The following is a 57671-nucleotide window of genomic DNA, read 5'->3' as shown; positions in this document are numbered from 1 at the left end:
GGTGGACTCGGCGAACGCCTCGACCGAGTAGACGTCGGGGTCGGCCGGGGCGATGTTGAAGTCGCCGGCGACGACCGAGACGTCGGGCCCGGCGGCCTCCACCCGGTCGCGCAGGGCGGCGAGCCACTCGAGCTTGTACGCGTAGTGCGGGTCGGCGACGTCGCGCCCGTTGGGCACGTACACCGACGTGACCCGCAGGCCCCCGCACGTCGCGGTGACCGCGCGCGCCTCCTGGTGGGGGTAGCCGGGCCCGCCGGGCAGCCCCTCCTCCACGTCGTCGAGGCCGACGCGGGAGAGCACGGCGACGCCGTTCCACCGTCCCTCGCCGTGGTGGGCGACCTCGTACCCGCGCTCGGCCAGGGGCGCGCCGAACGACTCGGCGAAGGCCTCGTCACCGAGCTTGGTCTCCTGCAGGCAGACCACGTCGGGCGCGCGCTCGTCCAGCCAGCCGAGCAGCCGCGGCTCGCGCGCCTTCGCCGAGTTCACGTTCCACGTCGCCAGTCGCACGGCCGCCACGCTAGCCGGGAGCACCGACGTCCACCCCGCCCGGAGGGGCGCCCCGGCGTCACCCCGTTGCCGGTTCGTTTCCCGGCCACGTGCGTTCCGTGACGTGAGGGCCGCGTATTAGCGTTCCGGACATGTCAGCGTCGAGCAGCGTGACCGACGAGGACCGGCTGCGGCGCATCGAGCAGATCACCGACACCGAGCTGGCCCACCTCGACACGGGCCAGCTGCTCTCCGAGCTCCTCGACCGCGTGGTGGCCCTCCTCGAGGCGGACACCGCGGCGGTCCTCCTGCTCGACCCTTCCGGCACCCACCTCGTGGCCACCGCTGCGCGCGGCATCGAGGAGGAGGTGCGCCAGGGGGTCCGCATCCCCGTCGGCAAGGGGTTCGCGGGGCGCGTCGCGGCCGAGCGCCGCCCGGTCGTCATCGACGAGGTCGACCACTCGAACGTCCTCAACCCGATCCTCTACGAGAAGGACATCCGCTCGCTGCTGGGCGTGCCGCTGATCGCCGAGGGTCGGACCCTGGGCGTCCTGCACGTCGGCACGCTGCGCCCGCGGCTGTTCACGCGCGACGACGCGGAGCTCCTGCAGACGGCGGCGGACCGCCTCGCGCTGGTCACGCGCACCCACCTCACCGACCTCGACCGCGCGGCCGCGTCGGCCCTCCAGCGCAGCCTGATGCCCGGCGCGCTCCCCCGCGTGAACGGCATCGATTTCGCGGCGCGCTACGTCCCCGGCGAGGCCGGCGGGCTGGGCGGGGACTGGTACGACGTCTTCTCGCTGCCCTCGGGGCGGCTCGGCATCGTCATCGGCGACGTGGTGGGCCGGGGCCTGCAGGCGGCGGTGGTGATGGGGCGTCTGCGCAGCGCGCTGCGGGCGTTCGCCCTGGAGGAGGACGACCCGGCGGAGGTCCTCGAGCGGCTCGACGGCAACGTCCAGCACTTCGAGGACAACGTCATGGCCACCGTCCTCTACGCGGTGCTCGAGCCGTCGCTCGATCGGGTGTCGTTGTCGACCGCCGGTCACCTGCCGCCGGTCCTCGCGCGCGGCGGCGAGGTCGCGACGCTGGTCAACGTGCCGGTGGACCTCCCGGTCGGGGTGTCGGTCGGTCCGCCGCGCCGCACCACCACCATCGAGCTGCCGCCCGACTCGGCGTTGTTCCTCTACACCGACGGCCTCGTCGAGCGCCGCGGGAAGCCGCTCGACGCCGGTCTCGACGCCCTGTGCGAGGTGGTCCGCGCCGACCGGGACCCCGACGTCGTGTGCACCGCCGTGCTGCACCGCATGATCGGCAGCGACTCGGTGGGCGACGACGTCGCGATGCTCGTCGCGCGCCGTGGCGGGACGCCCTCGGTGGTGCCGCTGAACATCACGGTCCCGGCGGTGCCGCGGGTGCTCGCCGACCTGCGCGCCTCGGTGCGCCGCTGGCTCGCCGCGGCCGGCGCGTCGGGCGAGGACGTCGCCGACCTGCTCGTGGCCACCGGCGAGGCCTGCTCCAACGTCGTCGAGCACGCCTACGGGCCGGGCGGCGGCACGTTGACGCTGCAGATGGAGCGGCAGGGTGCCACGGTGGTCGCGAGCGTGCGCGACAACGGCCGGTGGCGCTCGGCGCGCGGCCACGACCGGGGGCGCGGGACGACGCTCATCCGCCAGTGCACCGACGAGATGGACGTGATCGCCGGGGCCGGCGGCACCACCGTCACCTTCCGACGCCACATCGCGGGAGACGCACCATGACCACCGCCACCGTCGTCGTCCGCCCCGAGGGGCCCGACGTGCGCATCGCCATCGGCGGCGAGGTCGACCTCGAGAACGCGACCACCGTCGAGGAGCAGCTCGCCGCGGCGATCCCCAACGAGACGAACGCGGTGACGCTCGAGCTCGCCGAGCTGGAGTACCTCGACAGCGCGGGCCTGCGCGTGCTGTTCGCGCTGGCCGCGCGCCTCGAGGTGCTCCAGATCGCCCTGCGCGTGGACGTGCCGCCCGGCTCGCACACCCGCCGCGTGCTCCAGCTCTCGGGCTTCGAGGGGCTGGCCTCGCTCGAGAGCTGAGCGTGCTCAGCCCTGCTCGGCCTTCCGCCGCACCGTGTCGAGCGTCTGCTCCATGCCGCGCCGGTTCGCCGTGGGCGCGTCCCACGCCCGCGCACGGCCGACGACGTTGGCGACCGGGCTGCGCTGGTCCTGCCAGAACTGCTCGACGCGCGTACCGCCGTCCTGCGGCGCCAGGCGGAACCCCCACCGCGCCACCGGCTGCCCCAGCAGCGTCACGTCCCAGCTGATCGTCCGCTGCGGCTCGTACTCGACGACCTCCCCGACGGTCGACCAGCGCATCAGCCCCTTGCGGTTGTGACCCTTGAACCGCGCGCCGGGCGCCGGGCCGGAGGCGCCGCCGAGCCAGTCGACGCGGTGGCACTCCGGGGAGATGGCCCCGATCCGTGCCGGGTCGCCCACGAGGTCCCACACCCGCTCGGGCGGGGCGTCGACGGTGCGCGTGACGACGATGTCGTCGGCCATGAGGTTCCTCCGGACGGACGAGCGGCGGGACGGTGGCACCGTAGTGGGGCGATCTCGTGCCCGCTGGACAACGCCCTCAGGGACCGGCCGTGCCGAACTCCCGCACCGACAGGACCGGCCGGCCCCGGACCAGGAGGAGCGGTCCGGTCACCGAGACGGCACCGCGCGGGCGGAGCTCGACCAACCGGCGGTGGGCCTCGCGCTCCCGGGTGGTCAGCGGGCGCCGCCGTCGCCGGCGGAGGTCCCACGACAGCTGGGTGCCCGGGCGGACGGGACGCAGGGGCACCGTCCCGCCCGCCTCGAGGGACAGGTCGCCGTCGACGAGGGTGCCCGTGACGGTCACCTCGACGCCGCGGAAGAAGTAGCTCGCGTTGGCCCACCGCGCGAACTGCTCCGGCCAGCCGACGAGGTCGGGCAGCCCCCGGTGCGTCAGGGTGACCTGCGCGGTCTGGTCGACCTGGTTCGGCACCGGCTCGACGTGGGCGACGTCGTCCAGATGCTCGAGGGCCGAGTAGGCCCCGCCCCAGCACGGCCCGAGGCCGTAGGGGCACTGGGCGGTGAGGCCCACGGTGACCGCGGTTCCGGCGCGCACCTCGCGACGCCGAGCCGGACGTCCCGGCTCGTCCACGACGGCGCTCTCCGTCGCGGCCGCCGGTGCCGCCCCGACGACGGGGACGATGCGGGCCGGGGACGGCACGCCCTCGTCGCTGATCGCGAACACCATGTAGTACCCGGGCGGGCACTCGGCACTGCTCGCGGGCGCGGTGACCGCGAGTGTCCCGCCGTCGCCGACGTGCTCGAGGCGGAGGAACCGCTGGTCGGCGTTGACCGTGTGGGTCGCCGACGACAGGCGGACCAACGTCACCGCGGCGATCGGTGGGCCGTCGGTCTGCACCTCGAAGTCCCCGCCGAGGACGACCTCGTCGGGCGCCGCCGTGATGACCGGCCGGGGACCGCGGAAGAGGTAGGGCGGGTGGAAGACCTGGGCGTCGCGGTGGGTGTCCTCCGGGCGGTTGTCCGCGCCGCCCTCGACGAACTCGCCGCCGCCGGCGCTGAGCACGGTCGCGTCGGGCAGGAGCACGGCCGAGGCGTGGTAGCAACGGTCGACCTCCTCGGCGGCCAGGGTCGTCCAGCTGTCGGTCCGCGGGTCCCACAGCTCGGCGGCGTGCACCGGCGCGCCGGGCGTGAGGTCGTTGAAGTCGGGCCCGCTCGTGCCGCCGGTGACCAGAACGGTCCCGTCGGGCAGCAGGGTGGCGTTGTGCTGGCGGCGGCGGAACGCCATCGAGGCGGCGGGCTCCCAGGCCGGGGCCGCAGAGGTGAGATCGATCTTCTCGCACGCCGCGGTGGGGCGACGGGAGTCCGCGTCGTTGCCCCCGCCGAGGTAGATCACCTTGCCGGGCTCGTACATCACCGACGGGCCGTACTGCCGCTCGCCCTGCGCGCGGACGCCCGCGTCGGTCCAGTCACCGGGTCCCGCGGTGTCGAGGATCGTGGTCGGCGCGTTGGACCCGGCCATCAGGACACGCTGGTCGGGAAGCACGTGCACCCGGGGGTAGAGCGGCAGGCCCCGGAAGTCGCGCGTGGGCCGCCACGAGGTGCCGTCCCAGATCTCGGGGACCTCCTCGATCGGCTGGTGCGGACCGTCCTGGTGGCTCCCCGAGATGACCAGCACGCGGCCGTCCGCGAGCGTCACCGCCGACGGGTACCACCGACCACTGCGCAGGTCGGGCAGCGGCGTCCAGTCGCCCTGCCACGGGTCGTACAGGCAGGCCTGGTCGAGCCCGTCGCCGTCGGTGATGTGCCCGCCCGCGACCAGGAGACGCCCGTCGGCGAGGAACGCGTGGCCGGAGCAGAACAGGTTGACCGGCCTGCCGTCCGCCCGCTCGGGCTCCGAGGTCGACGTCGTGGCACCGGTCGCCGGGTCCCACAGGAACGGCGCACAGCCCTGCTGGTGCATGCTCCCGGCCGGGTCCTTGCGACGTCCCCACGCGAGGACCTGGCCGGTCGGTAGGACCGCGGCGTGGATCGCCACGTCGGGCAGGGCGAACACCGGGTCCCACCGGCCCTGCTGTGCCGGGTCGTCGGGCACGACAGACCTCCCCCCTCGGACGGGCACACCGCCACGGCCGTGACCGTGGCGGCGTGCCGACGACCGTGCGCTAGACCAGCTCGCCGATCGCCGACGCCACCCGGAAGTCGGCGAGGTACTCGACGATCGAGTGTGCCGCGCTCAGCGGGTTGTCGGTGCGGATGTCCTCGACGCCGCGGCCCCAGGTCGGGCCCAGCGGGCAGCCGATCGCGACCGCGTCCGCCACGCACCAGGCGTTGACCCACCGCTCCACGTCCGGCTGCCGTGGCCCTCCGGCCAGGAGCCGCTTGTTCACGGAGTCCAGGCCGAGCGGGCTGCCGGCGGTGACGAGCAGCCGGAGCTCGACACCCGGCGGCCTGCGGGTCAGGAGGTCGAGGGCGACCACCGTCCCGAGGCTGTGGGACACCAGCGTCACCGGACCGGACGTCGGGAAGGTCTCGAGCACGGTGTCGATGACCTCGCTGCGGACCTGTTCGTCGTCCAGGTACAGCGCGACGTCGCGGAACCGCAGGGCGATGAAGAGGTCGTCGAGCCGGCTCTTGCCCGCGAGGTGCGAGAGCGCGGACTGGACGCCGCCGAGCAGGTCCCCGAACCCCTCGCTCGCGTCCGGCCGGAACCCCGCGTGCGACGCCGCGTCCTCGATGAGCGCGGCGTAGGTGGCCCGCGCCGACGCGCCCGGGGGCGCGGCCTGCTCCGCCGCGGTGACCGCTCCGTCCTCGTTGGCCCCGGCCAGCTCGACGGCCGACGGGCCGGCGAGGTGCGCGAGCCGGTCGCTGTAGTAGGGGAACCACGCGCGGGCCGGGTCCACGGGCGGGCGACCGACCGCACCCAGCCCGCGCGTGAGACCTCCCGCCCAGTCGACCCGCAGTGCGGCCGGGTCCCGGCCCTGCTGGCCCCGGCCGTGCAGGAACACGAGGTGCGGCGGCGTGTCCGGGGTCCCGCGCACGCCCCGGCGGCCGGTGGCCTCGCGGGCCGTCGGCGCGACCTCCGTCGGCGGTGCGCCGACCATGGCCTCGGCGCCCAGCTCGTCGAGCAGCGCGGTCTGCGCGGGCGTCCTCGCCAGGGCCCGCAGCCGGGTGAGGACCACCGAGATGCGGGCGCCCTCGTTGGCCACCCAGTCCACGGCCGCGTCGCCGATCGCGCGGGTCCACACGGTGCCGTCGGTCGTGAGCCACTGGCCGGCGTCGTTGGTCCGCGGCACGCCGGAGTGGTGGAGCGCGACGACCTCCCACTGGTCGTTGAACACCGGCGACCCGGAGTTGCCCGGCTCGGTGTCGGCCTCGTAGTGCAGGAAGTCGGGGAGCTGGTCGAGGAGCCGGTTGTGCCGGACCGCGATCTCCTTGCGACGCCCCGAGGGGTGGCCGATGACGTTCGCGGCCTCGCCGATGACGATCTTCCCCTGCTGCCGGAGCAGCCGGTTCCACCCGTACTTGTCCCCGGCCACGACGCCCCGCGCGGGCGCGACGGCCACGAGGGTCGCGTCGATCCCGACGTCGGTGAGGAAGAGCGTGCCCGGGTCGAGGTCGAACGCGGCGGGGGTCTCCGGCCGTCCGTCGGTGCCCAGCTCGACGTCGAACTCCACGAACGCGCCCGCCGCGGTCGCGACGTCGGGCAGGACGTGGTTGTTGGTCAGGAGCAGGCGCCGGCCGACGAGGAAGCCGGTCCCGGCCCCGCCGTCGGCCAGCGAGATGCGGCCGACCGTCTCGGCGATCGCCGTCCCGCGCCCGAGGAAGAGGCTCGGCTGCAGGTCGTTCTCGGCGATGATCCGCTCGAGCGCGCCCTCCGTGCGCGCGGCCTGGCGGACCGCCCGGCTCCCGACGACGTCGCCGATGAGCCGCTCGGCCCGGGCCTCGATCTGGTCGGGCTCGTCGACGACCGGCGTGCCGGTCTCGTGCTGTCGGCGTTCCGTCTCCGCCCGGTCCGGCGCGCGGTGCCGGTACCGGCCGGCGGCGAGGTCCTGTTGCTCGCGGAGGGTGGTCATACCGGGAATCCCGCGAACTGGATGAACTTCGCGATGGAGGTGACGGCGGAACCGTCCGGGAGCTTGACGCCCGCCGCCGGCGTCCACGCCGTCTGGTTCATGTACGAGCGTGGGTCGAGGCGGATCTGACCGATGATCGTCTCGGCGACGATGCGACTGCCGACCGGGCCGAGGGCGTGGCCGTTCGATCGGACTTCGGACTCGGCGAGGACGTAGAACCACAAGGGTGTGGCCGAGAGGAAACCCCCCGCCTCGAGTGCGTGGAACACCGTCTGGTCGAGGGCGTCGGCGAAATCCTGCTCCTGCAGGACCGGCAACCCCAACCTCGCGGCGACGGCCTGCCCCGTGGGGATGCTCAGCGCGTAGCCGCGACGCAGGTTTCGCCGCGCGAGGTGCTTCAGGAGGTCGGCGACGGGCGGGGAGGGCGCGGGGTCGGTGTCCGGCACCTGGTTGACCATGTCCTTCAACGGGTCGGCGAGATGAGTGTCGATCGGGCGCGCGAACCTCGTCGGGAAGGCGGGGTCGAGTCGCACGAGGCGGTCGTACTCGGCAGGCCAGTTGTCGGGGAGTTTCGTGGGGTCGCCCGCCATCCCTCCTCGCCCGGTGAAGCGGAAGAGCGTGTCGAGGTCCGCCACTGGTTGGAAGAAGCCACCGAGGCCGAAGTTCCGGTTCCAGTCATAGGCACCACGGACCATGCTGTGGCCGAAGCGGAAAGCCGCCACGGAGAACTCGAGGGGCATGAAGGGGCGTTTCAGGAGCCCCTCCTCGCTGGCGAGGACCTCATCGACCGTGCCTGGTGTGAGCACGGTGTTGAGGTAGTCGTGGACACAGATCCACTGATAGGTCCACTGCACGAGCTGCCGTGCACGGTTGAAGACTTCGCTGACGCCTGTGCGCTCCGCTTCGTGATCGCGAACCCAGTCCACGGCGTTGTTGTGGAATCGGAGAAAAGCCAGGTGCAGCTGGGCCACGACGAGGTTCTCGTCGTTGCGACCGTCCCCGATGAGCGGCGTCCCGAGATCCAGCCCGTTCGGGACCTCCACCTCGACGCGGGGCAGGTCGCGCTGGAGATCCGCTACCGGCGGGATGAGGACGCCGACGGCGCCCCCGGCCGGTGAGAGGCTGCCGATCTTGAGCTTTGTCCTGTCGGACTCCTGGTAGGGCACCACGATCTCCTTCGGCGAGCTCGGCGCCGGCGCAAAGGGACCGTTGCCGTAGACCGAATCGAGGTTGAGTGCCGGATTGCGGCCGTTCTTGAGCTGCTCGGTCACCTCGTCAGGCCCGACCACGACGACGGAATCTCCCTGGATGCTGATCGGTGAGTCGTTGTCCGTGGCAGCGGTCAGGTCGTGGTCGACGAACTGACCCCAATAGGTGTGGATCGGAGGAATCGGCGCGTTGCGCCCCGAGTCGCCTTGGTCGATCATGGCCGTTCCCAGCGCATCGAGCGCGAGGGTGACCTGAGCCGTGTCTGTGGGCAGCAGATTGGCCCCCTCTCGCGGCAGCTCCGGGAAGAGGTAGTCGAAGTCGGTGGCGCCAACCGATTCGAGAGCCGCCTCACCGGTGGCTTCGCGCAGACCGTTGTCCTGCACGTCCTCACTGAGCGGCCGCGCGCCTTCCTGCAGGGCTGCCTGAAGGTCTTTGGCCTGGTCGACGACGGCATGGCTGCCGTGGAGCCTCCTGGTGATGATGCGGACTCCGGCGTTGTCGCTCATGCGCTTCCTCCTGGACCGTGACGGTCACGTCGGTCGTGCGGCGTCGGGGGCCTCGGAGAGCAGCGCGGGTCGCCCTGACTCGACCTGGACAGCACCCCGTGTCGCCACGGCGTCCCCCTGACCTGTCCGCCGTCGACGATTCCGCTCCGTGCACGGCATCGGCAGCGGGGAGATCTCCCGCATCGGCGCGGCCCCGACCGCGTGACGTGGCGATGCGCCCACGGCGTGGAGGCGCGGCCCGGCGTAGCGATCCGCCGGTCTCGACCTGGCGTGACCGATCGATCGCGCACGGTCCTGTCCGGCACGGTGCGTCACACCGGCGGCCTAGCCGACGGCCCTCGGGCACCGGGGAAACCCCCCGCATCGACCCGAAAGGCGGCACTGCCCCTCACGGAGAGGCGGCATCCTGTGCCCCACCGATCACGCCCGCCCCGGTGACACCACCACGGGGGTCCCGATGACCACAGCCGGCGACGACCCGCCGCGAGCGCTCTTCGTCGGTCGCGCGGCCGAGATCGACACCCTGGGTGAGCTCGTGGCGGGACGCCGGGCCGAGCGGGTCGCGGTCGTGCGCGGGGAGCCCGGGATCGGGAAGACCGCGCTGCTCGACCGCGTCGGGGCGTCGTCGGGGGCACGCACCGTGCGCGTCGTCGGCACCGAGGCCGAAGCGCACCTGCCCTTCGCGGTCCTCGCCGACCTCGTCGCGCCCCTGCGCCCGTGGCTCGCGGCCCTGCCCGAGGTCCAGCGCGAGGCCCTCGAGGTGAGCGTCGCGCTGCGCGCCGGTCCCGCGCCCGGACCCCTGGCGCTCCGCGCCGCGACGCTCGGGCTGCTGGACGCGGCCGGCGACGACGAGCCGCTGCTCGTCGTCGTCGACGACCTGCAGTGGGTGGACCCCGCCTCGGCGGAGGTGATCCTCTTCGTCGCCCGGCGCCTGCGGTCGCCCCGGGTCACGCTCCTGCTCGCCACGCGCGACGAGCGCCGCACGGTGCCCGGAGCCGTCGAGATCGACCTCGACCGGCTGACCCCGGCCGAGAGCCGCTCGCTGCTGCGCCCGATCTCGGAGCGCCTCTCCCCCGTCGTCGTCGACCGGCTGGTCGCGGACCTCGCGGGCCACCCGCTCGCGCTCGTGGAGGCCGCGCACCGTGCCGGCGACGGACAACACCCGCGCGTGACCCACGTCGGCCCGGCGCTCGAGGAGCTCTGGAGCCGGGCGCTCGCCTCGTTGCCCGCGGGGTCGCGCACGGCGATGGCGGTCGTCGCGGCCGGGGGCACGACCGAGCGGTCCGAGGTCGACCTCGTCCTCGGCGACCTCGGCCTCGACCAGCACGACCTCGCGCCGGCCGAGCACGCCGGACTACTCCGCCGCGGTGACGACGGCCGGCCGGTCCTGCGCCACCCCCTGCTGCGCCCCGTCGCGCTCGCCCACGAGCCGGAGGTCACACGACGGGTCCGCCGCGCCCTCGCCGGCCGCACCGCCGGCATCCGGCGCGCGTGGCACCTCGCGGCGCGGGTCGAGGGCACCGACGAGGTCGTCGGCACCCAGCTCGCCGCCGCCGCGCGGTCGGCGGGCGAGCGGGGCGGGCACCGCAGCGCCGGCGAGGCCTGGGCCCGCGCCGCCCAGCTCAGCGCCGAGCGCCGCCACCGCGCCGACCGCTTCCTCGCCGCCGCGGAGGAGTTCCTGCTCGCCGGGGCGCTCGACCTCGCCGCCGGGCACGCCGAGGCGGCGCTCGCCCTCGCCGACGACACTGCGTCCACGAGCCGGGCCGAGATCGTCCGCGGCCGCGCCACCGCTTGGCTCGGCGACCCCCGGCGCGCCCTCGCCGACCTCGTCCGCGCCGCCGAGCGCCTCGCCCCCGTCGACGCCGGCGCCGCGGCCGCTCTCTACGCCGAGGCGACGACGCCGGCCGCGATGGCCGGGCGGGTGCGCGACATGCTCGTCCTCGCGCGGCGGGGGACCCCGCGCCGCGCGCCCGAGGTGCAGGCGCTCGTCCTGCTCGGCGACGTGCCGGCCGCGCTCGGGATCCTCGACACCCTCGAGCAGGGCGACGGGACCGCCTGGGACCTGCAGGACCGCGCCCAGCTGGCCCAGGTCGCCGTCGCCACCGAGCGTTATGCCGACGCCGAGCGCCGCGTCGACGACCTCCTCGCCCTGGCCCGGCGGCACGGCGCCTCGGCGATGCTGGCGTTCGCGCACGCGGTGCGCGCCGAGCTCGACGTGTGGCGCGGGCGCTGGCCGGCGGCGCGCGCGGACGCCGTCGAGGCCGTGGCGTGGGCCGAGGAGCAGGGCGAGGCCGGCACCGCCGCGATCGCGACCCTGGTCCTCGCCCGCCTGGACGCCCTGACCGGCGACGTCGCGCGCAGCCGCGAGCGCGCCCGGCGGGTGCTCGCCGAGGTCGGCGCCCACGGGATCGACTGCCTGCAGGTCTACGTGCCGGCGGTGGGGGGCCTCGCCGCGTTCGCGGTCGGCGAGACCGAGGACGCCGTCGCCCACCTCGAGCGCGCCCACCGGCGGGCGTGCGCCGACGGCCTCGGCGCGAGCAACGTCGTACCGTACGGCCCGGACCTCGTCGAGGCGCTGGTCCGGCACGGCGACACCGACCGGGCGCGCGAGGTCCTCGCGTGGTGGGCGGAGCGGGAACGCTCCGGGCTCGCGTTCCCGGCGGCGACCGCCGCGCGCTGCGCCGGCTTCCTCGCCGAGGACCCCGACGACGCCACGGCCTGCTTCGCGCGGGCCCGGGCGGCGCACGCCCGCAGCGACCAGCCGTTCGAGAAGGCCCGCACGCTGCTCGCGGAGGCCGAGTGCCTCCGCCGCCTGCGCCGCCCGTCGGTCGCTCGCTCGGCCGCGCGCGAGGCGCACGCGACCTTCGTGGCACTCGGCGCGCGGCCGTGGGCGGACCGCGCCGAGGCCGAGCTGGCGGCGGCCGGGGTGTCGCTCCGCCGCCCGGCCGCGGCAGAGACCGCCTGGGCGGCCCTGACGCCCCAGGAGTTCCAGGTGGCGCGCATCGTCGCCGAGGGCCGGTCCAACGACGAGGCCGCGGCCGCGCTGTTCGTCTCCCGCAAGACCGTCGAGAACCACCTCACCCGTGTCTACCGCAAGCTCGGCCTGCGCTCGCGGAGCGAGCTCGTCCGGTGGTTCCCCGATGGTGGGGTTGGTCGCGGGCCCCGCGTCGGCGCGGGTCGCTCCGTTATCGTGACCGATGCAGAAACCGGTGGTACCCGGGCGGCGGCGTCCGCTCGGCGCAACGAGGCGTGCCGGTCGATCCCGCCCGATCCGGGAGGTCCGCCGTGACGCTCGAGCTCGACGACCTGCGCGTGCGCAGCCTGGGTGAGTGCCGGTACGACTCGCCGTTCGCGGAGATGCTGGCCACCAAGCGCACGTCGCCGCACTACGTGCACGAGGACGACCGGGTGCTCGTCGACGACACCGTCTCGATCCTGCTCTCCCGCGGGGTGTCGATCGACGAGCTGCCGAGCCTGGAGACGGCCGGCCCCCGCCGCAAGATCTACTTCGACCCGGCCGCCACCAACGTCGGCATCGTGACCTGCGGCGGCCTGTGCCCGGGCCTCAACGACGTCATCCGCGGCATCGTCCAGGAGCTCACCGAGCACTACCACGTCGCGCACATCTACGGGTTCCGCAACGGCTACGCCGGCCTGACCCGCCGGCACCGCGAGCGGGTGGTCGAGCTCGACCTGCACGCCGTGCGCGACATCAACAACGACGGCGGCACGATCCTCGGCAGCTCGCGCGGCGACCAGGACCCCGAGGACATGGTCGACACCCTCGTCGAGCTGGGCATCCACGTCCTGTTCGTCATCGGCGGCGACGGCAGCATGCGCGGCGCCATGAAGCTGACGAAGGAGATCGACGCCCGCGGCCTCGACATCGCCGTCGTCGGCGTCCCCAAGACGATCGACAACGACCTGCCCTTCACCGACCAGAGCTTCGGGTTCCAGACGGCGTTCGCCCAGGCCACCGAGTTCATCGCCTCGGTGTTCGTCGAGTCGCAGGCGGCCGAGAACGGCGTGGGCATCGTCAAGCTGATGGGCCGGCACTCCGGCTTCATCGCCTGCTACGCCGCGCTGTCCAACAACGACGCCGACTTCGTGCTCATCCCCGAGGTGCCGTTCGTCCTCGACGGTCCGAACGGTGTCCTGCGCCGCGTCGAGGACCACGTGCGCCGCCACGGCCAGGTCGTCGTCGTGGTCGCCGAGGGCGCGGGCCAGGACCTGCTCGAGCAGGAGGGCCGGACCACCGACGCGTCGGGCAACACCAAGCTCGGCGACATCGGGCTGTTCCTCAAGCAGAAGATCACCGACCACCTCACCGCGGTCGACCTGCCGCCGACGGTGCGCTACCTCGACCCGAGCTACGCGATCCGCAGCGTCGCCGCCAACGCCTACGACAGCGTCTACTGCGTGCGCCTGGCCCACGCCGCCGTGCACGCCGGGATGGCCGGGCGCACCGAGACCGTGGTCGTGCGCTGGCGGCGCCGGTTCGTGCACGTGCCGATGGAGCTGATCACCTCCCACCGCAACCAGGTCGACCCCGACGGCGACCTGTGGATGTCGGTCCTCGAGGCCACCGGGCAGCCGGCGACGTTCGGGGCCTGATCGCGCCGATCACGGGGCGTCGCCTCGTTGCTCCGTGTGGGTTATGTCTGCCTTGCTCCGGAACCGGACGTCGTCGCACACTGTGGTGATGAGCGTCACGGTCCGGCTCGCCGGTCCGTTGCGCGTGGAGCGGGGCTCCCCGCCCGAGTCGCTGCGCATCGGCAGCCCGAAGGAGCGGCGCCTGCTCGCGCTGCTCGCGGTGCAACGGCCGGCCGTCCTCACCGGCGACCAGCTCGCGGAGCAGCTGTGGGACGACACGGGGCCCCGACGGCCGACCGCCGGGGTGGCGACCCTGGTCAGCCGCCTGCGCAGCCGCCTGGCCCCCGACGTCCTGCTCGGCGACCGGGGCGGCTACCGCCTCGGCGCGCCGCCGGCGGTCGTCGTCGACCTCGACGAGGCGCGCCGCCTGCTCGACGAGGCCGACCGGCGGCTCGCGAGCGGCGCGGCCGGGCTCGCCGCGGGCGCCGCGGCCCGCGCGCGGGAGCTGCTGGGCGCCGGTGAGCCGCTGCCGGAGGAGGCCGACGAGCCGTGGGTCGCGACGGCCCGCGACGAGTGGCGCGAGCTGGTGCGGCGCGCCCGGCACGCCGACGCCCACGCCGCGCTCGCCCTGCGCGACACCGACCGCGCCCGGCGCGCCGCCGGTGAGGCCGTCGCCGCCGACCGGTTCGACGAGCCGGCCCACCGCCTGCTGATGCGCGCGCACCGCGACGCCGGTGAGCCGTCCCGGGCCGTCGAGCACTACCACCGGCTGCGCGCCGAGCTCGCCGAGGAGCTCGGCACCGAGCCCGCGGCGGCGACGCGGGCCGAGTACCTGGCGCTGCTCCAGGAACGGCCAGCACCCGCGGTCCCCGACCCGCGGGTCACGGCGGAGGCCACCTCCACCGCGTCGGGCTGCGTCGGGCGCGCCGCGGAGATCGCCCGGCTCACCGCGCGGTGGGACGCCGCGACGCGCGGCCGACCGGGGCTCGTGCTGCTCGCGGGCGAGGCGGGGATCGGCAAGACGCGCCTGGCCGACGAGCTGACGGCGCTGGCCACCGCCACCGGGGGCCGGGTCGCCGCGGCGCGCTGCCACGGCGCCGAGCACTCCCTGTTCCTCCAGCCCCTGGTCGACGCGCTCGCGCCCCTGGTCGCGGGCCTGCCCCTCCCCCCGGACCTCGCGACCCTCTTCCCCGACCCCGGCACGCCGGTGCTCGACGGACCCCCGGACCCGCGCCGGGTCTTCGCCGCGCTCGCGGGCCTGCTCGCCGAGGCGACGGCCACCGCGCCCCTGCTGCTCGTGCTCGACGACCTGCACAACGCCGGGCTCGCCACCGTCGAGCTGCTCCACTTCCTCGCGCTGCGGGCGGCCGGCGCGCGGGTCCTCGTCCTCGCGACCGTGCGCGCCGAGGAGGGCGCGGCTGCGCTCGCGCACCTCGACGACGTCGCCGACCGCCTCGACCTCGGGCCCCTCGACGGCGGCGCGGTCGCGGCGCTGGCCGACCGGGTGGGGCGCGCCGACCTCGGACCGGCGATCCACCGTCGCACCCGCGGGCACCCGCTGTTCGTCGTGGAGACCCTGCGCGGCCTCGTGGCCGGGGAGGGCGGGGTGCCCGAGACGCTGCAGGCCGCGGTGCTCGCGCGCGTCCGGCGCCTGGGGCCCGAGGTCGAGGAGCTGCTGCGCGCGGGCGCGGTGCTCGGCGCGACCGTCGACCCGGAGGTCGCCGCCGGCCTGCTGGAGCTCGGCGTCCCCGAGATCGTCCGGCGCTGCGAGCGGGCCGCGGCCGCCCGCCTGCTCGTCGCGACCCCGACCGCGTACGAGTTCGCCAACGACCTCCTCCACGAGGTGCTGCACGCGACCACGCCGGCGCCGGTGCGCCGCGTCCACCACCGACGCGCGGCCGACCTCCTCGCCGCCACGCCGGAGGCGGCCGGCGCGCACGCCGCAGCCGCCGGCGACTGGCCGCGCGCGGCCCGCGCCCTGCTCCTGGCCGGCGAGACCGCCGCACGCCGGGGCGCGATGGGCGACGCGGAGTCGCTGCACGTGCGGGCGCTCGCCGCGGCCGAGCAGGTCGCCGACCCCGAGATCACCGGGCGCGTGCTGCTCGCCCGGGCCCGCGCCCGCGAGGGCCTCGAGCGCCACGAGGAGGCGTGGAGCGACCTGCGCGCCGCCGCCGACGCCGCCCGCGAGGCCGGCGACCGGCGCCTGGAGATGGCGGTCCTGCGCCAGCTCGGCGGCGACGTCCCGGTCGCGCTCGGGGTGCCGACCGCCGAGTGCGTCGCGCACCTGCGCACCGGCCTGCGCCGTGCCGTCACCCTCGGGGACCGCGGCGCCGAGGCCGATCTGCGCGGCCGCCTCGCCATCCTCGCCACCAACGACCTGCGCTTCGGCGAGGCCCTCGAGCAGGGTCGCCGGGCCCTCGCGGCCGGACGCGCCGCGGGCGGCGAGCGGGCTCTGCTCGCCGGCCTCGACGGGCTCAAGACCGCCTACGCGTACGCGGGCTTGGTCGACGACCTCGCCGACGTGCTCGACGAGCTCGAGCCGCTCGCCCGCCGTCTCGACGCCGGGGTCCTGCAGTGGGCCGTGTTCGAGGGGTCGTTCCCGGCGCTCGCCGCGGGCCGCTTCGCCGAGGCGCGGGCGCGCATCGCGGAGGCGTTCGCGGTGGCCCGGCACTCGGGCTACGGGGGGCACGACGCGTGGTTCCTCGCGCACCTGGGCTGGGTGGCGCGCCTGGAGGGTGACCTGGACGAGGCGCTGGAGGTCGGGCAGCGGGCCGTGGTGCGCAGCGGCGCGGGCGGGCACCGGTGGTGGACGTCGACCGCCTGCGCGCTGCTGGCCACGACGCTGCGGGCGCGCGGGGACGACGCGCAGGCCCACGCCGTCGCCGCCCGGGGGCTGGAGCTCGCCGGGCGGGACGGGGCGGCCGCCTGCCGGTTGCGCTGCCTCGCGGTGCTCGCCGAGCTCGGGGACGGCGACGACCGCCCGCCCGCCGACAGCGCGCTCCTCGAGGCCGACCGCCTGCTCGCGGGGGTGACCGCGCCCCCGGCCACCGCGTGGGTGCTCGGCGCCGACGCCTACGTCGCGGTCGCCCGCGCCTGGCTCGCCCGCGACCGGTCCGCCCGCGCGGCCGCGACGCTCGCCCCGCTGCGCGCCGCGGTGCGCGCCCACGGCTGGCCCCACCTCGCCCGCGTCCTGGACGACGCGTGACCGCCCCCGCGCAACGCCGGGCGCAACGACCGCGCAACGACCGGCGCGACCGTGTCCGGACCCGGGGAGGGGCCCCGGACATCGACACACCGGAGGGCCGCGCGATGGCCGTGGACATGGACAAGGTGATGGCGCTCGTCGGGCAGGCGGTCGCCGACGTCGGGGCGACGCTCGCCGCGGGCAACGTGGTGCTCGGGCACCGGCTGGGCCTCTACCGGGCCCTCGCCGAGGGCCCGGCGACGCCCGACGAGCTCGCCGCGCGCACCGACACGACGCCGCGCTACGTGGCCGAGTGGCTCGCCGGCCAGGCCGCGGGCGGCTACGTGCAGCACGACGACGGGACGTACTCGCTCTCCGAGGAGCAGGCGTTCGCGCTGACGAACCCCGACGGGCCGCTCTACGTGCCGGGCGCGTTCGTGCTGGCCACGGGCATCATCCGCAGCGAGCCCCGGATCGCCGAGGCCTTCCGCACCGGCGCGGGCGTGGGGTGGCACGAGCACCACGAGGACGTGTTCACCGGCTGCGAGGCGTTCTTCCGCGCGGGCTACATCGCGCACCTGGTCGGCGAGTGGCTCCCGGCGCTCGACGGCGTCGTCGACAAGCTCCAGCGCGGCGCCCGCGTCGCCGACGTCGGCTGCGGCCACGGCGCCACGACGGTGCTCATGGCCGAGGCGTTCCCCGCGACGACGGTGACCGGCTCGGACTACCACGACGCCTCGATCGAGATGGCCCGCAAGCGCGCGGCCGACGCGGGCGTCGCCGAGCGCACCGCCTTCGAGGTGGCGAGCGCCCAGCGCTTCTCCGGCGCCGGCTACGACCTCGTCACCACCTTCGACTGCCTCCACGACATGGGCGACCCGCTCGGCGCGGCTCGCCGCATCCGCGCCGCGCTCGACGCCGACGGCACCTGGCTGCTCGTCGAGCCCGCGGCCGGCGACACCGTCGCCGACAACCTCAACCCGGTCGGGCGCCTCTACTACGGCGCCTCGACGCTGTGCTGCACGCCCGCGGCGCGCTCGCAGGAGGGCGGCTACAGCCTCGGCGCCCAGGCCGGTCCGGCCGCGCTGCGCCAGGTCGCGACGGACGCCGGGTTCACGCGGTTCCGGCGCGTCACCGGCACGCCGCTCAACGACGTCTACGAGATCCGGCCCTGACCGTGCGGGCGAGGGAGCCGGACACCGTCGGCGCGATCGCGCGCGACGGCGTCCGCGTCGGCTACGAGGTGTTCGAGGGGCCCACCGACGCGCCGACGATCGTCCTGCTCACGTCGTGGGCGATCGTGCACATGCGTCAGTGGAAGCACCAGGTGCCGTTCCTCGCCCGCGAGTTCCGGGTGGTCACCGTCGAGGGCCGCGGCAACGGGGCCGCGGACCGGCCGCTCGACCCGGCGGCGTACACGGACGTCGAGGCGGTGCAGGACGCCCTCGACGTCCTCGACGCCGTCGGGGTGGCGCGCGCGGTCGTCGTGGGCCTGTCCCTCGGCGGCCGGCGCGCCCTGCAGCTCGCGGCGTGGCACCCCGAGCGGGTCCTCGGCGTCGTCGCGATCGCCCCCACGCTGCCCTCGCTCGCGGTCATGTGGGACTTCGACGTCCACCGCGACCGGTACGAGGGCTGGGAGAAGTTCAACCGCGAGCACTGGGAGACCGACTACCGGGACTTCGTCGAGTTCTTCGCCGCGCAGGTCCTGACCGACCCGCACGCCACGAAGGCCACCGAGGACTTCGTGTCCTGGGCGCTGGACACCGACGGCCCGACCCTCGCGGCGACCGTGGCCGTGCTCGCCGGGACGACCACCGACGACGCCGAGGCGGTCGGGCGGGCGGTGCGGTGCCCGGTGCTCGTCGTCCACGGGGACGCGGACGCGGTGGTGCCCTGGGAGTTCGGCGCGGCCCTCGCGCAGTGGACCCGGGGCACCCTGCTCACGCTGCCCGGCGCCGGGCACGCGCCCCCGCTGCGCGACCCGGTGCGGGTCAACCTCGCGGTCCGCGACTTCGCCCGCGCGCTCGCGCCCCCGCCGCCCCGGCAGACGACCTGGACGCCCGCGCGGGCGCGGCGGCCGCGGGTGCTGGTCGTCAGCTCGCCGATCGGGCTGGGCCACGCGCGGCGCGACGTCGCGATCGCCCGGGAGCTGGCGGCCGACCGTCCCGAGCTGGAGATCGACTGGCTGGCCCAGCACCCGGTGACCGCGCTGCTCGACCAGTACGGCCTGCGCCGCCACCCCGCGAGCGCGCTGCTGGCCTCGGAGTGCGCGCACATCGAGGACGTGGCGGGCGAGCACGACCTGCACGCGTTCCGGGCGATCCGCGCGATGGACGAGATCCTCGTCGCCAACTTCCACGTCTTCGCCGACGTCGTCGAGCAGGGCCACTACGACCTCGTCGTCGCCGACGAGAGCTGGGAGATCGACCACTTCCTGCACGAGAACCCCGAGCTCAAGCGCGCGCCGTTCGCCTGGCTCACCGACGTCGTGGGCTGGCTGCCGATGCCCGACGGCGGGGCGGTCGAGGCGGCGCTGACCGCCGACCAGAACGCCGAGATGGCCGAGCACGTGGCCCGCTACCCGCGGCTTCGCGACCGGTCGGTGTTCGTCGGCGAGCCCGGCGACCTCGTCACCGACCCGCTCGGGCCCGGCCTGCCCAGCGTGCGCGAGTGGACGTGCGCGCACTTCGCGTTCAGCGGCTGGGTGTCCACCACCGGCCCGGTCGGCGACCGCGAGGAGCTGCGCGCCGAGCTCGGCTGGACGCCCGACGAGCGCGTCTGCGTCGTCGCCGTCGGCGGCTCGGGTGTCGGGCGGGCGCTGCTCGAGCGCGTCGCGGCCGCCTACCCGCTGCTGCGCGAGCAGGTCCCGGGGCTGCGCCTGGTCGCGGTGGCCGGACCGCGGATCGACCCGGCGTCGCTGCGGGTGCCGGCGGGCGTCGAGGTGCGCGGGCACGTGCCCGACCTCGAGCGCGAGCTCACGGCAGGCGACGTCGCCGTCGTCCAGGGCGGGCTCACGACGACGATGGAGCTCGCGATCGCCGGCCGCCCGTTCGTCTACGTCCCGCTCGAGCACCACTTCGAGCAGCAGATCCACGTGCCGCACCGGCTCGCGCGGCTCGGCGCCGGGGTCCGCCTCGACTACGCCGACGCCACCCCCGAGACCGTGGCCGCGACCGTCGCCGCGCTGCTCACCCGGCCGGTCCGCCCGGTCCGCCCGATCACGGTGGGCCCGGACGGCGCGCGGCGGGCGGCGGACCTGCTCGGGGAGCTGCTGCCTAGTTGACCTTGACGAGGTCCACGACGAACACGAGGTGCGCGTTCGCCGGGATCACCGGCGGCACGCCGCGGGCGCCGTAGCCCTGGTGCGGCGGGACGACGAGGATGCGCCGGCCGCCCTCGCGCATGCCGGAGATGCCGAGCTTGAAGCCGTCGATGACGCCGGAGAGCGGGAACTCGACGGGCGCGCCGCCGCGGGTCCACGACGAGTCGAACTCACCGCCGTCGGAGACCCGGATGCCCTGGTACTGGACCTGCACGGTGTCGCGCGGCCCGGCCTCGGCGCCGCCGCCGACCACGAGGTCGGTGATGTCGAGGTCGTTCGGCAGGGTGTCGGGGGTGACCGACGCGCCGGGCGCGCGGGTCAGGTCGTCGGTGTTGTCCACGGTGACCGCCATGGGCCCGACCCTACGGGCGGGCGGCCGCGTCCCCGGCAGCGGTCGCGAGCTCCTCGTCCTCGCGCGGGTCGTGGTCGCGGCCGAGCGCGAGGCCGATGACCGACAGCACGCAGGCAAGCGCGACGTAGCCGGCCGCGGCGGCCCAGCCGAAGCCGGCCTGCAGCGAGGTGAGCAGCAGGGGGGCCAGCGCGCCGCCGAGGACCCCGGCCAGCGTGTAGCCCAGCGAGGAGCCGGTGGAGCGCAGGCGCGGGCTGAACTGCTCGGTGATGAACGCGGCCTGCGGCCCGTACGCCGCGGCGTGCAGGGCGAGGCCGACGACGACCCCGAGCACGAGCAGCACGAACGACCCGGCGCCGACCAGCGGGAACAGCACGAACACCCAGACGCCGATGCCGGTCACCGCGGCCGCCGACACCGCGCGCCGGTTCCAGCGGTCCGACAGCGCGCCGAAGGCCGGCACCAGCCCCAGCTGCAGCGCCGACCCGACGAGGACCGCCGAGAGCACCGCGGCGCGCTCGAAGCCGGCGGTGCGGGTGGCGTAGGTCAGGACGTAGACGGTGAGCAGCGAGTACGCGACGTCGGGCCCGAGGCGGGAGAGGATCGCCGCGACCAGGCCGCGGGGCTGGGTGCGCACGACCTCGCCGATCGGGCTGGCCGACGTCTCGCCCGCGTCCTGCAGGGCCCGGAACACCGGGGTGTCCTCGAGCGTCAGCCGGATCCACAGCCCGAAGGCGACGAGCAGCGCCGAGAGCAGGAACGCGACGCGCCAGCCCCAGGACAGCAGCTGCTCGCTGGTCAGCGTCGCGGCGAGGACGGCGAACACGCCGTTGGCCATGAGGTTGCCGGCCGGCGGGCCGATCTGGGCCGCCGACGACCAGAAGCCGCGGCGGCGGGGATCGCCGAACTCGCCGGAGAGCAGCACCGCGCTCCCCCACTCGCCGCCGACCCCGACGCCCTGGGCGAAGCGCAGGATCACCAGCACGATCGGCGCGGTGACCCCGATCGTCGCGTAGGTCGGCAGCAGGCCGATGAGGACGGTCGCGATGCCGATGAGCAGCAGCGTCGCCACCAGCACGCGCTTGCGCCCGAGCGTGTCGCCGAGCCGCCCGAAGACGAACCCGCCGACCGGGCGCGACACGTAGCCCACCGCGAAGGTGGTGAACGCGAGCAGCACCCCGGTCAGCGGGTCGTTGCCCGGGAAGAACAGCTGCGGGAAGACGAGCGCGGACGCCGTGCCGTAGACGGCGAAGTCGTAGTACTCCAGCGACGTCCCGGACAGCGACGCGACGAACGCCTTACCCCTGGCACCCATGTGAGTGCTTTTCCCGGCCATGGCCGGGATTACTACTCACGAGGCGACAGACCGAGGACCGAGCGCGCCTTGGCCCCGACGGTCTCCTTGACGCCGTTGGCGATGATGTCGAGCACGTCGCTGTCGCCCGAGAGCTGGGAGCGGGCGGTGTTGAGCGCCTGCTGGATCGTCACGTGCGGCGGCACGAGCGGGATGTCCTTGTCGACCTTGGCGTCGACGACGAACGGCCGGTCCGCCGCGAGCGCGCGGTCCCACACCGGGCCGATGTGCTCGCGCTCGCGCAGCTCCGTCCCGTCGAGCCCGAGCAGCATCGCCCACTGCGCGTAGGGCACGTCGGGAATCTCCTGGGACTGCGGATCGGGTGCCTCGCCGAGCATCCCGCGCGTCTCCCACGAGACGTAGGAGAGGTCGTCGTTGGACAGGACGAGCACGACGAACCGCGGATCGCTCCACCGCCGCCAGTACCGCTGGACCGTGACGAGCTCGTTGACGCCGTTCATCTGCATCGCGCCGTCGCCGATCAGCGCGATCACCGGCCGGTCGGGGTGCGCGTTCTTCGCCGCGAGCGCGTAGGGCATCCCGCCGCCCATGGACAGCAGCGTCCCCGACAGCGACCCGTACTGGGTCCCGCGCAGGGTGATGTCGCGGGCGTACCAGGACGTCGCCGTGCCGCAGTCGACGGCGAGCAGGGCGTCGTCGGGCAGCCGGTCGTCCAGCTCGCGCACCACGAGCTCCGGGTTGAGCGCGCTCGTCCTCGCGTGGGCGCGCTGGCGCGAGTAGTCGTCCCAGGCGCTGGTCCAGCGCTCCACCTGGGCGCGCCAGGAGTGGTCACTGCGCCCGCGCAGGCGCGCGCGCAGCGCGGTGAGGGTCGCGGCGGCGTCGCCGGTCAGGTTGACCTCGGTCTCGTAGCGGATGCCGCACCGCGAGCCGTCGACGTCGATCTGCACCGCCCGCGCCTGCCCGGGCGCCGGGTAGTACTCGGTGTAGGGCATGGTCGAGCCGACGATGAGCAGCGTGTCGCACTCGCGCATGAGGTGCCACGACGCCGTCGTCCCCAGCAGCCCGATCGCGCCGGTGACCCACGGCGAGCGCTCGTCGACGACGCCCTTGCCCAACAGCGCCGTCGCCATCCCTGCACCCAGCGCGTCGGCCACCTCGGTGAGCTCGGCCGACGCCCCCAGCGCCCCGGCGCCGGCGAGGATCGCGACCTTCTCCCCCGCGTTCAGCAGCTCCGCCGCCGCGTCCAGCGCGGCCTCCGGCGGCGCCGCGATCGCCGAGGAGGGCACCGCGGAGGTGTGGTGGTAGCCGTGGGCGTCCGGCGGCTCGACGACCGCGTCCTGCTCGAGCACGTCGGACGGCAGGACGACGACGGCGACCGTGCGGTCGGCGAGCGCGCTCCGGCAGGCGCGGTCGACGACGTGGCGGACCTGGCTCGGATCCTTGACCTCGGCGAGGTACCCCGCGACGTCCGAGAGCAGCGCGCCCAGGTCGATCTCCTGGTAGTAGCCGCCGCCCTGGGCGGTCTGCGCGGTGTGCCCGACGAGCGCGACGACCGGCTGGTGGTCGAGCTTCGCGTCGTAGAGGCCGTTGAGGGCGTGCACCGCGCCGGGCCCGCTCGTGACCACACAGCAGCCGATGGGCGAACCGCCGTACTTGACGTCGGCGCAGGCGGCGAAGGCGGCGGTCTCCTCGTGGCGGACCTGCACGAAGTCCGCGTCATCGCGCTCGGGCAGGGCGGTGAAGATCCCACCGATCCCGTCCCCGGGGTAGCCGTAGAAGCGGTGGACGCCCCAGGCGGCGAGACGGTCGAGCACGTGCGCGGCGACGTTCTTCGGAGCACTCACCCGACCCGGCTACCCACGGCCCGGCGGCGCCCATGTCGGCTCACATGTCCAGCGGCGGCAGCGGGCGCAGCGGGCCGTCGAGGGGCTCGGGCGGGGTGCCGTCGGCGCCGAACGGCGAGCCGCCGAGCTCCTCGCGGTGGTGGGGCTCCAGCCAGACCGACGGCTCGGGGCCGAGGGGGACGATCTGCGTGGGATTGATGCTCGTGTGCACCTGGTGGTAGTGGCGCTTGATGTGGTCGAAGTCGACCGTGTCCCCGAACCCCGGGGTCTGGTAGAGGTCGCGGGCGTAGGGCCAGAGGTTCGTGAACTCCGCGAGCTTCTGCCGGTTGCACTTGAAGTGGCCGTGGTAGACGGCGTCGAAGCGCACCAGCGTGGTGAACAGCCGGATGTCGGCCTCGGTGATGTGGTCGCCGACCAGGTAGCGCCGGCCCTCCAGGCGCTCGTCGAGCTCGTCGAGACGCGCGAACAGCGCGGTGTAGGCCTCCTCGTAGCGCGCCTGCTTCGTCGCGAACCCCGCCTTGTAGACGCCGTTGTTGACGTCGTGGAAGACGCCCTCGTTGACCGCGTCGATCTCCTCGCGCAGCCCCTCGGGGTAGAGCGTGGGCGCGCCGAGGCGCTGGTACTTCGCCCACTCGATCCCGAGGTCGATCGTGATCTGCGGGTAGTCGTTGGTGACGAGCAGGCCCGTCGACTCCTCGACCAGCGCCGGGACGCTGACGCCGTTCTCCGTGCCGTGGTCCGGGTCGCGCGCCAGGTAGGCCTCCTCGAGGTACCGGTAGCGCAGCACGGGGTCGACGCCGTCCTCGTCGAGCGTGAAGCGCCACGACCGGTCGTCCTGCAGCGGGTCGACGATCGCCAGCGAGATCGCGTCCTCGAGCCCCATGAGGCGCCGCACGATCAGGGAGCGGTGCGCCCACGGGCACGCCAGCGAGACCACGAGCCGGTAGCGGCCGGGCTCGGCGGGCCACTGGCCCTCGCCGTCGGGCTCGGCGACGATCCGGTCGGCGAACCGCGGACCCTGCCGGCGGAACGAGCCGCTGCTGTCGGCGTACGGGCTGTTGCCCACGGGGGCGTCGGTGGGGGTGCTCACGTCGCCCCGGGTGCCCCGGCGCGGCCCGGCGCCAACGTCCGTGCGCGGCGGGGGTCCCGGCGTCGCAGCAACCACCACTCCGCGACGAGCAGGGTGACGATCCAGCTCGTCCACACCGACGCCGTCGCGGCGTTCGCGATCAGCGCGGGATCGGTCGGGTCGACGAGGGAGAGCACGACGACGTAGAGCACGACCCAGAAGCGGTTGACGATGATCGAGAACGTCAGGGCGATGCTGCGGATCATCCAGACGCGGTGGTCGGCGTACCGCCGCTGCCGGGCGGCGCGCCAGCCGGCGATCGAGGTCCCGAGCCAGAGCACCGCGAGGAAGGTGTTGCCGACCGACGACGCGAACCCGGTGCTGCTCACCGGCGCGACGCCCAGCACCGCGATCCCGCCGGGCAGCACCCCGCCGAGCAGGTAGACCCGGCCCGAGAAGCGGTGCACGCGCGGGTGGTGACGCCGCAACCAGGGCCACATCTGCAGGCAGGCGGTCATCAGCGCGACCGAGCCGCAGACGATGTGCGCCCAGAGCAGGGGGTAGTGCAGCGGGTGGTCGGCGCGGATCGGGATGCGCGACTGCGCGGGGTCGAGCCCCAGGTAGGCCGACAGCTCGACGACGAGGAACGCCACGCAGACGACCGCGGTGACGGCGAGCCCGACGCGGACGCGGCGCGGGTCGCGGGGGCCGGCGCGGCGACGGCGGCCGCTCGGGCGGTCCGGAGGTGCGGGGAGGTCGGGCTCCTGCGTGGCGGTCATGTGCGTAAGCCTTACGCTTTACGCGTATTGCTGTCTACACTCTTCCACGTGCGACGATCCCGCCCGTGCCCGACGCCGTCCCCGATCCCCTCTGGGCGCCCCCGGTGCCCTCGACCGCCCGCCGTCCGTTGACCCGCGCCGCGATCGTCGACGCCGCCGTGGCCCTCGCCGACGCCGAGGGCCTCGAGGCCGTGTCGATGCCACGCCTGGCCCGCACGCTCGGCGCGGCGCCGATGTCGCTCTACCGTCACGTGCCGCACAAGGACGCCCTGGTCGACCTCATGCTCGACGCCGCGATCGGCCCGGCCCCGGAGGGCGCCGCGACGGGCACCTGGCGCGACCGGCTCGCCGCCTGGGCCCGGGCGAACCGCGCGGTGTTCGTCGACCACCCGTGGACGCTGCCCCTGGTCAGCGGCGCGCGGCGCATGGGTCCCGCCGAGTGCGCGTGGGCCGAGGCGGCCCTGCGGGCGGGCGTCGACGCCGGGCTCTCGGTGACCGAGGCGCTCGGCGTGCTCCACGTCGTCAACAGCTACGTGCGGGGCGCCTCCGCCCCGCTCGGCGACCGGGCGCCCCGCCCGGTCGACCTCCGCCGCCGCGCCGAGGACTTCCCGCTCCTCGTCGGGCTCCTCGAGACCCCGCCCGAGGAGGCGCCGGCGGAGGACCCGTTCGAGACGGGTCTGGCGCGCGTTCTCGACGGTGTCGGCGCGGAGCTGGACGGACGGACAACGACCACGGCTTGATCGTGCTCGTCCGTCCGCGGTCGAAGAGGCGTGACGGAGATCGGTGCGCCCGGTCGACGCCGGGGTGAGCGGGCCCGCCGGGGCCCGGAGCACCCCGAGGAGCACCCCCATGCCGCGCACCATCAGCGCCAACGTCACCCTCTCCCTCGACGGCTTCGCCGCCGGCCCGGGCGGGGACATGTCCTGGCTCGTCGAGACCGCCCTGCACGAGCAGTGCGCCTCGGGCTTCGCCGGGTACTGCCGCGGCGTCGACACCGTCCTGCTGGGCCGCACCAACTACGAGGGCTTCCACGGCTTCTGGCCCGCCGTCGCCGACGACCCCGCCGCCGACGCCCGCAGCCGCGCGCTGTCCCGCTGGCTCGACGCCGTCGAGAAGGTCGTCGTGTCCCGCACGCTCGACGAGGCGACGTGGACCAACGCCCGGGTCGTGCGCGACCTCGAGGCCACGGTGGCCACGCTGCGCGCCGGCGACGGGCAGAGCGTCGCCGTGCTCTCCAGCGTGAGCGTCATCCAGGCGCTGCTCGCGGCCGACCTGCTCGACGAGCTCCGGATCACCCGCGTGCCCGCGATCCTCGGCGAGGGTCTGCCGTTCCGCGCCGACGGGCTGCCACGGTCCTCGTGGGCGCTCGAGTCCCTGCAGACCATCCCGACCGGCGCGGTCGTGTCCGTGCTGCGCCGCCGCTGACCGACGAGGAAGGAGAGACCGATGAGCAGGATCGTGCTGTGCATGTGGATGTCCCTCGACGGGTTCGTCGCGGGTCCGGATGACGGCCCGGAGCAGGGCCTCGGGGTCGGCGGCGAGCGGCTGCACGACTTCCTCGCGTTCGACGGGGAGGACCACCCGACGTCCGCGTCGTCGCACGACGAGGTCGGGGCGACGGTCATGGCGGAGCTGATGGCGACCGGAGCGGTGCTCACAGGCCGACGCACGTTCGAGCTCGCCGGCGGGTGGGGCGGTGACCACCACGACGGGGTGCCGATCGTCGTGCTGACCCGGTCGGCGCCCGACACGCCGCCCCCGGGCCGCGCCCGGTACGTCACCGACGTGCGCGCGGCGGCGGCGCTGGCCCGCCGCGAGGCGGGCGAGAAGGACGTCCTGCTCCACGGGGCGTCGGCCGCGCAGGCGTTCCTGGCGGCCGGGGAGATCGACGAGATGGCGCTGCAGGTGGTGCCGGTGCTGCTCGGGCAGGGGTGGCGGCTGTTCGACGAGCTGCCCGGGCACGTCGAGCTCGAGCTCCTGCGCACGCTCGACGGGCCCGCGATGGTGCACTTGCGCTACCGCGTGCTGGGGGGTGGGTCGTGATGGCGATCCGCCTGGACATGAGCACCTCGCTCGACGGGTTCGTCGCCGGGCCCGACGACCGGCCGGATCAGCCGCTGGGCGTCGGCGGGTTCCGCCTGTTCAACTGGCTCGACCACCGGGACGACCCCGGCCCCTCCGGCGAGGTGTTCGCGGAGGCCATGGCCACCCGCGCGGTGCTCTCGGGCCGGCGGACCTACGAGCTGGCGGGCCGCTGGGGCGGCGACCACCACGACGGCGTGCCGATCGTCGTCCTCACCCACGCGGTGCCCGACGACCCGCCGCCGGGCCACGTCGTCTACTCGACCGACGTCGGCGAGGCCGCCGCCCGGGCGCGCGCGGCGGCCGGCGACGGCGACGTGCTGGTCCACGGGGCGGGCGCCGGGCAGGCCCTGCTGCGGGCCGGCGAGCTCGACGAGATCGAGCTGCACCTCGTGCCCGTGCTGCTCGGGCGCGGCCGGCGGCTGTTCGACCACCTGCCGGCGCGGCACGTCGAGCTGGAGCTGGTCCGCCGGCTCGAGGGCACGGAGACGGCGTCACGGGCCCATCGCGTGACGCACCTGCGCTACCGGGTCCGCCGCGCCGTCGGCTCCTCGTGAGCGGCTGTCGATTTCCCCGTGCCGTCCGCGACGTCATGATGAGGGCCCCGCGGTGGGGCCCCGGGAGTCTCGTGGGACCACGGAGGAGACGACGATGGGCCAGTACCTGATCTTGATCTACACCGACGACGCGTCCCACGCGGCGATGGGTGAGCAGGAGGTCGGCGCGCTGATGGCCGCGCACCAGGCCTTCGGGGCGGAGCACGGCGAGGCGCTGCGGGGCGGGGGCTGGCTGCACCCCGCCGCCACCGCCACGTCGGTGCGCCGACCCGACGGCCGCGAGACGAACGGCTTCGCGGCCGGTGAGGACGCCCTGGTCACCGACGGCCCGTACGGCGAGACCAAGGAGGCCCTGGGCGGCTACTACCTCGTGGAGGCGCCGGACCTGGACGCGGCCCTGGCGATCGCCCGGGACGTGCCGGAGCCGTTCGGCGGCGTCGAGGTCCGCCCGCTGCGGCCGACGGTGCAGCAGTACTCGTGACCGACGCCGACGGCCCGGTCTCCAGGGCGGTCGCCGACGCGCACCGTCGCGAGTGGGCCGGGGTGCTCGCCGCGACGGTGCGCGTCACGCGCGACCTCGACCTCGCCGAGGAGTGCGTCCAGGAGGCCTACGCCCAGGCGCTCACGGCCTGGCGCGACGGCGTCCCCGCCCGGCCCGGGGCGTGGCTGACCACCGCCGCGCGCCGGCGGGCCCTCGACGCGCATCGGCGGGCCGCGGTGGCCCAGCGGGCGCTGCCGCTGCTGGTGGTGGACGAGGTCGCCCCGGAGCCGTGGGGCACGCCCCCCGACGACCTGCTCGCCCTGCTGTTCACCTGCTGCCACCCGGCGCTGACCGCCGAGGCCCGCGTCGCCCTCACCCTGCGCCTGCTCGGCGGCCTGACCACCCCCGAGATCGCGCGGGCCTTCCTCGTCACCGAGCCGACGATGGCCGCGCGCCTCACCCGCGCCAAGAAGAAGATCGCGGCCGCCGGGGTGCCGTTCCGCGTGCCGGGACCCGACGAGCTGCCGCGGCGGCTCGCCGGGGTGCTCACCGTCGTCGCGCTCGTGCTCACCACCGGGCACACCGCGCCCACCGGCGCCGCGCTCGTCCGGGACGACCTGCTCGACCGCGCCCACGACCTCGCGCGCCTCCTGCGCTCGCGGTTCCCCGACGACGCCGACGTCGCCGGCCTGCTCGCCCTCGTCCTGCTCACCGACGCCCGGCGGGCCTCACGCACCGATCCGGCGGGCGGGCTCGTCCTGCTCGCCGACCAGGACCGCGCGAGCTGGGACGCCGACATGATCACCGAGGGGCGGGTCCTCGTCCGCACGGCACTGACCGCCCGCCCGGTGCGCCGCTACGCGGTGCTCGCCGCGATCGCCGCCGTGCACGCCGACGCCGCGACGTTCGCCGACACCGACTGGCCGGAGATCGTCGGGCTCTACGACGTCCTCGCCGCGCGCTGGCCCTCGCCGGTCGTCACCCTCAACCGCGCCGTGGCCGTCGGGTTCGCCGACGGTCCCGATGCCGGCCTCGCGGCCCTCGACGCCCTGCGCGACGAGCCCCGCCTCGCGGCCTACGGCTACCTGGCCGCGGCGCGCGGGGAGCTCCTGCGCCGGGCGGGCCGCGACGCCGAGGCCCGCACGGCGCTCGAGGAGGCCGCGCTGCTCACGGCCAACGACGTCGAGCGGGAGCTCCTCGCCGATCGCCTGGCCGCGCTCGACGGCTGACGGGTCGGTAGCGTCAGCCCGCCACCGCGAACCGCAGGTGCGCCCCGCCCGCGGGGAACACCTCCCCCGCGATCTGACGCAGACCGACCGGGCGCCCCGGGGCGATCAGGGGCGTCCCGCCGCCGAGGGCGACCGGGGCGACGAACAGGTCGAGCTCGTCGACCAGCCCGGCGGCGAGCAAGCTGCGCATGAGCGCCAGCGAGCCCCAGACCAGCACGAGGCCACCGGGCCCGGCGCGCAGGTCACGCACGTGCGCAACGGCGTCGCTGACGACCTCCGCGGCCGCGTGGTCGCCCCACGGCGCGGCGGCCAGCGTCGTGGAGGCGACGAGCTTCGGAACAGCGTTGACCAGCGGCGCCACCGGCACGTCGCGGCTGTGCTCGGTGGGCCAGAAGGCCACGAACACCTCGTAGGTGCGCCGGCCGAGCAGCACCGTCTCGACCTCGCCGAGCAGGGTCTCGTTGATCGCCATGCTGCGGCGGTCGCTCTCCGCGGGGACGTGGGCGAAGATCTCACCCTCACCGGTGGGACCCGCGGCGAACCCGTCGACGGAGATCCACTGCTGGGCGACGACGCGGCGGCGGTGGTCGGGGCGGTCGTGGGGTCGGCTGTCCACGCGCGCACCGTACGAGCCGTCGCGCGCCGACGGTGGCGGGTGCGAGCATCGGCTGGTGACCAAGGCCGTCCAGGACATGATGGTCGCGGTCGAGCGCACGCGGGACGCCTTCGCCGCGGCGCTGCGGACCGGGGACGTCGACGCCGCCCTGGCCCTCGTCACCGACGACGTCGCCCTGTCGACGCTCCCGGCCGGCACCGGTGCGCGCGGGGCCGAGGCGCTGCGCCGCCACCTCGCCGACGACGTGCTCCCCCACCGCCCCGCCGACCTCACCACGACCCGGGTCTCGCGCACCGGCGACCGCTGGCGGGTGGTCGACGAGGAACGGGTCGCGTTCACCCACGACCGCGAGCTGCCCTGGCTGCTGCCCGGCGTCGCGCCCACGGGCCGGCACGTCGAGGTGCTGGCGATCACCGTCGTGGCCGTGCGCAAGCAGCGGATCGCCGAGCACCGCACCCTGTGGGACCACCAGGGGCTGCTCGCCGGGCTCGGCCTGACCTGACACACGCTCTCGCCACACAGCGGGTGTCGACGGGGCCGATCGGGGGCACAATCCCACGGCGTCCCCACCGTCGCGGACCCGAGGGCGGACTCGACGGTCGAGCTCCGCTCCGCTTCGTCTCCGCCGACCAGGAGGGCGTCCCCATGAGCGAGAGCAACGGCCCCGCGCGGGCCGACCGCGTCTCCACCGAGGGCAGCGTCGCGTCGGAGTCCGAGCACTCCGCGCTGCGCGCCGACATCCGCCGGCTGTCCACCCTGCTCGGGCGCACGGTGGCCGCGCAGCACGGCGACGACATGCTCGAGCTGGTCGAGAAGGTCCGCCGCCTCGTGCGCGAGGTGCCCGAGCGCGGCGACACCGCGATCCGCGACGTGCTCGCCGACCTCGACCCGGGCACCGCCGCGGTGCTCGGCCGGGCGTTCGCGACCTACTTCCACCTCGCGAACCTCGCCGAGCAGCTGCACCGCAGCCAGGAGCGTGCCTCCGAGCACGCCGCGGGTCGCGGGCCGTTGCACACCCTGGTCGACCGGCTCGTCACCGACGCCGACCCCGACGAGCTCTCCACCGCCCTGGAGCGCCTCGAGCTCGAGCCGGTGTTCACCGCGCACCCGACCGAGGCGCAGCGGCAGTCGGTGCTGGGCAAGCTGCGCGCGGTCGCGAGCGTGCTGGCCGACGACCTGCCCGAGCACGTCGAGGAGAACCGGCTGCACCGGCTGGTCGACCTCATCTGGCAGACCGACGAGATCCGTCCCGAGCGCCCGACCGTGCTCGACGAGGCGCGGTCGGTGGCCTACTACCTCGAGCAGCTCGGCCGGCGCACCGTGCCGGAGGTGCTGACCGAGCTCGACGACGAGCTCGACCGCGTCGGTCTGCACCTGCCCGAGGGCTCGCGGCCGCTGATCCTGGGCTGCTGGGTCGGCGGCGACCGCGACGGCAACCCGAACGTCACCGCCGACCTGACGCTCGAGACGATGCGGATCTACGGCGAGCGCGGGGTGCGCATCCAGACCGACCTGCTCGAGGACCTGGTCCAGGAGCTGTCGGTGTCGACGCGGCTGGTCGGGGTCTCGGAGGACCTGCGCCGCAGCCTCGCCCGCGACCGCCGCGCCCTGCCCGAGATCTACGACCGGTTCGTGCGGCTCAACGCCGAGGAGCCCTACCGGCTCAAGTGCTCCTACATCCACGCGCGCCTGCAGAACACCGCGCGCCGCTACGCCGACGGCACCCCGCACGTCCCGGGCCGCGACTACCTCGGGTCCGCGGAGTACCTGCGGGACCTCGAGGTCATGGACGCCTCGCTGCGCTCCCACCAGGGCGAGCGCATCGCCGACGGGGGGCTGCGCGACGTCATGCGCACCGCCAACGCCGTCGGCCTGCACCTGGCGAGCGTCGACGTCCGCGAGCACACGAACTTCCACCACACGGCGCTGGCGGCCCTCTTCGACCGCCTCGGCGAGCTGGACACCCCGTACGGCGAGCTCGACCACGACGGCCGCCGCGAGGTTCTCTCGGCCGAGCTCGCGGGGCGCCGGGCGCTGACCCCGCGGCGCGACCGGCAGCTCGACGACTCGGTCACCGAGACCCTCGAGGTCTTCGACACCATCCGCACCGTCCAAGCGACCTACGGCGAGGAGGCCCTGCACACCTACGTCATCTCGATGGCGCAGAACGTCGACGACATCCTCGCCGTCGCCGTCCTGGCCCGGGAGGCGGGGCTGGTCGAGCTGACCGCGGACGGGGCGGTGTCGTCGCTCGACGTCGTGCCGCTGTTCGAGACCGCGACCGAGCTGAAGATCTCCGGGGACCTGCTCGACGGCATGCTCTCCGACCCGTCGTACCGGGCGCTCGTGGCGGCCCGCGGCGACGTGCAGGAGATGATGCTGGGCTACTCGGACTCCAACAAGGGCGCCGGGCTCACCACCTCGCAGTGGTCGATCCACCAGGCCCAGCGCCAGCTGCGCGACGTCGCCGCCAAGCACGGCGTCCGGCTCAAGCTCTTCCACGGCCGCGGCGGCTCGGTCGGGCGCGGCGGCGGACCGGCCGGCGAGGCGATCGCGGCGCAGCCGCACGGCGTCGTCGACGCCGTCATGAAGGTCACCGAGCAGGGCGAGGTCATCTCCGACAAGTACTCGCTGCCGGCGCTCGCCAAGGACAACCTCGAGATCATGCTCTCGGCGGTGCTCGACGCGACGCTGCTGCACCAGACCTCGCGGGTGGAGGCGGCGACGCTCAAGCGCTGGGACGAGGCGATGGACGTCGTCTCCGACGCCGCGCAGGCCGCGTACGACCGGCTGGTGTCGCACGAGGGCCTGCCCGACTTCTTCACCCAGGCCACGCCCGTCGACGAGCTGTCGATGCTCAACGTCGGCTCGCGGCCCGGCAAGCGCCCGGGGGCCGGCGGGAAGGCGTCGCTGGACGACCTGCGCGCGATCCCGTGGGTCTTCGGGTGGACGCAGACGCGGATGATCGTGCCGGGGTGGTTCGGCCTGGGCAGCGGGCTCAAGGCGGCGCACGACGCCGGCTACTCCGACGTGCTCGACGAGATGCGCGACTGGGCGTTCTTCGCGAACCTCCTGTCGAACGTCGAGATGACGCTCGCGAAGACCGACATGCGCATCGCCGGGTTCTACGTCGCCGAGCTGGTCGACCCGGAGCTGCAGGAGGTCTTCGAGATCATCAAGGACGAACACCGGCGGACCGAGCGCGAGGTCCTCAAGTTCTCCCCCGGTCACGAGCTGCTCGGCGGCAACCCGCTGCTGCGCCGCACCCTCGACATCCGCGAGGGCTACCTCGAGCCGCTGCACCACCTGCAGATCCACACGCTCGCCGAGCGGCGCAAGGTCGACGACCCGGACCCCGACCTGCAGCGGGCGCTGCTGCTCACCGTCAACGGCATCTCGGCGGGGATGCGCAACACGGGATGACCACGGTTTGGGTCGGGCGCCGTCGCGGGAACGAGCCGAGGTGATCGCCCCGACCCTCGACACCGTGCCCGGATGTCCCAAGCGGATGGTCTTCGGGCCGTGCGGGGGCGTGCGCAGCGACGGGTCGTGCGAGCTCGACACGGCGCTGCCGTGCCCGTGGTGCGGGCCGGACGCGGCGCTGCGGAGCTGGCCGACCCGCCCGCCCACCAGCCCGGCGACGCTCACCCCGCCGCGCGTGCTGACCGACCTCAGCGTCCCGCCCTACGACCTCACGGCGCTGCGCGAGGTCCTCGGGCTGCTCGCCCCGGTGTCCGACGCCCTGCTCGTCGGCGAGCACCACCACCGCCCCGACTTCCCGCCGACCATGCTCGCCGCGGAGATCCGGGCCGCCGGCGGGAGCCCGTGGATCACGCTGACCTGCCGCGACCGCAACCGGGTCGTCCTCGAGCAGGAGCTGGCCGGGCTCGCCGCGCTCGGGGTCGGCGGGGTCCTGTGCGTCACCGGCGACGGGCGCGGGCAGGACGTCCGGCCCGAGGTGACCCAGGTCTTCGACCTCGACAGCACCCGCCTCGCCCACCTCGCCGCGGCCGCGGGCGTGCCCACCGCCGTCGCCGTCGCCCCGGCCGCGCCGCCCGCCGACCTGCGCCCCGCCGCGCTCGCGGAGAAGCAGCGGGCCGGGGCGTCGATGGCCGTCGCCAACCACGTCGGCTCCCCCGCCGCCCTGGCCGCCTTCCTCGACGCCGCCCGGGACGCCGGCGCGGACCTGCCCGTGATCGCGGGCGTGGCCGTCTACACCGACGAGCGCTCCGCCGCGGTCCTCGCCGCCTTTCCCGGCCTCGCCCTCGACACCGACGCCGTCGCCGCCGTGCTCGCCGCCCCCGACCCGCGGGCGGCGGGGATCGACGCCGCGGTGGCCGAGGCCGAGGCGTTGCTGGCCGTGCCCGGGGTGGTCGGGGTCAACCTCTCGGGCCTGGCGTCCGCCGACGGGTGGCGCGCGGGTGCGGAGGTCAAGGCGGAGATCGCCGCGCGGATCGGGAACACCTCCTCGTGATCTCCGAGACCCAGCCCGGATCCACGCCCGAGCCCACCCCCGACGCCACTCCCGACTCCACGGCCGACTCTGCGGCCGACTCTGCGGCCCACTCTGCGGCCGGCTCCCCCATGGAGGCCGAGTTCGACACCGTCGCCGCCTGGACGGAGGGCGCCGTGCGCGCCCTCGGGCCCGACCACGCCGTCCCCGCCGCGTGCCGCGGCAGCGGCTCCCCCGCCGACCTCGCGTGGCTGGCCCAGGGCCTCGACCTGCGCGGTGATCAGCGCTTCCTCGACGCCGGCGCCGGCCTCGGCGGGCCCGCCGCCTGGCTCGCCGACGACCGCCGCGGCTCCTGGGACGGCCGGCCGGTGCTCACCGAGCCGATGGTCCACGCGGCCGCGTCGGCGCGGCGGCTCTTCGGGTTCCCGACGGCCGCCGCCGTCTCCGAGGCCCTGCCGCTGCCCACCGACGGCGTCGACGCCGCCTGGTCGCTCGGGGTCCTCTGCGTCACGCCGTCGCGGACGGACATGCTCGCCGAGCTGCGCCGGGTCCTCGTGACCGGCGGGCACCTCGGGCTGCTCGTCCTGGTCCACGCCGGGACGCCGCTGCCCGAGCAGCCGGAGGGCAACGACTTCCCCACCCACGCCGAGCTGCACGACCAGCTCGCCGGCGCGGGGTTCCGGGTCGACGACGAGATCGACGCCGCCCGCCTGCCCGGGGCACCGCCGTCCTGGACCGAGCGCGCCGACCGCGTCGAGGAGCACCTGCGCCGCCACCACGGCGACCACCCCGCGTGGCGGCAGGCCCGGGAGCAGGAGCAGGTCATGGGGCGGCTGCTGCGCGAGCGCTACGTCGTCACGACGCTGCTGCGCACCACCGCGGTCTGAGGGCGGTGTGGCTCCCGGCGGGCGGGCCACCCGTGCTCCCGCTGCGGCAGGCGGCACGCCCGGACGGGCGACACACTCCCGGGCGGACCACCCGTCGCGGAATCGGTTCAGCTCGGCGCGGACCGGCGCGTGACGCTCGTCGGGGCGACGCCCGACGGCTCTACTGGTGCCCGAGCCGATCCGGACCGGGCGCCGCACCGTGGCGCCGCGACCGGCGGGAGGAGAACAGGTGACCTACGACGCGGTCAGTGCCTACACGGTGCTGTTCGGGGACGGCGAGTCCCCGGCGACCGTCAGCGTGCACGGCTCGGCCGAGGAGGCCTGGAGCGCCCTCGACGTGCTCGTCCGCGGCCGGTCCCGGCGCTGGCGGGCCCGTGCGGTCACGGTCGACGAGGACCGCGTGACCGAGCTCGCCGAGAGCTGGCGCCGCGGCGACCCCGAGCGCCGCTACTGGCAGGTCGCCCCCCACCGCCTCCGCGTGACCGTGCCGGCCATCGGCGCCCGCCCCGTGCCCCGCCCCGCGTAGCGCTCAGGGCTTCAGGACCCGGGCCTGCTCGACCTCGTCGGCGCCCATCGTGCGGAAGTCGACGCGCAGTCGACCGAACCGGCGCGTCTCGCACCGGTGGATCGCGGGCAGGAATCCCGCTCGCTCGCAGCCCTTGAGGCTCGCGATGTTGTCGACCCCGACGAACGTGAGGACGCGGCGGGCGCCGAGGTCCGCCGCCTTCTCCGCGATCATCGACATGCCCGCGCTCATGATCCGGCGGCCCTGGTGGCGCGTGGGTGTGAACGCGCCCTCGAGCAGCGCCTCGTCGGCGCGGAGCTCGGGGAAGATGCCGTGGAAGAAGTCGCGGATCGCGTCGTTCTCGCCCGACCCGAACAGCCACTGCACGTAGCACGGGTCGTCGTCGGGGTCGACGGCCACATACGGCGTCCCGATCCCGCGCTCGAGCAGCCGGACGCGCGTGTGGCGCTCCCAGCGCTCCGCGTCGTCGACCTCGGCGTGCTCGTCGAGGATCCGGGGGACGTCGGCGTCCGTGAGCGGACGGACGGAGATCGGGATCTTGGCCACCGGTGTCTCGTGGGGCACCGACAGGTCCCGCGCGAGCCCGTACGCGGCCGTCGTCGACGACGCCCGCCGTCGTATCCGCTTCGCGGTGTCCCTGTAGGTCCCCGACGTGACGGTGTAGCGCGCGGCGCGGGCGTACCTCGCCGCCGTGGCTCCGATGCCCTGGACGTCCATGTCCTGGCTCCTCCCGGCGAGTGGCGGGGGCGCACCCTACCCGGTCGAGGTGCCTGCCCACCCGACACGGTGCGTCACATCGAGCAGGCTCGGGCGCGAGGCACACACCGGGTGAGGGACCCGGGCCCGGGTCAGCGGAGGTGGGTCGTGGTCACGACGTCGGTGCGCCGCCACCTCCTCGAGCTGCGCGCCGCCCTGCGCGTCGTCGCGGCGGTGCTGGTCACGCTGCTGCTGGTCACGGTCCCTGCCGGGCGCCCGCGCCCCGAGCGACCGGCGACACCCGTCGCCGGCGCCCGGTCGCTTGTCGTGCTGGTGCACGGCTTCGGCGCCGGCCCGGGCTGCTTCGACGCGATGCTCCCCGCGCTGGGTGGGCCGGGCGTCGCCGTCGTCACCCACCGCTACTCCTGGACCACGCGCGTCGGCGAGCTGGGCGAGCAGCTCGCCGACGAGGTCACCGACCTGGCGCGCCGCAGCGGCGCCCGGTCGGTGACGCTGGTCGGGCACAGCCTGGGCGGCGTGGTCGTGGCCTCGAGCCTGCCGCGCCTCGACGGGCTGGTGAGCCGCGTCGTCACGGTCGCCGCCCCGCTGCGCGGCACCCGGTGGGCGCGCCTCTTCCCGGTCGGCGCGGTGCGCGACCTGCGCGTCGGCTCCCCCGCCCTGCAGGCCCTCGCCGCCGCGCCGCGTCCGCGCGCGCCCTGGACCGCGGTCGCCTCGCGCGCCGACACCATCGTGGCGGTCGAGAGCGCGACGCCCGAGGCCGCCGAGGCGGTCGTCGTCGACGGCGTCGGGCACTGCGGGCTGCTGCGCGACGCGGACGTCATCGCCCGCACCGCGGCGCTCGCCCGACACACGAGCCGTCGTTCGGCCCGCACCTCGGCGCGCGTCGTCCTCCCCGCCCGCCCCGTCCCGGCAATCCCGGCCCTGTCCCTCGTCGCCTGAACCCTCCCCCCCGGCGAACGGGGATTTCGCGCGCGTAGAAGCAGCGAACAGCGCGTCCGCTGCGACGTCGCCCGCTCGCCCGTGCGGGTGCAGGCGCGCCCATCTGCGCAGACCCCCGAGAAACGAACGGCGCCTTCGCTGCTCCGCAAGCAGCGAAGGCGCCGTTCGTTCGTCCCGGACCGGTGCCCTCAGGCCATCGCCCGGTCGGTCGGGTTGATCGGGCGCGGCAGGACGTCGCGGCCGGTGAGGTGCCGGTCCACGCCCGCGGCGGCGGAGCGGCCCTCGGCGATGGCCCAGACGATGAGCGACTGGCCGCGCCCGGCGTCGCCGGTGGCGAAGACGCCGGGCACCGAGGTCTGGTAGTCGCCGTCGCGGCGGACGTTGCCGCGCTCGTCGTAGTCGACACCGAGGCTGTCGAGCAGCCCCTCCTTCTGGGGCCCGAGGAAGCCCATGGCGAGGAAGACCAGCTGGGCGGGGATCTCCCGCTCGCTGCCCTCGACCGGCGCGAACTTCCCGTCGACGCGCTCGACGTCGACGAGGCGCAGCGCGCGCAGGTTCCCGTCCTCGTCGCCCAGGAACTCCTCGGTGTTGACCGAGAACAGACGCTCGCCGCCCTCCTCGTGCGCCGAGGAGATCCGGAAGATCATCGGGTAGGTCGGCCACGGGTTGGTGGCGGGCCGCTCCGACGGCGGGACCGGCATGATCTCGAGCTGGGTCACCGAGCGCGCGCCCTGGCGGTGGGCGGTCCCGACGCAGTCCGCGCCGGTGTCGCCGCCGCCGATGACGACGACGTCCTTGCCCTCCGCGTCGATGAACGAGCGCTCGTAGTCGCCCTGCTGGACCTTGTTCGACGGCGGCAGGTACTCCATCGCCTGGTGGATCCCGTGCAGCTCACGGCCGGTGATGGGCAGGTCCCGCCACGCCGTGGCGCCGACCGCGAGCACCACGGCGTCGTTGTCGGCGCGCAGTTTCTCGACGGTCAGGTCGGTCTCGGCGGGGCCGCCGACCTCGACGCCCGCGAGGAAGCGCGTCCCCTCGGCCACCATCTGCTCGAGGCGACGGTCGAGGCGCTTCTTCTCCATCTTGAACTCAGGGATGCCGTAGCGCAGGAGCCCGCCGATGCGGTCGGCGCGCTCGTAGACGGTGACGTCGTGCCCGGCGCGCGTGAGCTGCTGGGCGGCGGCGAGCCCCGCCGGCCCGGAGCCCACGACGGCGACCGACTTCCCGGTCCTCGACTCGGGCAGCACGGGGCGCACGAAGCCCTCGTCCCAGGCCCGGTCGATGATCTCGATCTCGACCTGCTTGATCGTCACGGGGTCGGAGTTGATCCCGAGCACGCACGCGGCCTCGCACGGCGCGGGGCACAGCGTCCCGGTGAACTCCGGGAAGTTGTTGGTCGCGTGCAGGCGCTCGATGGCCTCGGCCCAGTCGTCGCGCCAGACCAGGTCGTTCCACTCGGGGATCATGTTCCCGAGCGGGCAGCCCTGGTGGCAGAACGGGATGCCGCAGTCCATGCAGCGACCCGCCTGCTTGCGCAGCGTGGCCGGGTTGAGCTCCTCGTAGACCTCGTGCCAGTCCTTGATGCGGATGTCGACCGGCCGGCGGCGCGGGAGCTCCCGGCCGGTGGTCATGAATCCCCGGGGGTCAGCCACGAGCCGCCTCCATGATCGCTTCGTTGACGTCGCGGCCGTCGCGCTCGGCGTCCGCGGTGGCCGCGAGGACCCGCTTGAAGTCGGTCGGCATCACCTTGGTGAAGCGCGGGACCGCGGCGTCCCAGTCGGTGAGCAGGTCGTGGGCCACGGCGGAGTCGGTGGCCGCGTAGTGCTTCTCCACCAGCCCGCGCAGCTCCTCGACGTCGTCGGGGCCGACGACCTCGAGCTCGACCATCTGGTGGTTGACCCGGCCCTCGGTCAGGTCGAGCACGTAGGCGATGCCGCCGGACATGCCCGCCGCGAAGTTGCGGCCGATCGGGCCGAGGATGACCGCGCGCCCGCCGGTCATGTACTCGCAACCGTGGTCGCCGACGCCCTCGACGACCGCGACCGCGCCGGAGTTGCGCACGCAGAAGCGCTCGCCGACCTTGCCCCGCAGGTACGCCTCGCCGGCGGTGGCGCCGTAGAGGATGACGTTGCCGGCGACGATGTTCTGCTCGGCGACGAACGGCGCCTGCGGGTGCGGGCGCACCGAGAGCCGCCCGCCCGAGAGGCCCTTGCCGAAGTAGTCGTTGGTGTCGCCGATGAGCCGCATCGTCACGCCGCGCGGCAGGAAGGCGCCGAACGACTGGCCGCCCGAGCCGGTGAACGTGATGTCGATGGTGTCGTCGGGCAGGCCGTCGCCACCCCACCGACGGGTGACCTCGGAACCGAGCATCGTGCCGACGGTGCGGTTGACGTTGCGCACCGGCAGCTCGAGGCGCACCGGGGTGCCGTCGGCGATGGCGCCCTCGGCCAGCTGGATCAGCGTGTGGTCCAGCGCCTTCTCCAGGCCGTGGTCCTGGGGCTTGCTCTGGTGGAGCGTCTGGCCGGCGAAGTTCGGCGGCGGCGCGGGCCGGTGCAGGATCGGCGAGAGGTCGAGGCCCTCGGCCTTCCAGTGCGACTCGGCGGCCCGGGTGTCGAGCACCTCGGTGCGCCCGATCGCCTCCTCGATCGAGCGGAAGCCCAGCGCCGCCAGGTGCTCGCGCACCTCCTGGGCGACGAACTCCATGAACGCCACGACGTACTCGGCCTTGCCGTCGAACTTCTGGCGCAGCACCGGGTTCTGGGTGGCGACGCCGACCGGGCAGGTGTCGAGGTGACAGACGCGCATCATGATGCAGCCGCTGACGACCAGCGGAGCGGTCGCGAAGCCGAACTCCTCGGCGCCCAGCAGCGCGGCGATGATGACGTCGCGGCCGGTCTTGAGCTGCCCATCGGTCTGCACGACGATCCGGTCGCGCAGGCCGTTGGCCAGCAGCGTCTGCTGGGTCTCGGCCAGGCCCAGCTCCCACGGACCGCCCGCGTGCTTGATGGAGCTCAGCGGCGAGGCGCCGGTGCCGCCGTCGTGCCCGGAGATCAGCACGACGTCGGCGTGCGCCTTGGACACGCCCGCCGCGACCGTGCCGACGCCGACCTGCGAGACGAGCTTGACGTGCACGCGCGCCCGCGGGTTGGCGTTCTTGAGGTCGTGGATGAGCTGGGCGATGTCCTCGATCGAGTAGATGTCGTGGTGCGGCGGCGGCGAGATCAGGCCGACGCCCGGCGTCGAGTACCGGGTCTTCGCGATCCAGGGGTAGACCTTGTGGCCGGGCAGCTGCCCGCCCTCGCCGGGCTTGGCGCCCTGCGCGATCTTGATCTGGATGTCGTCGGAGTTGACGAGGTACTCGCTCGTGACGCCGAAGCGCCCGGAGGCGACCTGCTTGACCGCCGAGCGGCGCGAGTCGCCGTTCGGGTCGCGGGTGAAGCGGCCCGGGTCCTCGCCGCCCTCGCCGGTGTTCGAGCGCCCGCCGAGGCGGTTCATCGCGATGGCGAGCACCTCGTGCATCTCCTGCGAGATCGACCCGTAGGAGATGGCGCCGGTGTTGAACCGCTTGACGATCTCGGAGACCGGCTCGACCTCGTCGATCGGGACCGGCGTCCTCTCGTCGGTCCGGAAGCCGAACAGCCCGCGCAGCGTCAGCAGCGAGGAGCTCTGCTCGTCGACCGCCCGCGTGTACTCCTTGAACGTGTCGTAGTTCTGGGTGCGCGTGGAGTGCTGCAGCTTGAACACCGTGTGCGGGTTGAAGACGTGCAGCTCGCCCTCGCGGCGCCACTGGTACTCGCCGCCCACCACGAGCTCGCGGTGGTCGGCCTTGACGCCGTCCGCGGGCCAGGCCTGGCGGTGGCGCCGGGCCACCTCCTCGGCGAGCACGTCGTAGCCCACGCCGCCGAGGCGCGAGGTGGTGCCGGCGAAGCAGTCGTCGACGACCTCGGTGCCCAGGCCGATGGCCTCGAAGACCTGCGCGCCCATGTAGGACGCGACGGTCGAGATGCCCATCTTGCTCATCACCTTGCGCACGCCCTTGGCCAGCGCCTCGACGACGTTGCGGGTCGCGGTGCCGGAGGTGACGCCGGTGATGACGCCGCGGTCGATGAGGTCGTCGACCGAGTCGAGCGCCAGGTAGGGGTTCACCGCGCTCGCGCCGTAGCCCAGCAGCAGCGCGACGTGGTGGGTCTCGCGGACGTCGCCGGCCTCGACGACGAGGTCGACGCGCGTGCGGGTCTTCTCGCGGACGAGGTGGTGGTGCACCGCACCCGTGAGCAGCAGCGACGGGATCGGCGCGTGGTCGGCGTCCGAGTGGCGGTCCGACAGGATGATCACGCGCGCGCCGTCGGCGACGGCCCGCGAGATCTCGTCGCGGATCTCCGTCAGCCGGGCGCGCAGCGCGTCCCCGCCGCCGGCGACGTCGTAGAGCCCGGAGACGAGGTACGGCGCGAAGCCGGGCATGTCGCCGTCGTCGTTGATCCCGGCGATCTGGGCGAGCTCGTCGTCGTCGAGCACGGGCAGGGGCAGCACGACGCGCCGGCAGGAGGCCGGTGAGGCGTCGAGCAGGTTGGTCTCCGACCCGAGCTGCACCTGCAGCGAGGTGACGAGCTCCTCGCGGTAGGCGTCGAGCGGGGGGTTGGTGACCTGCGCGAACAGCTGCACGAAGTAGTCGAACAGGACGCGGCTGCGGGACGAGAACGGCGCCAGCGGCGCGTCGTTGCCCATCGACCCGGTGGCCTCGGCCCCGCTCTGGGCCATCGGGCGCAGCAGCAGCGAGACCTCCTCGCCCGTGTAGCCGAAGGTCTGCTGGCGGCGCATCAGCACCTGGCGGTCGAACTTGTCCCGCTCGCGCGACGGCAGGTCCGCGAGCTCGACCATCCCGGCGTGCAGCCACTCGTCGTAGGGGTGCTCGGCGGCGAGCTCGCCCTTGATCTCGTCGTCGTCGACGATGCGCCGCCCGACGGTGTCGACGAGGAACATGCGGCCGGGCTCGAGGCGGCCCTTGCGCACGATCGTCGTCGGGTCGATGTCCAGCACGCCGACCTCGGAGCCGAGCACGACCAGGCCGTCCTCGGTGACCCAGTAGCGCGCCGGGCGCAGGCCGTTGCGGTCGAGCACCGCGCCGATCACCGAGCCGTCGGTGAACGCCGCGAGCGCCGGGCCGTCCCAGGCCTCCATCAGCGTGGAGTGGTAGCGGTAGAAGGCGCGGCGGGCCGGGTCCATCTCGGCGTGGTTCTCCCACGCCTCCGGGATCATCATCAGCACCGCGTGCGGCAGCGTGCGCCCGCCGAGGTGCAGCAGCTCGAGCACCTCGTCGAAGCTCGCGGAGTCGCTGGCCTCGGGCGTGACGATCGGGAAGATGCGGTCGAGCTCGGCCTCACCGAACGCACCGGTGGCGAGCATCGACTCGCGGGCCCGCATCCAGTTGCGGTTGCCGCGCAGCGTGTTGATCTCGCCGTTGTGGGCGAGGTAGCGGTACGGGTGCGCGAGGCTCCACGCCGGGAAGGTGTTGGTGGAGAAGCGGCTGTGCACCAGCGCGATCGAGCTGGTGGTGCGCTCGTCGGCGAGGTCGGCGAAGAACGGCTCGACCTGCTCCTCGGCGAGCATGCCCTTGTAGACGACGGTGCGCCCGGACAGGCTCGGGAAGTAGGTCTCGACGCCCGCGGCCCGCGTCTCGTGCTCGACCCGCTTGCGCACGGCGAACGCGCGCCGCTCGAGGGTCATGACGATCCCGGCGTCGTCGTCCCCCGCGTTCGGCGTGTCGACGACGTGGTGGACGTCGTCGGGCAGGCCGAGGAAGAGCTGGCGGAACCGCGGCATGACCTCGCGGGCGGTGCGCCCGATGCCGGCACGGTCGGGGTCGACGGGCAGCTCGCGCCAGGCCAGGACCTCGAGGCCCTCCTCGGCGGCGATGCGGGCGACGATCTCCTCGACGTCGGCGGGGTCGGCGTCGACGGGCAGGAAGCCGTTGCCCACGGCGTAGCGGCCGGCCGCCGGGAGCTCGACGCCCGCCTCGGCGAGCAGCGGGCGGTAGAGCCCGTCGGGCACCTGGATGAGGATTCCCGCGCCGTCGCCGGTTTCCGGCTCGGCGCCGCGGGCACCCCGGTGCTCGAGGTTGATCAGTGCCGTGAGGCCGCGGGTGACGGTGCGGTGGTCACGGCGTCCGGCGATGTCGGCGACGAACGAGACGCCACAGGCGTCGTGCTCGTACGCGGGGTCGTAGAGGCCCTCGCTCGCACGCTCCACGTGCGCCTCCGATCGTCGTCCGTGCAGGTGGTGGTCGCCGGGGTCCCGGCGGTGGTGGTCGTTGGGGACCGGGGAGCGCGGCGGCGCTCGATCCCGGGCAGGCCCCGGCGCACCGGTCGTGTGTCCGTGGTGGACGACCGGAGGGGCAATGCGACGTTAACCTCCGCGGCCGTCGCCGCGCACCGCCCCGACGCCGGCGAAAGAGTGCTGATCGCCATAACCCGGCAACCCCTGGATCGGGGCTCCGGGGCCGGTCAGCGGCGCGCGGGTCTGTCGGACCCCCGCCGATCGCCGTAGGGGTCGCGGCGGGGCAGCCCGGCCACCGACCTGACCGCGACCCCGCCTGACGAGCGAGGATTGCTCATGACCGATCCCGACACGCCGCTCAGTCTGACCGACGACACACCGTGTGACCAGAGTGCAGGCCCTAGTCCTACCGCGGGGTAGCCCACCGATCGGGTGTCCGCGGAGGTGTCCCCCGGCCGGCAGGGGGTACCCGCGCCCTCGAACGCCTGTTCGATCCACTCCCCACTGTTCACCGAGGAGCACCCCGTGAGCGACACGACCCCCGACCCGCACGAGGTGAAGACCACCGGCGACACCCCCGCCGGGTCGTCCGCCGAGAAGGACAACAGCAACTGGGTGACCGGCGACGAGCCGATGACCGGCCCGCAGGCCAGCTACCTCGAGACCCTCGCCCACCAGGCGGGCGAGGAGCCGCCGACCGGGCTCACCAAGGCGCAGGCCTCCGACGAGATCGAGCGGCTGCAGGGCGCGGTGACGCCCGCCGGGTCCGGGGACGACGGTGATGACGGCGGCTCCCCCGACCTGTCCCGCCAGGAGCGGCCGACCACCGAGTGGGTGACCGGTGACGAGCCGATGACCGGCCCGCAGGCGAGCTACCTCGAGACGCTCGCGCAGCAGGCGGGCGAGGAGCCGCCGACCGGGCTGAACAAGTCGCAGGCGTCGCGGGCGATCGACGAGCTGCGGCAGAAGACGAGCCGGTGAGGCTGGTCTGGCCCGACGGCCGCGACGGCGAGCTCGACCGCGCCGCCCTGGCCGAGGTCTACGCCTACCCCGCCGACCTCGCCCGGCGCGACCGGCCGTGGGTGCGCGCCAACTTCGTGGCGAGCGCCGACGGGGCGGTCGCGGTCGGCGGGGTCTCCGGTGGCCTGCAGGCGCCCGGGGACGGGGAGGTCTTCGGGCTGCTGCGCGAGCTCGCCGACGTCGTGCTCGCCGGGTCCGGGACGGTGCGCGCCGAGGGCTACCGGGGCGCGCGGACGAACCCCGCGCTGCGCGAGCGCCGGGTCGCCCGCGGGCAGGCGCCGGTGCCCCCGATCGCGGTCGTCAGCACCCGCGGCGACCTCGACCCCTCCGCGGCGCTGTTCACCGACACCACGGTGGCGCCGCTCGTGCTCACCGCCGCGGTGCACGCGCCGCGGGTCCGCGACGAGCTGGGCGGGGTCGCCGAGGTGGTCCCGGTCAGCGGCGACGACCCGGGCGCCACCGACCCCGACGCCGTCGTCGACGCCCTCGCCGCGCGCGGCCTGCACCGCGTGCTCTGCGAGGGCGGCCCGGCCCTGTTCGGCTCGCTGCTCGCCGCCGGGCGGGTCGACGAGCTCTGCCTCTCCGTCGCCCCGCAGCTGGCCGGCGGCGGCGCCGAGCGCATCGTCACCGGCCCCGCCCTCGACCCGCCCCGCGCGCTGCGGCTGGCCGGCGTCGTCGCCCACGACGACGGGCTGCTCCTGCGGTACCGGTTGGGCTGAACGGGAGACCTGCGTCACGAACGTGGTCTTTTCGGGTGACGCCGCATGACGAATCGGCGGCGTGCGTGTCCCACGGGTACCGAGTCGGCAACCGGGCCGACCCGGGCAGAAGCATCGCTGACACCGCGAGCGCACAGGGAGCGCCCCATCATGACGCAGAGCCCCAGCACCGCCACCGGCTCCGAGGCCGCAGCCGTGTCGAGCGGTCGGACCGGGGGTGCCACCCCGGCCCGCCTCGCCGACGACACGGGGCAGGGCAAGACCACCATCGCCTCGGGCGTGGTGCAGAAGATCGCCGGCATCGCCGCCCGCGACGTCTCGGGCGTGTACTCGATGGGCGGCGGCGTCTCGCGCGCCTTCGGCGCGATCCGCGAGCGCATCCCCGGCGGCAGCGGCACCTCGCAGGCCGCCGGCGTCCAGGTCGAGGTCGGCGAGAAGCAGGCCGCCATCGACCTCGACATCGTCGTGGAGTACGGCGCCGGGATCGTCGAGCTGGCCCGCGCGGTCCGCCGCAACGTCATCGCCGCCGTCGAGCAGATGACCGGCCTCGAGGTCATCGAGGTCAACATCGCCGTCAACGACATCCACATGCCGGGCGACGACACCGGCGACGACGAGCAGCCGTCGACCCAGCCGACGACGCGCGTCGAGTGAGCACGTCCGACCCGGCCGCGGCAGCGTCGGCAGCGGCCGCAGCGCCGGCCGACGCCCGGCCGGCGGGGGCCGCCGTGAGCCCGGGGTCGCCGGAGGCCCCGGGTCTCGGGCCGCTGCCCGAACGGATCGCCGAGGCGCTGCTCGCCCACCCCGCGGTGGCGGCGCTCTCGGGCGGCCCGTTCGGCACGCTGGCGACGTACCTGCCCGGGCGCCGGCTGCCCGGCATCGTGCTCGGGGACGCGGGCGAGCCCGACCGGATCGGGGTCGTCCTGCGCTTCGGCGCCCCGGTCGGGGCGACGGCCGCCGAGCTGCGCCGGATCGTCGCCGCCGCGTCGGGCAACCGGCGCGTCGACGTCACCGTCACCGACCTGGAGTTCCCCGAATGACCGGGCCGACGACCGGCACCGACGCGCGGGCCGCGCTGCGCGCGTTCGTCCGCACCCACCACCCCGACGTCGGCGGCGACCCGGTCGCGTTCCGCGAGGGCCTGGCGGCCCTCCGGGCGGCTCGCCCGTCGGCCGCCGCCGGCCGGTGGCCCGCCGCGGACGACCCCCGGCTCGACGCGCCGGTGGTCGCCGTGAGCGACCGCCGTCTGGCCCGGCTCGGGCGGCTCGGGCGCCGCCTGGCCCGGCGGTACGACCCCCGCCGCGGGTCCGCCCGCGTGCTGTAGCTCTCCCCGCCCCGCCCACCGCGGGGCGACATCCATCGTGGAGGTAGTGGTCATGAGCGCCACCCGTGCCGGCCTGTTCGTCGGCCTCATCCTGGGCGTGGCGGCCGCCGCCGGCGGTCTGCAGGGCTTCTTCATCGCCCTGGTGCTCGGTGTCCTGGGCTTCGTCGTGGGCCGCGTGCTCGACGGCGAGCTCGACGTCAACCAGTTCGTCGGGCGCGGCCGCGACCGATGAGCACCCCGACCGACGCCACCGACGAGACCGCGCCCACCCCGGCCCCGTCGATGGTCACCCTCACCCCGCGGACCGACCCCGCCCGGGAGGACGCCGCCGAGCGCGGCCGTCTCGACGTGGCGCTGTCGGTGGTCCGCAAGATCGCGGAGTACGCCGCGGACCACACCGCGGGCACGGTGCGCACCCAGCGCCGCCTCGCCGGGCTGGACCTCGGCGAGTCCGGGACCAGCGCCAAGGTCTCGGGCTACGGCGAGCAGGTCGACCTGCGCCTGGAGGTCCCGCTGGCCTACCCGGCGCGGATCGCCGACAGCGCCGCCGCCGTGCGCGACCACGTGCGCGAGCGCGTGCAGGCCCTGACCCCCTACCGCGTGCGCTCGCTCGACATCGGCGTGTCCGCGCTGACCGACCCCGCCCTCCGGGCCCCCCGGACCCCCGCCTCACGGACGGAGTGAGAAGTGCGCCTGCTCCTGCGCGTGCTCGCACCGCTCTTCGCGCTCCTGCTCGCCGTCGTCGGGCTCGGCATCGTCGTCGAGACCGTGACGCTGTGGGTGGCGCCGGCCGCGAGCCCCCTCGTGGTGCCGTGGCCCTCCTGGCGGGCGGCCGTCGAAGGCCTGACCTGGCAGTCCGGCTCGGTGCGCGCCGTGGCGATCGTCGTCGGCGTCGTCGGCCTGTTCGTGCTGCTGCTCGGGCTCGTCGCCCGCCGCCACGACGTCTACCTCGCCGACCCGGTCCCCGAGGTCACCGTGACGACGTCGCCGCGCTCGCTCGCGCGGGCCGTGGGCCACGACGTCCGCTCCCACGACGACGTCGTCTCCGCGTCCGTGGTCGCGTCCGCCAAGAAGATCACCGTCAAGGCCGCCACCCTCGACCCCGCCGAGGAGGTCCGCGCGTCGCTGCGCGAGCGCGTCGACGAGACGCTGCTGCGCCTCCCGCTGGCCCGGCGCCCGCGCGTCGCGGTGTCGGTCACCACCACCAAGGGGGTCAAGTGAGCCGCCGCTCGCGGCGCGCCGTCGCCCGCTCCGCCGGGCGCGACCGCGTCCTCACCACGCTGCTCGGTCTCGTCCTCGTCGCCGCCGCGGTGCTCACGCTGCTGGTCAGCTACGGGGTGTTCGGGACCTTCCGGGCCCAGCGCCCGGTCATCGACCCGCTGCTCGTGTCCTGGATCGGCACCCACGCGACCGCGACCCGCTGGATCGCGATCGGGGTCGGCGTGGTGCTCTTCGTCGTCGGCATCGCCTGGGTGGTGCGCTCGCTGCGCCCCGAGCCACGCCCGGACGTCGCGCTCTCCGAGCTCCCGGGCGAGCGGCTCGTCGTCGAGCACGCGGCCGTCGCCGACGCCGTGCGCCACGACGCCGAGACCATCGACGGCGTCAGCCGGGCCCGCGTGCGCCTCGTCGGCACCCCGCAGAAGCCCGCGCTGCGCATCGCGCTGACGCTGGTCGAGGGCACCGACGTCCGCGACGTGTGGGCGGACCTCGACGGGCGGGTGCTCGCCCGCGCCCGCGAGGCCTTCGCCGTCTCGGCCCTGCCGACCGCCGTGCGCCTGGAGCTCGACGCCTCCGCGGCGCCGACGCCGGCGCGGGTGGAGTAGCTCCTACCTGGCCGCCACCGCCGGCGGCGGCCGAGAGCGCGACGAAGGAGCGCTGACGGTCGACCCGCTTCGGCGGATCAACGAGCCGTCAGCACCTCGGCGAGGTCGAACCGCACCGGCCGGTCGAGCTGGGAGAACGTGCACGACGCCGGGTCGCGGTCCGGGCGCCACCGCTTGAACTGCGCGGTGTGCCGGAAGCGCACGCCCTCCATGTGGTCGTACTTGACCTCCACCACGCGCTCCGGGCGCAGCGGGACGAACGACAGGTCCTTCTGGGCGTTCCACCGGCTGTGCTCGGCCTCGCGGGGCGTGCGCGTCCCCTCCTCCTGGGCCGCCCACGCCCACGGGTGGCCCTCGAACGAGGTCACCAGCGGCTGCAGCTCGGCGAAGAGCTCCTGGCGCTTCTTCATGGGGAAGGCGCCGATCACGCCGACGCTCTGCAGCGACCCGTCCTCGGTGTGCAGCCCCAGCAGGAGCGAGCCCACCGCGTCCGGCCCCGACTTGTGCACCCGGTAGCCGGCGACGACGCAGTCGGCGGTGCGCTCGTGCTTGATCTTGCTCATGACCCGCTTGTCGGGCTGGTAGGTCAGGTCCGCCTTCTTCGCGATCAGCCCGTCGAGCCCCGCGCCCTCGAAGCGGTCGAACCAGTCGCGGGCGGTGTCGACGTCCTCGGTCATCGGGGTGAGGTGCAGGTCGGGGCGCTCGAGGCCGCCGACGACCTCGGCCAGGCGCTCGCGGCGCTCGGTGAAGGGGCGGCCGGTGAGGTCGTCGTCGCCGAGGGCCAGCAGGTCGAACGCGACGAAGTGCGCCGGGGTCTCCTCCGACAGCTTCTTCACCCGCGAGGCCGCCGGGTGCACCCGCTGCAGCAGCGCCTCGAAGTCCAGGCCCGTCCCCTCGGCGTCGACCACGACGATCTCGCCGTCGATGACGCAGCGCGGCGGCAGCGCGGACCGGACGGCCTCGACGAGCTCCGGGAAGTAGCGGGTCATCGGCTTCTCGTTGCGGCTGCCGATCTCGACCTCGTCGCCGTCGCGGAAGACGACCGACCGGAAGCCGTCCCACTTGGGTTCGTACCGCTGGCCCGCGGGGATCTCCGCGACGGCCTTGGCCAGCATGGGGGCGACGGGCGGCATGACGGGCAGGTCCACGGCAGCATTGTTCCGCCCCCTCACGCCGACGCCACCCGTGCCCGTCAGACTCCCCGGGGAGAACCACCCGCGCGAGGAGAGGTGCTGCGTGCCGCGACCCGTCAGCAGGGCGGCCGTGCTCGTGCTCGGCGTCGTCCTGGTCCTGGGTCTCGGGGCCTGCGCGATCGGGCCCTCCCAGCGGCCGCCGGTCGCGACGCTGGTCGACGAGCCGGCCGTCCCGGAGCCGGCGCCCGAGACCGGCGTGCCGAGTCCGGCGCCGTCGCTGCTCCCGCCCCTGCTGCCCACGCCCGCCGCGCCCGCCGGCTTCTCCGACTGCACCGCGGAGATCCGCGGCACGCTCGCGCCCGCCGACCTGGGCGGCCGCGACCTCCGCTTCGGCTGCCAGAGCGTGCCCGTCGGCGGGGGCGGCTCGTCGCGGGCGGAGATCGGCGTCCTGCAGGTGACGGTCGGGCCCGTCCCGCCCGGCGGGCCGGTCCCGATCGTCGTGGTCGGCGAGGCCGGCGGGCCCTCGGGCAGCGACCGGGCCGTGCGCCTCGCCGCGACCGCGCCCGAGCCCGTGCTCGCGGGCACCGCGCTCTACGGCGTCGACCTGCGCGGCACGGGCAACTCGGAGCCGGTCGACTGCATCACGCCGACCGTGCGCGAGGCGCTCGTCGACGCCGACCCGCTCGCCGCCGACCCCGCCGCCCTCGGCCCCCTGCGCGACGCGGCGGCGTCCGCGGCGAGCACCTGCACCCAGGTGCTCGAGACCGCGCTCACCGACTTCCGCACCGGTGTCGAGGCCGAGGACCTCGAGGAGGTCCGCGCGACCCTCGGTGTGGAGCGGATGCACGTGGTGGGCGTCGGCGAGGGCGCGGGCGTGCTCGCGGCCTGGGCGCGCCGGCACCCGTCGTCGGTGGGGCGCACGGTGCTCGACGGGGTCGCCGACCCCACGACCTCCTTCTCCCAGCGCGCCCGCGAGCGCGCGGCGGCGGCCCGCGAGGCGCTGGCCGTGTTCGCCGCCGACTGCACGGCGCGCCCCGACTGCCCGCTGGGCCCGGACCCGGCGAGCACCGTCACCGGGATCCTCACCAACCTGCGCGCGGCGCCCCTGGCCGCGCCGGGCGGCCGGCAGGTCACCGACGGCACCGCCACCCGCGCGCTCGTCACCGGCCTCGCCGAGCCGACGCAGTGGCCCGAGCTCGCGACGGCGATCGCGGCCGCCGGCCAGGGCGACCCGAGCGGCGTCCTCGACCTGCTCGCGCCCGCCGAGGCCGACGGCGGCGGCTTCGACGCCTCGGTGCTGCTGACCTGCAACGACACCGTGGAGCGGCCCACGCTCGACCAGGTCGCCGGCGACGCCGCCCGCGCCCGGGCCGCCGAGCCGCTGTTCGGGGCGTACTTCGCGCACGACGCGCTCCTGTGCAGCTCCTGGCCGGTGCCCGTCGACGTCCCCGAGCCGAGCAGCGCCGCCGGCCCGCCGTCGTTGGTGATCGGCACGCGCGGCGACCCGCTCTCCCCGCTCGCGGGCAGCGAGCGCGTCGCGACCCAGCTGGGGTCGGCCGGCCTCGTCACCTGGCTCGGCGCGGGCCACGGCGCCTACCCCGCCACGCCGTGCGTCCGCACCGCCGTCGGCGGCTACCTGCGCGACGGCGTGCTGCCCCAGCAGGGGACGGTGTGCCCGCCGTGATCTTCCTCCGGTGCGTCCCCGGCGCCCCGCGACCCGGGTCTCGTTAGCCTGCCCCCGTGCAGCTCCCCCGCCTCGTCGACGCCGCGCTGGACCGCCTGGTCGTGCCCGGCTACTCCCGTCTGGGGTACGCCGCGCGGCGTGCGGGCTGGCGCACGCTGCCGTCCGGGTGCCTCAGCGGACGGACGATCCTCGTGACCGGCGCGGCCGGCGGCCTCGGGGCCGCCACCGCGCGCGGGCTCGTGGGGCTGGGCGCGCGGGTCGAGATGGTCGTCCGCGACCGGGCGCGCGGCGAGCGCACCGCCGCGGACCTGCGCGCGGAGCACCCGGGGGCGGCGGTCGAGGTCGCCGCGTGCGACGTGTCCTCGCTCGCCGACGTCCGCCGCTACGCCGCCGAGGTCCGCGACCGGGAGGCGGCGGTGCACGGGCTGGTGCACAACGCCGGCGTCATGCCCGCGGAGCGCACCGAGACCGCCGAGGGCCACGAGCTCGCGCTGGCGACGCACGTGCTGGGCCCGTTCCTCCTGACCCGCGAGCTGCGCCCGGCGCTGCGGGCCGGGGCGAGCCCGACCGCGCCCGCGCGCGTCGTGTTCGTCTCCTCCGGCGGGATGTACACCGCGTCGCTGCCCACCGACGACCCCGAGTTCCGCACCGGCACCTACTCGGGCGGCGCGGCCTACGCGCGCACCAAGCGGATGCAGGTGGTGCTCGCCGAGTTGCTCGCCGACGACCTCGCGGGCGACGGCGTCGTCGTCCACAGCATGCACCCGGGCTGGGCCGACACCCCCGGCGTCGCCAGCTCGATGCCCGGCTTCCACCGCGTCACGGCACCCCTGCTGCGCACCGACGAGCAGGGCGCCGACACCGCCGTGTGGCTGCAGGCCGCGCCCGAGCCCGGCCACAGCACCGGCGTGTTCTGGCACGACCGGGCCCCGCGCCCCACCCACTACCTGCCCCGCGGCGCCGAGACCCCGCAGGCGCGGGCGGCCCTGTGGACGCTGTGCGTGGACGCGACCGCCGGGTCGGCCCGGTGAGCCGGTCGAGCTGGCCGCGGCGCGGCCTCGACGAGGTGCACACCGCGGCCCCGGCCGACGCCGCCCTCCTGACCCCCGCCCGCCGCGAGCTGCAGGCGACCACACGGGCGTTCGCGATGGAGGAGGTCCTGCCCGTCGCCGACGAGCTCGACCCGCGCCGCGAGGACATCCCGCCGTCGCTGCTCGCGCGCATGGCCGAGCTCGGGCACTTCGGGATCCTCGTCGACGCCGAGCACGGCGGGCTGGGACTCGGGGTGGTCGAGTACTGCCTGGTCTCCGAGGAGCTCGCCCGCGCCTGGATGAGCGTCGGCAGCATCATCGCCCGCGGCAACGGCACGGGCTGCGCCTCGCCCGACCCGGACCGCCGCGCGGAGCTGCTGCGGGCGAGCGCTGCGGGCCGCTGGGTGGGGGCGATCGCGTTCTCCGAGCCGCACGCGGGCTCCGACCTGGCCGGGGTGGAGTGCACCGCGCGACGGGACGGCTCCGCGTGGGTCGTGGACGGGACCAAGCGCTGGGTCGGGCACGCGCTCTCGGCCGACTTCCTGCACCTCCTCGCCCGCACCCGCCCGCCGCGCGAGGGCGAGAGCCGCTCGGACGGCCTCGAGCTGTTCCTCGTCGGGAAGGAGCGCGGGCGCTTCCCCGACGGCGTCACCGGCACGCCCATCGACAAGATCGGCTACTTCGGCCTGACCACCTGGCAGCTGGAGTTCGACGGCCTGCGCCTGCCCGCCGACGCGCTGCAGGACACGGGGCAGGAGGAGGGCCAGGGCTTCAAGGACAGCCTGCGCTGGCTCGGCACGGCCCGGGTGCAGACAGCGGCGCGGGCGGTGGGGCTCGCGCGCGGGGCGCTGGAGGACGCGGTGGCGTACAGCCGGCGCCGCGAGCAGTTCGGCCACCCCATCGCCGACCAGCAGGCCCTGCGCCACAAGCTCGCCGACATGGCCGCGGCCGTCGACGCCGCCCGCGCGCTGTGGTGGCACGCGGCGTGGCTGCTCGACGAGGGCGCGCCCGGCGGGGACGTCGCGGCGTCGTCGGCCAAGCTCTTCGCCTCGGAGACGGCGGAGCGGGTCACCAGCGACGCGCTGCAGATCTTCGGCGGCAACGGCTACACGACGGAGCACTCCGTGGAGCGCTACTGGCGCGACGCCCGCCTGACGACGATCTTCGAGGGCACCTCGGAGATCCAGAGAAAGATCATCTCGGACGCCCTCCTGCGGTGACCCGCCGTCCGGGGGAAGATCCGATCCCCGGACGCGGAGCACCGCGTTCACCCGGTCGTTGGCCCTCATCGAGGGGTGTCCCCCACCGTTCACCCGTCGATCGTGCGGAACGAACCGCTCGCGATGTCGGCGGTCGACCTCGCGGTGCGAGGGACGCCACGGTGGGCAGCCAGGCCCGGTGACACGAGGTGACCGTGCGGTCGCCGAGGGTCCGGGAAAGGGTCGAGATCGGGGGGCGGGGAGTCATGACGGATGCGGTGGAGTTCGCGCGGGCGGTGCACCCGGCGCGAGCCGACGAGTCACAACGGATGCGACACGAGGCGCGGGACTGGCTCGCCGGCCTCGACATCGACCAGGACACGCGCGAGCGGGTGCTGATCGCGGTGTCGGAGGCCGTCGAGAACGCCGTCGAGCACGCCTATCCCGGCGGCACCGACGGCACGATCGAGCTGACCCTGTGGTGCGAGGCGGACGCGGTGAACGTCCGCGTCACCGACAACGGGCAGTGGTCCGACGCCGCGGCGCCGGCCACGCAGGGCTCGCACGCCCCGCGCGGGCGTGGGTTCGTGCTGATGCAGCGCAGCGTGGACAGCGTGGCGGTCCGGCACACGTCGCGGGGCACGACGGTCGCCCTGCGTCAGCAGCGCGGGCCGGCGGCGGCCGCCGAGTAGACCTGCTCGGCGTCGTCGGTCTGTCCGGCGTCGTCGGCTCAGCGTCCGCCGGTGAGCCCGGCGAGGACCTGGTCGAAGAAGCCGAGCAGCTCCGCGCGCAGCGCCGGGTGCTGCTCCGGCGGCGCCTGGCCGAGCAGCTGTCCGGCGCTGGAGAGCATCCCGAGCACCAGCGTCGGGTAGGACGCGCCGGGCGGGGTGACGAGGTTGCCCTCGCGGGCGAGACCGTCGAGGACCCGGGCGATGAAGGCGTAGGCGTAGTCGAGCTCGCACTCCCGCCAGCGCTCCCAGCCCAGCGCCAGGGGGCCGTCGCGGAAGACGATGCGCCCGTAGGTCGGCTCGCTGCAGGCCTCGAGGAACGTGGTGAGCGCGGCGCGGGCGCCGACGAGGTGGTCCGGGGCGGCGTCGAGGGCGGTGCGCAGGCGCTCGTGGACCTCGGCCTCGCGGGCCGAGAACACCGCCTCGAACAGGGCCGCCTTGCCGGCGAAGTGGTGGTAGACCGCGCCCTTGGTCATGCCGGCGACCGCGGCGACGTCGTCGATGGAGGTCTCGGCGAACCCGCGCTCGGCGAACAGCGCCGTCGCCGCCTCGACCAGCCCGGACCGTGTCGCGGCCGTGGCCTCGGCGCGGGGGGAGGTCAGGCGAGGCACGATCGCAGGGTACGGATCGGGGGCGTCCCGGGCCTACGGTGCAGGGGTGTCCGACGAACCCGTGCTGCGCGTGCTCGGCCGCGTCTCCTCGCCGCTGACCGACCGGTCGCAGGCGCCGTGCCAGGGCGACGAGGGCGGCCCCGAGGCCGTCGTGACCCTCGAGCCGGACCTCGCCCCGGCCGTGCGCGACCTCGCCGTGGGCCAGGAGGTCCTGCTCATCACGTGGCTCGACCGCGCCGACCGCTCGGTGCTGCGCGTCCACCCGCGCGACGACCCGCAGGCGCCCGAGACCGGGATCTTCGCCACCCGCTCCCCCGACCGCCCGAACCCGCTCGGCCTGCACCAGGTGCGCGTGCTGGCGGTCGAGGGCACCGAGCTGCGGGTGTCGGACCTCGAGGCCATCGACGGCACCCCGGTCGTCGACATCAAGCCCGTCCTCGGCCCCGTCGGCGAGCGCTGTCACGACCCCGGGGGCGGCGCCTCGCCGTAGCGGGCGACGAGGGCCTCGGCGACGTCGGCGGTCTCCTCGAGCTCGCGACCGTCGGGGTGGGCGGCTGTGCCAGCCGTGCGTCCTCGCTGGCGTTGAACGCCAGGATCGCCACATCCTCGATGCGCGACACGCCGTCGAGGGTGCGTTGGACGGCGGTGGCAGGGCCCGGCGGCCGGGTCCTCGGCGTCGCACCTGGCCGGTGACCAGCACGAAGATCGTCCGGGACTGTCGGGGGTCGGGTCTAGCGTCCTGGTCATGGGCATCGCGGACCTCGACCCCGGCGGGCCGGTCGACGTCCTCGACGCGGTCGACCCGGCCGAGCTGGCCAGCGCGCAGGTGGTGGACTTCGCGCGCGACTGCTTCCGGGCCCGCAACCAGGCCACTGCCCGCTTCCTGACCGCGCTGCACGAGGCCGGGCGCACCGAGGAGGGCCGGAAAGGTCGCCGGGCGCTGCTCGACGAGTTCTCCGGCGACGAGGCAGCCGCCGCGCTGGGCTGGTCGCGGGCGATGGCCTGCCGCTGGCTCGACCTGGCCGACGACCTGCTGTGCCGGCTGCCCGAGGTCCACGCCGCGATGCGCGGCGGGGAACTGGAGGACACCAAGGCCCGGGTGGTCTCGGACTGGACCCGCGACCTGGCCGACGACCACGCCCACCACGTGTGCACCGAGGTGCTGCCCGAGGCACCGCGGCTGCCGGTCGGGGCGCTGATCGAACGCATCCAGCAACTCGCCGCCGCCCTCGACCCGGACTGGGCCGCGCGCCGCGAGCAGGCCGCGGAGAAACGCGCCCGGGTGCTGGCCTCGCGCAACCCGACCGGCACGGCGAACCTGGCGGGCCACGACCTGCCCCTCGAGCGCGCCGCGGTCAGCATGGCCCGCCTGGAGGCCCTCGCCGCCCGGCTGCGCCGCCGCGGGGTACCGATCCGGATCGAGGCCCTGCGCGCCGAGGTCTACCTGACCCTGCTCGACGGCACCGCCGCCGGCCTCGACGACGACACCCTGCTCGACCTGCTCACCACCCGCCTCACCCCACCCGACGAGCCCGACCAGCCCGACGGTGCCGGCGACCAGCCGCCGCCCGGCCCCGACAACGGGCCCAACGGCGGCCCTGACGACCGGGACAGCCCCGACGACAGCGGCCCCGGCGACGGTCCTCCCGGCGACGGCGCCGACGACAGCGGCCGAGACCGCGGCGGCCCGGATGGACGTGCCGGCAGCGAGGGCAGCGGCGGGCCGGGCGATGGACCCGACCAGCACGGGCGCGCAGACGCCTCCGATGACGACCGCGACCAGGACGTCGACCCGGGCGGGGAAGCAGCCCACGCGGCAGCCGACGACCAGGCTCCGTCGGGTCCGGTGGTGCGCGACGGCACCGTCGAGGTCCGGCTACGGCTGACCACCGCCCTCGGCCTCGACGACCTCCCCGCCCAGATCCCCCGCTGGGGCACCGCCCTCGCGCCCACCGCCCGCAACCTGCTCACCCGCTACCACCACGGCGAATGGCGCATCGTGCTCACCGACGACACCGGCCGCCTCCAGCACCTCCTGCTCGCCCGCCACCGACCCCACCCACCCGACCAGCCGCCACGAGAGCCGAGCTCACCCGCCGGGCGACCACCCGGCCCCCGCCGCGACCGGCGGCGGGGGCGACACGGACCAGCCATCGTCGAACTCCAGGTCCCGACGACGCTGCTCGCTGCCCTCGACCCCGCCGACCACCCCACCTGGGCGCCCCTGCTCACCGAACTCCACCGCCGCCTCCCCCACCTCACCGACGACACCGCAGGCCGCGCACCCGACGAGCACCTCGACCCCGCCCACGCCACCCACCACACCCACCACCCCCACCACCACCCCACCCCCCCCCACCCCCCCCCCCCCCCACCCCCC

The 57671-nt window shown here is 75.2% G+C and carries 50 protein-coding genes and 1 pseudogene (1 of these 51 running past the window's edge); 35 read left to right on the top strand and 16 right to left on the bottom strand.

Features of this window, described 5'->3' with window-relative positions; genetic code table 11:
• Window positions 1–507, bottom strand: the 5' portion of a protein-coding gene (locus PH190_RS16965; RefSeq protein ID WP_274232712.1) for an exodeoxyribonuclease III. 348 nt of this gene lie to the left of the window's left edge; only the first 507 of its 855 coding nucleotides appear in the window; the start codon lies at window positions 505–507; its stop codon lies off the left edge, out of view.
• Between the two features lie 149 nt (window positions 508–656).
• Here PH190_RS16965 and PH190_RS16960 point away from each other — a divergent pair, with 149 nt between their 5' ends.
• Window positions 657–2243 (top strand): ATP-binding SpoIIE family protein phosphatase, encoded by a 1587-nt coding sequence (locus PH190_RS16960; protein WP_337993824.1) that lies wholly within the window; start codon window positions 657–659, stop codon window positions 2241–2243.
• Window positions 2240–2557 carry an STAS domain-containing protein gene (locus tag PH190_RS16955; RefSeq protein ID WP_274232710.1) on the top strand — a complete coding sequence of 106 codons (318 nt, stop codon included), beginning with the start codon at window positions 2240–2242 and terminating at the stop codon, window positions 2555–2557. Before PH190_RS16960 ends, PH190_RS16955 begins: the two co-directional genes overlap by 4 nt.
• A 6-nt stretch (window positions 2558–2563) precedes the next feature.
• Here the strand turns inward: PH190_RS16955 and PH190_RS16950 are convergent, their stop codons facing one another.
• The 4 genes from PH190_RS16950 to PH190_RS16935 form a co-directional block, all read right to left on the bottom strand.
• Entirely contained in the window at window positions 2564–3019 is a 456-nt protein-coding gene (locus tag PH190_RS16950; protein ID WP_274232709.1) for an SRPBCC family protein, read from the bottom strand.
• 76 nt (window positions 3020–3095) lie between these two features.
• Window positions 3096–5108 (bottom strand): galactose oxidase-like domain-containing protein, encoded by a 2013-nt coding sequence (locus PH190_RS16945; RefSeq protein WP_274232708.1) that lies wholly within the window; start codon window positions 5106–5108, stop codon window positions 3096–3098.
• Window positions 5109–5178: 70 nt separating this feature from the next.
• On the bottom strand, window positions 5179–7089 hold the full coding sequence (locus PH190_RS16940) for a trypsin-like serine peptidase (protein ID WP_274232707.1): 1911 nt from the start codon (window positions 7087–7089) through the stop codon (window positions 5179–5181).
• Window positions 7086–8804: a peroxidase family protein gene (locus tag PH190_RS16935; RefSeq protein ID WP_274232706.1), complete on the bottom strand. Its 1719-nt coding sequence runs from the start codon at window positions 8802–8804 to the stop codon at window positions 7086–7088. Before PH190_RS16935 ends, PH190_RS16940 begins: the two co-directional genes overlap by 4 nt.
• Before the next feature lie 457 nt (window positions 8805–9261).
• Between PH190_RS16935 and PH190_RS16930 the strand changes: the two genes are divergently transcribed.
• The 5 genes from PH190_RS16930 to PH190_RS16910 all read left to right on the top strand — a co-directional run bounded on the left by PH190_RS16930 (window position 9262) and on the right by PH190_RS16910 (window position 19864).
• Window positions 9262–12093 (top strand): AAA family ATPase, encoded by a 2832-nt coding sequence (locus PH190_RS16930; RefSeq protein ID WP_274232705.1) that lies wholly within the window; start codon window positions 9262–9264, stop codon window positions 12091–12093.
• The gene (locus PH190_RS16925) at window positions 12090–13418 is read left to right on the top strand and encodes an ATP-dependent 6-phosphofructokinase (RefSeq protein WP_274232704.1); all 1329 of its coding nucleotides are present in this window, start codon (window positions 12090–12092) and stop codon (window positions 13416–13418) included. Before PH190_RS16930 ends, PH190_RS16925 begins: the two co-directional genes overlap by 4 nt.
• A gap of 88 nt (window positions 13419–13506) precedes the next feature.
• The gene (locus tag PH190_RS16920) at window positions 13507–16602 is read left to right on the top strand and encodes an ATP-binding protein (RefSeq protein ID WP_274232703.1); all 3096 of its coding nucleotides are present in this window, start codon (window positions 13507–13509) and stop codon (window positions 16600–16602) included.
• 104 nt (window positions 16603–16706) lie between these two features.
• Window positions 16707–17756: a class I SAM-dependent methyltransferase gene (locus PH190_RS16915; RefSeq protein WP_274232702.1), complete on the top strand. Its 1050-nt coding sequence runs from the start codon at window positions 16707–16709 to the stop codon at window positions 17754–17756.
• A 2-nt stretch (window positions 17757–17758) separates the two neighbouring features.
• Window positions 17759–19864: an alpha/beta hydrolase gene (locus PH190_RS16910; RefSeq protein WP_274232701.1), complete on the top strand. Its 2106-nt coding sequence runs from the start codon at window positions 17759–17761 to the stop codon at window positions 19862–19864.
• Here PH190_RS16910 and PH190_RS16905 read toward each other — a convergent pair.
• The 5 genes from PH190_RS16905 to PH190_RS16885 are packed head-to-tail and all read right to left on the bottom strand — an operon-like array spanning window position 19857 to window position 25259.
• Window positions 19857–20255, bottom strand: a complete 399-nt coding sequence (locus tag PH190_RS16905; protein WP_274203567.1) for an FKBP-type peptidyl-prolyl cis-trans isomerase — start codon at window positions 20253–20255, stop codon at window positions 19857–19859. The genes PH190_RS16910 and PH190_RS16905 overlap by 8 nt on opposite strands.
• A 10-nt stretch (window positions 20256–20265) precedes the next feature.
• Entirely contained in the window at window positions 20266–21567 is a 1302-nt protein-coding gene (locus PH190_RS16900; RefSeq protein ID WP_274232700.1) for an MFS transporter, read from the bottom strand.
• A gap of 32 nt (window positions 21568–21599) precedes the next feature.
• Window positions 21600–23411 (bottom strand): thiamine pyrophosphate-requiring protein, encoded by a 1812-nt coding sequence (locus PH190_RS16895; protein ID WP_274232699.1) that lies wholly within the window; start codon window positions 23409–23411, stop codon window positions 21600–21602.
• Between the two features lie 40 nt (window positions 23412–23451).
• Window positions 23452–24501: a glutathione S-transferase family protein gene (locus tag PH190_RS16890; RefSeq protein WP_420791662.1), complete on the bottom strand. Its 1050-nt coding sequence runs from the start codon at window positions 24499–24501 to the stop codon at window positions 23452–23454.
• Complete coding sequence (locus PH190_RS16885; protein WP_274232698.1) at window positions 24498–25259, bottom strand: DUF2306 domain-containing protein; 762 nt, start codon at window positions 25257–25259, stop codon at window positions 24498–24500. The genes PH190_RS16890 and PH190_RS16885 overlap by 4 nt, the downstream gene beginning before the upstream one ends.
• Window positions 25260–25324: 65 nt before the next feature.
• Here PH190_RS16885 and PH190_RS16880 point away from each other — a divergent pair, with 65 nt between their 5' ends.
• From PH190_RS16880 to PH190_RS16855, 6 genes are all read left to right on the top strand, one after another.
• Window positions 25325–25999: a TetR/AcrR family transcriptional regulator gene (locus tag PH190_RS16880; protein ID WP_274232697.1), complete on the top strand. Its 675-nt coding sequence runs from the start codon at window positions 25325–25327 to the stop codon at window positions 25997–25999.
• Window positions 26000–26108: 109 nt separating this feature from the next.
• Window positions 26109–26684 (top strand): dihydrofolate reductase family protein, encoded by a 576-nt coding sequence (locus PH190_RS16875; protein WP_274232696.1) that lies wholly within the window; start codon window positions 26109–26111, stop codon window positions 26682–26684.
• Window positions 26685–26705: 21 nt separating this feature from the next.
• Complete coding sequence (locus tag PH190_RS16870; protein WP_274232695.1) at window positions 26706–27302, top strand: dihydrofolate reductase family protein; 597 nt, start codon at window positions 26706–26708, stop codon at window positions 27300–27302.
• Complete coding sequence (locus PH190_RS16865) at window positions 27302–27898, top strand: dihydrofolate reductase family protein (RefSeq protein WP_274232694.1); 597 nt, start codon at window positions 27302–27304, stop codon at window positions 27896–27898. The genes PH190_RS16870 and PH190_RS16865 overlap by 1 nt, the downstream gene beginning before the upstream one ends.
• Before the next feature lie 94 nt (window positions 27899–27992).
• A complete protein-coding gene (locus PH190_RS16860) occupies window positions 27993–28379 on the top strand; it encodes a YciI family protein (RefSeq protein WP_274232693.1) in 387 nt (128 codons plus the stop codon).
• Window positions 28376–29608, top strand: coding sequence for an RNA polymerase sigma factor (locus PH190_RS16855; RefSeq protein WP_274232692.1), 1233 nt, complete (start codon window positions 28376–28378; stop codon window positions 29606–29608). The genes PH190_RS16860 and PH190_RS16855 overlap by 4 nt, the downstream gene beginning before the upstream one ends.
• Before the next feature lie 13 nt (window positions 29609–29621).
• Here PH190_RS16855 and PH190_RS16850 read toward each other — a convergent pair whose 3' ends face one another.
• Window positions 29622–30224: a dihydrofolate reductase family protein gene (locus PH190_RS16850; protein WP_274232691.1), complete on the bottom strand. Its 603-nt coding sequence runs from the start codon at window positions 30222–30224 to the stop codon at window positions 29622–29624.
• 55 nt (window positions 30225–30279) lie between these two features.
• On the opposite strand from PH190_RS16850, the gene PH190_RS16845 reads away from it, so the two are divergent.
• From PH190_RS16845 to PH190_RS16825, 5 genes are all read left to right on the top strand, one after another.
• Entirely contained in the window at window positions 30280–30726 is a 447-nt protein-coding gene (locus PH190_RS16845) for an ester cyclase (RefSeq protein WP_274232690.1), read from the top strand.
• Between the two features lie 143 nt (window positions 30727–30869).
• The gene (gene ppc / locus PH190_RS16840) at window positions 30870–33647 is read left to right on the top strand and encodes a phosphoenolpyruvate carboxylase (protein ID WP_274232689.1); all 2778 of its coding nucleotides are present in this window, start codon (window positions 30870–30872) and stop codon (window positions 33645–33647) included.
• Between the two features lie 40 nt (window positions 33648–33687).
• Entirely contained in the window at window positions 33688–34698 is a 1011-nt protein-coding gene (locus PH190_RS16835; RefSeq protein WP_274232688.1) for a methylenetetrahydrofolate reductase C-terminal domain-containing protein, read from the top strand.
• A gap of 110 nt (window positions 34699–34808) precedes the next feature.
• Window positions 34809–35564 (top strand): class I SAM-dependent methyltransferase, encoded by a 756-nt coding sequence (locus PH190_RS16830; protein ID WP_274232687.1) that lies wholly within the window; start codon window positions 34809–34811, stop codon window positions 35562–35564.
• 229 nt (window positions 35565–35793) lie between these two features.
• Complete coding sequence (locus PH190_RS16825) at window positions 35794–36090, top strand: hypothetical protein (protein ID WP_274232686.1); 297 nt, start codon at window positions 35794–35796, stop codon at window positions 36088–36090.
• A gap of 3 nt (window positions 36091–36093) precedes the next feature.
• On the opposite strand, the gene PH190_RS16820 is transcribed toward PH190_RS16825, so the two are convergent.
• Window positions 36094–36807 carry a GNAT family N-acetyltransferase gene (locus PH190_RS16820; RefSeq protein ID WP_274232685.1) on the bottom strand — a complete coding sequence of 238 codons (714 nt, stop codon included), beginning with the start codon at window positions 36805–36807 and terminating at the stop codon, window positions 36094–36096.
• A gap of 147 nt (window positions 36808–36954) precedes the next feature.
• Between PH190_RS16820 and PH190_RS16815 the strand changes: the two genes are divergently transcribed.
• The gene (locus tag PH190_RS16815) at window positions 36955–37746 is read left to right on the top strand and encodes an esterase/lipase family protein (protein ID WP_274232684.1); all 792 of its coding nucleotides are present in this window, start codon (window positions 36955–36957) and stop codon (window positions 37744–37746) included.
• Window positions 37747–37934: 188 nt separating this feature from the next.
• Here the strand turns inward: PH190_RS16815 and PH190_RS16810 are convergent, their stop codons facing one another.
• Together PH190_RS16810 and gltB are read right to left on the bottom strand one after the other, a co-directional pair.
• Window positions 37935–39398, bottom strand: coding sequence for a glutamate synthase subunit beta (locus PH190_RS16810; RefSeq protein WP_274232683.1), 1464 nt, complete (start codon window positions 39396–39398; stop codon window positions 37935–37937).
• Window positions 39391–43992: a glutamate synthase large subunit gene (gltB, locus tag PH190_RS16805; protein WP_274232682.1), complete on the bottom strand. Its 4602-nt coding sequence runs from the start codon at window positions 43990–43992 to the stop codon at window positions 39391–39393. The genes PH190_RS16810 and gltB overlap by 8 nt, the downstream gene beginning before the upstream one ends.
• Window positions 43993–44574: 582 nt before the next feature.
• Here gltB and PH190_RS30835 point away from each other — a divergent pair.
• The 10 genes and pseudogenes from PH190_RS30835 to PH190_RS16755 form a co-directional block, all read left to right on the top strand.
• A pseudogene (locus PH190_RS30835) lies at window positions 44575–44763 on the top strand (DUF3072 domain-containing protein); the annotation flags it as partial.
• Between the two features lie 108 nt (window positions 44764–44871).
• Window positions 44872–45000: a DUF3072 domain-containing protein gene (locus PH190_RS30830; RefSeq protein WP_274203621.1), complete on the top strand. Its 129-nt coding sequence runs from the start codon at window positions 44872–44874 to the stop codon at window positions 44998–45000.
• The gene (locus PH190_RS16790; protein WP_274232681.1) at window positions 44997–45758 is read left to right on the top strand and encodes a pyrimidine reductase family protein; all 762 of its coding nucleotides are present in this window, start codon (window positions 44997–44999) and stop codon (window positions 45756–45758) included. Before PH190_RS30830 ends, PH190_RS16790 begins: the two co-directional genes overlap by 4 nt.
• 150 nt (window positions 45759–45908) lie before the next feature.
• A complete protein-coding gene (locus PH190_RS16785) occupies window positions 45909–46412 on the top strand; it encodes an Asp23/Gls24 family envelope stress response protein (protein WP_274232680.1) in 504 nt (167 codons plus the stop codon).
• On the top strand, window positions 46409–46798 hold the full coding sequence (locus tag PH190_RS16780; RefSeq protein ID WP_274232679.1) for a hypothetical protein: 390 nt from the start codon (window positions 46409–46411) through the stop codon (window positions 46796–46798). The genes PH190_RS16785 and PH190_RS16780 overlap by 4 nt, the downstream gene beginning before the upstream one ends.
• Window positions 46795–47082: a hypothetical protein gene (locus tag PH190_RS16775; protein ID WP_274232678.1), complete on the top strand. Its 288-nt coding sequence runs from the start codon at window positions 46795–46797 to the stop codon at window positions 47080–47082. Before PH190_RS16780 ends, PH190_RS16775 begins: the two co-directional genes overlap by 4 nt.
• Before the next feature lie 52 nt (window positions 47083–47134).
• A complete protein-coding gene (locus tag PH190_RS16770; protein ID WP_274232677.1) occupies window positions 47135–47314 on the top strand; it encodes a hypothetical protein in 180 nt (59 codons plus the stop codon).
• Window positions 47311–47766 carry an Asp23/Gls24 family envelope stress response protein gene (locus PH190_RS16765; RefSeq protein WP_274232676.1) on the top strand — a complete coding sequence of 152 codons (456 nt, stop codon included), beginning with the start codon at window positions 47311–47313 and terminating at the stop codon, window positions 47764–47766. The genes PH190_RS16770 and PH190_RS16765 overlap by 4 nt, the downstream gene beginning before the upstream one ends.
• Window positions 47767–47769: 3 nt before the next feature.
• On the top strand, window positions 47770–48303 hold the full coding sequence (locus PH190_RS16760; protein WP_274232675.1) for a DUF6286 domain-containing protein: 534 nt from the start codon (window positions 47770–47772) through the stop codon (window positions 48301–48303).
• Entirely contained in the window at window positions 48300–48905 is a 606-nt protein-coding gene (locus PH190_RS16755; protein WP_274232674.1) for an alkaline shock response membrane anchor protein AmaP, read from the top strand. The genes PH190_RS16760 and PH190_RS16755 overlap by 4 nt, the downstream gene beginning before the upstream one ends.
• Before the next feature lie 77 nt (window positions 48906–48982).
• Here PH190_RS16755 and PH190_RS16750 read toward each other — a convergent pair whose 3' ends face one another.
• The gene (locus tag PH190_RS16750) at window positions 48983–50053 is read right to left on the bottom strand and encodes an ATP-dependent DNA ligase (protein WP_274232673.1); all 1071 of its coding nucleotides are present in this window, start codon (window positions 50051–50053) and stop codon (window positions 48983–48985) included.
• An 88-nt stretch (window positions 50054–50141) separates the two neighbouring features.
• Here PH190_RS16750 and PH190_RS16745 point away from each other — a divergent pair, with 88 nt between their 5' ends.
• The 4 genes from PH190_RS16745 (at window position 50142) to PH190_RS16730 (ending at window position 54644) form a co-directional block, all read left to right on the top strand.
• Window positions 50142–51722, top strand: coding sequence for an alpha/beta hydrolase (locus tag PH190_RS16745; RefSeq protein WP_274232672.1), 1581 nt, complete (start codon window positions 50142–50144; stop codon window positions 51720–51722).
• A 56-nt stretch (window positions 51723–51778) separates the two neighbouring features.
• Complete coding sequence (locus PH190_RS16740; RefSeq protein WP_274232671.1) at window positions 51779–52753, top strand: SDR family NAD(P)-dependent oxidoreductase; 975 nt, start codon at window positions 51779–51781, stop codon at window positions 52751–52753.
• Window positions 52750–53973, top strand: coding sequence for an acyl-CoA dehydrogenase family protein (locus PH190_RS16735; protein WP_274232670.1), 1224 nt, complete (start codon window positions 52750–52752; stop codon window positions 53971–53973). Before PH190_RS16740 ends, PH190_RS16735 begins: the two co-directional genes overlap by 4 nt.
• Before the next feature lie 245 nt (window positions 53974–54218).
• The gene (locus tag PH190_RS16730) at window positions 54219–54644 is read left to right on the top strand and encodes an ATP-binding protein (RefSeq protein WP_274232669.1); all 426 of its coding nucleotides are present in this window, start codon (window positions 54219–54221) and stop codon (window positions 54642–54644) included.
• Window positions 54645–54682: 38 nt separating this feature from the next.
• On the opposite strand, the gene PH190_RS16725 is transcribed toward PH190_RS16730, so the two are convergent.
• Window positions 54683–55291, bottom strand: coding sequence for a TetR/AcrR family transcriptional regulator (locus tag PH190_RS16725; protein WP_274232668.1), 609 nt, complete (start codon window positions 55289–55291; stop codon window positions 54683–54685).
• 46 nt (window positions 55292–55337) lie between these two features.
• Here PH190_RS16725 and tsaA point away from each other — a divergent pair, with 46 nt between their 5' ends.
• Entirely contained in the window at window positions 55338–55781 is a 444-nt protein-coding gene (gene tsaA, locus PH190_RS16720; protein ID WP_274232667.1) for a tRNA (N6-threonylcarbamoyladenosine(37)-N6)-methyltransferase TrmO, read from the top strand.
• 255 nt (window positions 55782–56036) lie between these two features.
• Window positions 56037–57671 (top strand): DUF222 domain-containing protein (locus PH190_RS16715; protein WP_274232666.1); only part of this gene is annotated, 1635 nt, incomplete at its 3' end.

The organism is Actinomycetospora straminea, from assembly GCF_028737255.1.
In the GTDB taxonomy this organism is placed as follows: domain Bacteria; phylum Actinomycetota; class Actinomycetes; order Mycobacteriales; family Pseudonocardiaceae; genus Actinomycetospora; species Actinomycetospora straminea.
The sequence above is the reverse complement of the archived record's forward strand: the minus strand, read 5'-3'. Positions and strand labels throughout refer to the sequence as shown.

What these genes read in the sequence shown, in the direction of transcription:
- PH190_RS16870 (WP_274232695.1), top strand. Translation starts at nt 26,706, where the DNA reads ATGAGCAGGATCGTGCTGTGCATGTGGATGTCCCTCGACGGGTTCGTC.
- PH190_RS16920 (WP_274232703.1), top strand. Translation starts at nt 13,507, where the DNA reads ATGAGCGTCACGGTCCGGCTCGCCGGTCCGTTGCGCGTGGAGCGGGGC.
- PH190_RS16900 (WP_274232700.1), bottom strand. Translation starts at nt 21,567, where the DNA reads ATGGGTGCCAGGGGTAAGGCGTTCGTCGCGTCGCTGTCCGGGACGTCG.
- PH190_RS16770 (WP_274232677.1), top strand. Translation starts at nt 47,135, where the DNA reads ATGAGCGCCACCCGTGCCGGCCTGTTCGTCGGCCTCATCCTGGGCGTG.
- PH190_RS16785 (WP_274232680.1), top strand. Translation starts at nt 45,909, where the DNA reads ATGACGCAGAGCCCCAGCACCGCCACCGGCTCCGAGGCCGCAGCCGTG.
- PH190_RS16860 (WP_274232693.1), top strand. Translation starts at nt 27,993, where the DNA reads ATGGGCCAGTACCTGATCTTGATCTACACCGACGACGCGTCCCACGCG.
- PH190_RS16820 (WP_274232685.1), bottom strand. Translation starts at nt 36,807, where the DNA reads ATGGACGTCCAGGGCATCGGAGCCACGGCGGCGAGGTACGCCCGCGCC.
- PH190_RS16885 (WP_274232698.1), bottom strand. Translation starts at nt 25,259, where the DNA reads ATGACCGCCACGCAGGAGCCCGACCTCCCCGCACCTCCGGACCGCCCG.
- PH190_RS16950 (WP_274232709.1), bottom strand. Translation starts at nt 3,019, where the DNA reads ATGGCCGACGACATCGTCGTCACGCGCACCGTCGACGCCCCGCCCGAG.
- PH190_RS16775 (WP_274232678.1), top strand. Translation starts at nt 46,795, where the DNA reads ATGACCGGGCCGACGACCGGCACCGACGCGCGGGCCGCGCTGCGCGCG.
- PH190_RS16765 (WP_274232676.1), top strand. Translation starts at nt 47,311, where the DNA reads ATGAGCACCCCGACCGACGCCACCGACGAGACCGCGCCCACCCCGGCC.
- PH190_RS30830 (WP_274203621.1), top strand. Translation starts at nt 44,872, where the DNA reads ATGACCGGCCCGCAGGCGAGCTACCTCGAGACGCTCGCGCAGCAGGCG.
- PH190_RS16905 (WP_274203567.1), bottom strand. Translation starts at nt 20,255, where the DNA reads ATGGCGGTCACCGTGGACAACACCGACGACCTGACCCGCGCGCCCGGC.
- PH190_RS16935 (WP_274232706.1), bottom strand. Translation starts at nt 8,804, where the DNA reads ATGAGCGACAACGCCGGAGTCCGCATCATCACCAGGAGGCTCCACGGC.
- PH190_RS16940 (WP_274232707.1), bottom strand. Translation starts at nt 7,089, where the DNA reads ATGACCACCCTCCGCGAGCAACAGGACCTCGCCGCCGGCCGGTACCGG.
- PH190_RS16730 (WP_274232669.1), top strand. Translation starts at nt 54,219, where the DNA reads ATGACGGATGCGGTGGAGTTCGCGCGGGCGGTGCACCCGGCGCGAGCC.
- PH190_RS16830 (WP_274232687.1), top strand. Translation starts at nt 34,809, where the DNA reads ATGGAGGCCGAGTTCGACACCGTCGCCGCCTGGACGGAGGGCGCCGTG.
- PH190_RS16865 (WP_274232694.1), top strand. Translation starts at nt 27,302, where the DNA reads ATGGCGATCCGCCTGGACATGAGCACCTCGCTCGACGGGTTCGTCGCC.
- PH190_RS16955 (WP_274232710.1), top strand. Translation starts at nt 2,240, where the DNA reads ATGACCACCGCCACCGTCGTCGTCCGCCCCGAGGGGCCCGACGTGCGC.
- ppc (WP_274232689.1), top strand. Translation starts at nt 30,870, where the DNA reads ATGAGCGAGAGCAACGGCCCCGCGCGGGCCGACCGCGTCTCCACCGAG.
- PH190_RS16875 (WP_274232696.1), top strand. Translation starts at nt 26,109, where the DNA reads ATGCCGCGCACCATCAGCGCCAACGTCACCCTCTCCCTCGACGGCTTC.
- PH190_RS16915 (WP_274232702.1), top strand. Translation starts at nt 16,707, where the DNA reads ATGGCCGTGGACATGGACAAGGTGATGGCGCTCGTCGGGCAGGCGGTC.
- PH190_RS16930 (WP_274232705.1), top strand. Translation starts at nt 9,262, where the DNA reads ATGACCACAGCCGGCGACGACCCGCCGCGAGCGCTCTTCGTCGGTCGC.